Here is a 57,250-nt window from a genome sequence, read left to right as displayed (position 1 = left end):
TCGTCGTTGGCCAGTGCGAAGTTGACTGCCTCGATGCGATCGTCATAGAGCTTGCGATTCTCCATGCCGTGGGTGCGATGGAGGCGGGGCTCGGCTTTTACCCCCAGCTCCTGCTCCAGCGGGCTGACGAAGGTATTGAGAAAGTCGTGGCCGCACGCTTCCGATTTCAGTACCTCTTCCCGTACCAGCGGGTCGACGATGGTGTGAAACAGGATGGGGCGTACCCCGGTCTGGCGAAACTGCTCGTCGATCCGCATCCGTACCTGACGGGCTTTCTCCAGTGTCTCCACAAAGGGGATAGTGATCTGCTCGAAGGCCAGCGGAAACTGGCTCAGTACCGCGTGACCGAACACTTCGGCGGTGATGGCGGTGCCGTCTGAAACATAAAATACGGTGTGCACGTAGGGCTCCTGTGATACCGCGGGTGGGGTCGCATAGGGTAAGGGGTGAGAAGTATCTCCCGAAACCATACCAGTTTTGTCAACCGGTCTGCTGTGCCCAAGTTGTGAAGTGGCTTGCAAACCTGAATCGTTATCTTTTTGTGTCGCCATTGTAGAATGTTCCGGTCATTCGACCATCCCCAATGCTTGCTCGGGGTTTTTTTTGAAAACCAGCAGAAAACGTTTTCATGGTCGTTGGCAACAAAAGAAACAGACAATAACGCACCTGACTTACCCATAACCTCATCGATTAAATCGGGCGCACGAGGTGCTATGGCATCGGTGCCCACCAACCTGGAGACATCCAAGTGCAACAGTACGTGCTCTGGTACGAACAACTCGGAATGCAGGACGTAGAACGAGTTGGCGGCAAGAACGCATCCCTTGGCGAGATGATCAGCAACCTCTCTGGCGCCGGCGTATCCGTGCCGGGGGGCTTTGCCACCACCGCCTTTGCGTTTAACGAGTTTCTGGAGTCAAGCGGCCTCAACGGCAAGATCCACCATCTGCTCGACAATCTCGACGTGGACGATATCGCCGCCCTCAACCGGGCCGGTCAGCAGATCCGCGACTGGGTGATCGAAGCCCCGTTCCAGCCCGAGCTGGAGCAGGCTATCCGGGTTGCCTATGAAAAGTTGAGTGCCGGTGTCGAGGCCTCGTTTGCTGTGCGCTCCTCCGCCACCGCCGAGGATATGCCGGACGCCTCCTTTGCCGGTCAGCAGGAGACCTTCCTCAACGTACGTGGCATCGATGCCGTCATGAAGGCGGTCAAGCATGTGTTTGCTTCCCTGTTCAACGATCGCGCTATCTCCTATCGGGTGCATCAGGGCTACGACCACAAGGGTGTTGCCCTCTCGGCCGGGGTACAGCGGATGGTGCGTTCCGATCTCGCCGCCTCCGGCGTCATGTTTACCCTGGATACCGAGTCCGGTTTCAACGACGTGGTCTTTATCACCGGCGCCCATGGTCTTGGTGAGATGGTGGTGCAGGGCGCGGTCAACCCGGATGAATTCTATGTGCACAAGCCGACTCTCAAGGGGGGCCGCCCGGCGGTGGTGCGCAAGACCCTCGGCTCCAAGCTTATCAAGATGACCTACTCGGACGATGCCGGTCACGGCCGTCAGGTGAAGATTGTCGACACCAATGAGGCCGAGCGCAGCCGCTTCTGCATCAGCGATGAGGAGGTGATGGCGCTGGCGAAACAGGCCCTCATCATCGAGCAGCACTATGGCCGCCCGATGGATATCGAGTGGGCCAAGGATGGTCAGGATGGCCAACTCTACATAGTGCAGGCACGCCCGGAAACCGTGCGCAGCCGCCAGGAGGCTAACACCCTCGAGCGTTTTGCCCTCAAGCAAGCGGGCAAGGTGCTGATCGAGGGGCGGGCTATCGGTCACAAGATTGGCGCGGGCCCGGCGCGGGTCATCTCATCCATCAGCCAGATGGACGAAGTACAGCCCGGCGATGTGCTGGTGACCGACATGACCGACCCGGACTGGGAGCCCATCATGAAGCGGGCCTCCGCCATCGTCACCAACCGGGGGGGGCGCACCTGTCACGCCGCCATTATCGCCCGTGAGCTGGGCATTCCGGCTGTGGTCGGCTGTGGCAACGCTACCGATCATATTCAGCCGGGCCAGCGGATCACCGTCTCCTGCGCGGAAGGGGATACCGGTTTTATCTATGACGGCGAGCTGGACTTCGATGTGGCGGTGACCGAGGTGGGCAATATGCCGCGCCTGCCCATCAAGATCATGATGAACGTCGGCAACCCGGACCGCGCTTTCGACTTTGCCCAGTTGCCCAATGCCGGGGTAGGGCTGGCGCGTCTTGAGTTCATCATCAACCGGATGATCGGGGTGCACCCCAAGGCGCTGCTGGAGTTTGACCAGCAAACCCCAGAGCTCAAGGCCACCATCGGCAAGATGATCGCCGGTTACGACAGCCCGCGGGAGTTCTATGTGGCCAAGCTGACCGAGGGGATCGCGACTCTGGGGGCCGCCTTCTGGCCGGAGCGGGTGATCGTGCGGATGTCGGACTTCAAGTCCAACGAGTACGCCAATCTGGTGGGCGGTCGTGGCTACGAGCCCCACGAGGAGAACCCGATGATCGGTTTTCGTGGCGCATCCCGCTACATCGCCGACAGCTTCCGCCCCTGCTTTGCCCTCGAGTGCGAGGCGATCAAGAGGGTGCGCGATGTGATGGGGTTGACCAACGTCGAGGTGATGATCCCCTTCGTGCGCACCGTGGGCGAGGCGGAGCAGGTGATCGACATCCTGGCCGAGAACGGTCTGCGCCGCGGCGAGCGGGGGCTCAAGGTGATCATGATGTGCGAGATCCCAAGCAACGCCCTCTTGGCAGACAAGTTCCTCGAGCACGTGGACGGCTTCTCCATCGGCTCCAATGACATGACCCAGCTCACCCTTGGGCTGGATCGGGATTCCGGGCTAATCGCCCATCTGTTCGACGAGCGTAACGAGGCGGTCAAGGCGCTGCTGGCGATGGCTATTCAGGCTGCGCGCAAGGCGGGCAAGTACGTGGGGATCTGCGGTCAGGGCCCATCTGATCATCCGGACTTCGCCGCCTGGCTGGTGGAGCAGGGGATCGATTCGGTGTCTCTCAACCCCGATACCGTGGTCGATACCTGGCTCTATCTGGCGGAGCAGCATGGTGCCAAGTAAGCCACTATCAAAATGAGCTGCACAGAAAGGGGGCCATAATGGCCCCCTTTGTTATCTGTGTGTCGCGGCCTATTTCGGCTGCTGTTCGGTCCCCGACAGCTCGATCTGCACATTCACCCCTTCGCTCTTGAGCTTGGTGGCGATGGCGTTGAGATCGGTGCCCGGTTTGGCCTCAAGCAGGGCAATGCCACCGCTGCTCTGCTTGAAGTTCAGGCCGTGGCGCGTCGCCAGCGCCTTGGCGCTGGCATCGTCAGCTTCCACCAGCAGGGTGCCGCTTACAGTCAGCTCCGGGCTAGCGGCCCCTTGCATCAACACGTCACCGCGGCGCAGGGTCTGTTGCGGGACCTTGCTGTCAAGGCTGCGGGCGACTCGCTTCTTGCTGCCGTTGTCGGGAATGAGGTAAGTCTGGCCGTTCACCTCTATGGTGCTGTATTGTTTGCCATCCATGGTGACGGACTCCTGGGCGCAGAGCTGTCCCGAGAGGGGGGCCAGCAGGGTTGCCAGAAGCAAGGTAACAGGTTTGTTCATGGTAATACTCCTAGCGTGTTAGCTGCGGTTGGCATCGTGACCCAGGACCCGCAGGGACCATGAGATCAGCTTGCCCGGTTGGCGATTGTTGCGCTCGGTCAGGGTGGTACGCTCACGGGTCTCGCGATTGAGCAGAGAGACCTGACGGGTACCGTTGGCAACGTCGGTTACTTCCAGTCGCCACTGGCCTTCGGCTGATTCACCGTAGAACTTGTTGGATAGCATCCGCATGTCACGCAATCCCTTGGTTCGCACAAAGCCCAGTTGCTGCTGGTCGAGAGATTGGCCGACCAGGCTGTTGAAGGGGCTCAGCAGGATGCTGCGGGTGCCAGCGGGGGAGACCAGTTCGATCAGCAGATCGGGCAGACGCTGGTGATCCAGGCTCACCATCACCTGAACCGCTTCTACCGTCAACGGTGTGGCAATGCGTGTTGTCGAGCTGGTCGGGCTGTTGCCCACATCCGCAATGGCGGCGGCACTGCCGCTGACATTGATCTTCTGCCATGGCAGCTGTACCAGCGGGGGCAGGGGCTGGTGATTGGCTGCCAGCTCAAGGGCCTTGTTGACGTCGATCAGACCAAAACCGTAAGTCGGGTTGAACCACATGCCGGCGGCATTGCGCTCCCACCCTTCCAGTCCTTTCACGTCGCGCACCTTGCCGGTGCTGCTGGTGTAGCTGACCATCACAGGTTTCTGTGTGGCATCGACCCGGGTTGCGCTGCGCGCCAGCAGATCCCGCAGATCCCGCACCGACAGATCCGGATAGGCGGACATCAGCAGCGCCATGGCGCCGGAGGTGCTGGGGGTGGCGGAGGAGGTACCGTTCATCACACCGTTGTAGTCGCAGCTGGCATCCAGTTGCGGGTTGCCGTGCAGCCGGTTGGTGCTGGGATCGTCGGTGCGGTTGTAACCCATGTCGCAGCCGGGCAGATCCGTGGTCACCATCGCCGGAGAGTCTGTACCGTATTCGCCGCCGGTCGCGCTCAGGAAGATGTTGCTGCCGACGCTGGAGTAGGAGGATCTGACGCCATCGGCGTTGAGCGCGCTCACCACCAGGTTCCAGAAGTTGCTGTTGGAGGGATCGAGGTTGCTGTTTTCAAACGGCAATTTGGGACCATTGCCGGTGCGGTTAAGCACATAGCCGCCCGCCGCTATCTTGTTGAAGCCGTTGCCGGCGGCCTTGATATAGGCCGCGCCCTGCGCCTTGAGGGTCTGCTGTTCAAACAGGCGATCAAGCTGGGATTGATCCAGAGAGTTGGCAGAGCGGGGATCCACCACACTCATGCCGTAGCTCTGGTTGAACACCCGGTTGTCGCGGCTGGCATCGCTGTCCCCAAGGGCGTAGAGCCAATCTTTCTGCAACTGCTGGCTGTTGTCATCCAGCAGGTTGAACCCCTGCAGCTGGGCTCGCGGGGCTATCCCCTTGGTGCCGATGGCGTTGTCTACCGCCGCAATGATGCCGGAGACAGAAGTGCCGTGCGCCGTATCCGCATCAGTCGGGGTCGGGTCATCGCTGCCGGTCACCACGTTTTTTGAGCCCGGACGGACGTTCTCCGCCAGATCCGGGTGGGCGATAGCCAAGCCATCATCCACCACGGCCACATTGACTCCCTGGCCCAGCACACCGGTGCGATGAGCCCACCAGAGGTTGAGATCATTGCCCGCTATACCGCCACGGGCGCTGAATCCATCCTGGCCGCTGTTGAGCAGATACCACTGCTGATCCTGCAGGGGATTGGCACCTGGCAGGCAGCGCTCGGTGCTGCTGCGTCCGATATCCATGCCGCTCTCCTTGCCGGTGAGCGGCGCACAACCTTCATTTGCCTGAACGAGCGCACTGGGCAGGGTCGACAGCAGTGCTGTGATCGCCAGTGCTAACGATGTTTGCTTCATTATTTTTTTAACTCCATCTTGGATCGCACTCATCCTGAGTGCGACGGAAATCTATACATGGCTGACAGGGGTTCAAAAAGAGCCATTTTCAAAAAACGCAATGAGGCTCAAAGAAAACCGATTCAGTTTGTGGTAGGTATTCCAATGACGCTGGTTATGTGTTTTATTGAGAATGGTTCTCACAGCTCGCTACTGATCTTTTTATCTGTAATTCACTCTCTCGTGACTCTCCTTCGCCGCAGCCATCTCGATTCGGGGCAATCCCGAGGGGAGCTCGTGGGCTCTTGAACGTGAGCTGCATGGTTGTGTGTGCCAACGTGAGTGCAGCTATGCATTCGGGGGTGACAGCAAGGGTGATGAGGTGGAACCAGCGGTTTATTGCTTGGCGGCGGTGGATGGCTCTGTTATGGTAATTGAAATAGCCGTTTGGATGGCTAGATTGCTGCGGTTTGAGGGGCTTAATCTCTGAGAGCCACCCCGCCGCAGTCCCATAGCTTGATGCGTACCTGACAGGGAGTCCCTATGCCGTTTTGTTCCTTCTTATCTTCTCCTTTGACTGCTTCCTTGCGCGCCACTGCTGGCGCTAGCACCTTTATTGCCGCGATAGCGGTCGGGTGCCTCTCTTTTTCCGCGGTTGCCGCCGATGCGCCCTTGCCGACCAAACAGGAGATCGTGATTGGTACTACGGTGGGGGATTTTGCCGACATGGTGACCGACTCCATCAAGCCGCAGCTGGAGGCCAAGGGGTATAAGGTCAAGCTGGTGGAGTTCACCGACTATGTGACCCCCAATATTGCTCTGGCTGACGGATCACTGGATGTGAACTGCTTCCAGCACAAACCCTATCTGGAGAGTTTTGCTAAAGATCGCGGCTTGTCGCTGGCGCCCATTACCCAGGTGCCAACCGGTCCGATGGGACTCTACTCCGGCAAGCTGGCGGCACTCGACAAGGTGAAAGAGGGGAGCACGGTGGCCATCCCCAACGATCCCACCAATCAGGCGCGGGCGCTGTTGATGCTGCAGGATCTTGGTTGGCTCACTCTCAAGGAGGGGATAAACCCGCTCAAGGCGAGCGAGTTTGATGTGGTGAACAATCCGCACAATCTCAAGCTGGTACTGCTGGAAGCCGCGCAGTTGCCCCGCTCGCGGGAGGATGTGGACTTCTCGGTGATCAACGGTAATTTTGCCGCCTCCAGCGGAATCCCGTTCAGTGAAGGACTGTTTCTGGAGCGCAGCTACGATTTTATCAACTGGGTGGTGGTGAAAAGCGTAGATGCGGATCAGCCGTTTGCCAAAGATGTGGCGGCGGCCTACAACTCGGCGGCTTTCAAAGCCTATGCAGCCAAGCGTTTCGTCGGCTACAAGTACCCGCAAGGGTGGGGTGGCTGACAGTCGTGAACGTGGCCCGGCTATACAACGAAAAACGCCCCGAATTCGGAGCGTTTTTTATGGTATCAAGCCATCAACGGGCGCTTCACTGGTTGCGATAGAAGCGGTTCAGCTCGTTCATCACCTGGATCATGGCGCCCATATCCGGGGTGCCGTGCTTGATCGGGCGATAGCTGTTGCGCTCCAGCAGTTCGAAGTCACCCTGCTTGTTGAAGTGGGTGATGGTGTCCCCTTCATAGATGGCGAAGTCGTTCTGATCCCCGGCCAGCAGCCAGTTGCGCGGGCTGGTATCAAACAGCGAGCGGCCAACGCTGTAATCGCGCGCTGGATTGCGCACGCCCAGCATCCCCTGCATCAGGGTCGGCGCCAGATCGAAATGGCTGCTTGGTTGTTCCCGAACGTCACTGCCGCGCCCCGGCCAGGCCAGTACCAGCGGGACCTGCACCTGATAGGGTGAGTAGTTGCTGCCTGCGCCCCAGCTGTTGCTGCGGGTGTCGTTGAACTCCTGACCGTGGTTGGAGGTGATGACGACGATGGTGTTGCTGTCCATCCCCTGCGACTGCAATTTGGTCAGCATCTGTTCAAGCAACTGGTCGGTATAGAAGACCGAGTTCTTGTAGCGGTTCTCCAGTTTTTGCAGGTTCTCCGCCCGATAGGCGGTCGCCGGATTGAAGTTGGCGAGCTCCGGTTGGAACGGCCCCTTCATGGTGGCGGGCAATTGGTAGTCGCCGGGGCTCGAGAGATAGACCAGCGAGAACCAGGGACGCTCGGGTGAGCGCTTCTCCAGCCACTGTTGCCAGTCGGTCAGCAGCTTGCCATCGTCACTCTGTTCGGAGACAAACACCTGTTTGCGCAGACCGGCGAGGATGCTCTTGCGATACTTCTGGGCATCTTCCATCGCGCCGAACAGCCCGAACTGGTAATCCTGACGCAGCATCTCGTCGAACAGCACCGGCGGACGCTTGTCGCTGCTGATGTCCTTGTAGTAGTGACCGGGCAACCCGTAGAAGAGGCTGAACATGCCCATCAGGTCGTCGTTGCCACCACTCAGGTGATTGCGGAACGTCAGATGCTGATCCGCATAGCGCTGCAGATTGGGCATGTTGATGTTGTTGAGCATGTCAAAGCGCAGCGAATCGACCACCACAATCAGCAGATTGTTGTGAGTCAGGGGGGCGTTGACGTTGAGCGGGCGCAGCGGATAGTGCATCCGGCTGTCGCTGTTATCCCCCTGGGAAGCAGCCTGCTTCTCGTACTGATCCAGATCCAGCCAGCCATGTTTGGCCAGGAAGGAGCGGGCCGTCATAGGGTAGGAGAGGGGGAAGTTGGCTCTCTGCATGGTGATCGGCTGATAGAGGGTCGCATCCGCCCAGCTGTTGACCACGTGGGTCAGAATAAAGCAGATCAGCAGGGCCAGCCCCACCTGATTGCCGTACTGGCGGCGCTTGCGCTTGTTGATCTTGCGCCAGACATAGGCCGACAGCAGCAGTTGCAGCAGGAAGATGGTGGGCACGGCAACGAAGATGATGCTCCAGATTGAGCCCTCTTCGGTTTGCGCCTGATCCAGCAGCAACTGCCATACCTGACTGTTGAGGTGGAACTTGAACAGCCGGAATACCTGGGTGTCGATCAGCAGCAGCACCAGCGCCAGGGTAGCGATGATGGCCGAGATGAACCGCAACGACTTCTCCTTGGGCAGCACGAAGCTGAGCGGGAAGATCGTCAACAGGTAGGTGACAAAACTCAGAAACGAGAAGTGGCCAATCCAGCTTACAACGAGATAGATCACGCCAAGCGTGGTCGATGGCCAGCTGATGGCACCCAGATAACGGGTGGCGATGAGCATGGCCAGAATAATGTTGAAGAAGGAGAACCAATGCCCCCAGGTGATCAGGCGAGAGACATTATCACGATAGGGGTTACCGGTTTCGACCATAGTGATCCATCTGCGTTGAGAAACGTCAAATCAACAGAGTCGGGGACTCAGTGTGCGTCGTGGCGATTATCGACCGATGCGGTCAGGGCCTGGACAAACTTTTCAGTGATGGCCTGGCGCTGGGCCGGTGCCATACCGTTGATGATATTGGTGGTCAGATTGCCAAGCACCATAAGGCTGAGATCTACCGGCGCTTTATGCTTTTCCAGCGCGGTGATCAGGTCGTTCATCAGGGCGTCAAATTGCTCGTTATTGTACTTTGATACGATAGGCATAATCTTCAGTTCATCTCGGTTCAAAGCGCCTTATAATACTTCACCCTTTCGGCTAACACTATGGCTTTGTGACATGAGTCTCGATATCGACAAGATCATTCTTCACTCCTTGCGCCAAGGCGGCGATGGTCAACCCCACGCCGATACCCGCAGCCAGACCCTGCCCCCTGATGAGGCGGTACAGGGACTGATGGTGGAACTGCATCGGATCTACAACGGCAAGGGCGGCAAGGGCTTTGGCTTCTTTGCCGACCCCGAGGCCGCCGTCGCCGAGCTGGCCGACGGTGAAGAGGCTCCCAAGCAGCCTTCACCCGCGTTTCGTATCGCCCTCGAACAGCTGCTCGACGAGCAGACCGAATTCGTTCCCTTCTCGGTCACTGTGACCCAGATGCTGGTCAAGCAGCTGGTGGAGCACGCCCTCGATGAGCAGGGGGTGCTGCTGTTTGCCAAATATAACTACGTCGGGGTCGATTATCTGCTGATTGCTCTGCTGGAGGGCAAGGAGAGCGTCACCGTCAGCGAAGCGCTGGAATTACGCCATATCCAGTATCTGGATATCGGCAAACTCAATCTGGTGGCCCGCATTGATTTGACCGAATGGAAAACCCAACCGGATTCGCGCCGCTATATCACCTTCAGCAAGGGGCGCATTGGTCGCAAACTGGGCGACTTCTTTATGGATCTGCTGGGGGCCCGCGAGGGCATGGATGCCAAGGTACAAAATAAAGGCTTGCTGCAGGCGGTTGAAGATTATTGCGACAGTCGTCAGCTCGAACCGACCGAGCGCAATGACTATAAAAAGCAGGTCTTCAAATATTGCACCGAACAGGCGAGTGCCGGTGAAGAGATCGAAATCAAGGAGCTGTCTGCAGAATTGCCTGGCGACGGTGACCTCGATTTTTACAGCTTTATCGGTCAGGAGTATGAGCTGGAAGAGCGTTTCCCGGCGGATCGCTCTACCCTGCGTGGTTTGACCAAGTTTGTTGGCTCCGGCGGCGGTCTGACTCTGAGCTTTGAGCAGAAGCTGTTGAACAGCCGGATCTTTTACGACCCTCAGACCGACACCCTGACCATCAAGGGTGTGCCGCCCAATCTCAAGGATCAGCTGCTGCGCCAGTCGTAGTCATGCTCCCGAGTGTGATCAACTCGTCATTTCTGGCAAAAAGAGACTCCGCCCCGGCGGGGTCTCTTTTTTTATCGCGCCTGGGCAGACCTCGAAACTGGCGCGGTACTTTGTTAACAAATCAAACAAAATAAACCACCTGAAAGGGTTTTCATTGAGGTGAAAACCCTTTCATTCATGAAATTTTATTTCATTTTGGTAATTATTATTCTGTGGTTGTCTGGAATTAAGCCGATAAATGGCCGTAATTCCCTGAAATAAGAAAATGTTTTCAAAACTTTCTGGAAGGAAATACGTAATTGCATTTCAAAAATGCGAGTTGCGTCATGTGAGCCGTTTGCCGCTTGGGATAATATTCATCTCGCACACAATGCTCTTACAGCGCGGAACTAATACAAGGAAAGGCTCATGAAAAAGAAATTGCTGTCATCCCTGATCGGTCTGGCCACTCTTGGCGTCGCTTGCTCTGCTACTGCTGCCATCGATGAAGGCCAGCTGACCATCTGGATCAACGGTGACAAGGGATACAACGGTCTGGCTGAAGTGGGTAAGAAGTTTGAAGCAGAAACCGGCATCAAGGTTACTGTTGCTCACCCGGATCAGGTTGAAGTGAAATTCCAGCAAGCCGCCGCCACTGGCAACGGCCCGGACATCTTCTTCTGGGCTCACGACCGTTACGGTGAGTGGGTCAAAGCCGGTTTGCTGGTTCCGGTAACGCCGAACGCTGCCACCAAAGGCAAATTTGAACAGCTGGCATGGGATGCCATGACTGTTGATGGCAAAACCTATGGCTACCCGGTTGCCATGGAAGCAGTCAGCCTGATTTATAACAAGGACCTGCTGCCCGAGCCGCCGAAAACCTTCGAAGAGATCGCCAAGATTGACGAGACTCTGAAGAAAAACGGCAAGCGCGCCATCATGTGGGCTTATGACACCCCGTACTTCAGCTATCCGCTGGTGGCTGCCAACGGTGGTTACGCCTTCAAGAAAACCGCTACCGGTTATGACGTCAAAGATACCGGCGTGAACAACGCAGGTGCCAAGATGGGCGTGGGCTACATCTCCGAGATGATCAAGTCCGGTCACCTGGAAAAAGGCATCGACTACGGTGTGATGGACGCCAAGTTCAACAAGGGCGAAGTGGCCATGATGATCAACGGTCCTTGGGCCTGGAGCAACCTGGACAAGAGCGGCATCAAGTACGGCGTAGCGCCGCTGCCGACCCTGAACGGCAAGCCGGCCAAAGCCTTCGTTGGCGTACTGGGTGCCACCATCAACGCTGCCAGCCCGAACAAGGATCTGGCTATCGAGTTCCTGGAAAACTACCTGCTGACCGATGCCGGTCTGGCGCCGGTTAACGCCGACAAGCCGCTGGGTGCCGTTGCGCTGAAATCCTTCCAGAAGACTCTGGAATCCGATCCGCACATCAAGGCCACCATGCTGAACGCCCAGGCTGGCGAGCCGATGCCATCCGTTCCCGAGATGAGCCGTTTCTGGTCTTCCTTCGAAACTGCCCTCAAGAACGTGACCTCCGGTCGTCAGGGTGTTGACGAAGCTCTGGATACCGCTGCCAAGCGTATCGTTCAGTAAGCACGCACTACCCGGGAGGCCGTCATGGCCTCCCACTCTCTCAAATCTCTCTTGGCGTTATAAAGGTTAATTGGCATGGAAGTAGTACCTTCTGTTGAGTCCTATGCCGGTCCGAAGGATAAGCACACCTGGCTTAAGTGGACCATAGCGGCCCTGGTTGCCATCCTCAACGGCTACGCAGCCGTGATGATGTACGCCAGTGGCGAGTGGGTATTCGCGCTGCTGGATCTGGTGGTGGTTTCCGTCGGTCTGTATGTCTTCATGAACAAGAAGACCTATGCCCATCGCTACATCTTTCCGGGTGTTGCGGGCATGGTTGTGTTTATCATCTTCCCTCTTGCCTACACCATTGGCATTGCCTTCACCAACTATTCGGGGTCCAACTTGCTCTCCGTGGAGCAGGCACGGGACTACCACCTGAAGAAAACCTACAAGGTGGCGGGCGGTGAATTCGATTTTACCCTGCTGGGTGGCGACAACGGCCAGTTCCAGCTGCTGCTGACACAGGATGATCAATCCTTTATCAGCCAACCTGTTTCCCTGATGACCAACAAGGCCCGTGAGCTGGCGTCCCGCGAGGGCCGTGTGCAGAACACCCAGCAAGTGGTCGAGCTGCAGCCCTTCACTGGCGAAGCGGCCAGCAATGCCGCACCGATCCGCGCCATTGTTGAGCATCGTACTCACCTGAGTGACCTTGATCTGGTGCTGCCGGATGGCGGTACCCACCTGACCCTGAGCAGTCTGCGCAAGTTTGCCGCCCAGAAGCAGCACTACACCCGTCTGATGGATGGTGCCGTGCTCAAGTCCGGCGTGGTGATCAAAGACAGCAACCTGCTGCGTGATACCCAGAATGGCGAGCTGATGCTGCCCAATGGCGAGACCGGCTTCTATCAGTACATCGACGAACAGGGTCAGTTTGTCGGCAAGGGTATTGCTCCGGGCTTTGTGGTGAGCGTCGGTTGGAAGAACTTCGCGCGCATCGTCACCGATCCGGGCATCCAGTCACCCTTCCTGCAGATCTTCATCTGGACCGTGATCTTCTCAACCTGCTCCGTCGCTTTCACCTTGGCTATCGGCATGGTGCTGGCCTGTCTGGTGCAGTGGGAAGAGCTCAAGGGGCGCGGTTTCTATCGGGTCATGTTGATCCTGCCCTATGCGATCCCGGCGTTTATCTCCATCTTGGTGTTCAAGGGGTTGTTCAACCAGAACTTCGGTGAGATCAACATGTTCCTGGAAGCGGCATTTGGCATCAAGCCGGACTGGTATACCAACCCCTTCCTGGCCAAGGTGATGATCCTCATTGTCAACACCTGGCTCGGCTACCCCTACATGATGATCCTCTGCATGGGCCTGCTCAAAGCCATTCCGGAAGATCTCTATGAAGCGTCCGCCATGGATGGTGCCGGTCCGGTACAGAACTTCTTCAAGATCACCGTGCCGCTGCTGATGAAGCCGCTGACACCGCTGTTGATTGCCTCGTTCGCCTTCAACTTCAACAACTTCGTGCTTATCCAGTTGTTGACCAACGGTGCGCCCGACATCATCGGCGCCAGCACCCCGGCCGGTACCACCGACCTGCTGGTGAGTTATACCTACCGGATTGCGTTCCAGGGATCGGGTGGTCAGGACTACGGTCTGGCCAGTGCCATCGCCACAGCCATCTTCCTCATCGTGGGTGCGCTGGCGCTGCTCAACCTGAAATTGTCCAAAGCCGACAAGCAGCTGTAAGGAGGCTTCAACATGGCAATCGTACAACCCAAATCAGTCAAATACCGGGTGTGGGCAACCCACCTGGTCATGTGGGGCTTCCTGGCGTTGATCATCTTCCCGTTGATCATGGTTATCGCCATCTCGTTCCGTAACGGTAACTTCGCGGTAGGGGAGATCATCCCCTCCAATCCGACGCTGGATCACTGGAAGCTGGCGCTGGGCATGTCCATCACCAACGCCGACGGTAGCATCACGCCGCCGCCGTTCCCGGTGCTGACCTGGTTGTGGAACTCCATCAAGATCGCCGGCATCACTGCCCTGATGATCGTGACGCTCTCCACCACCTGTGCTTACGCCTTTGCCCGCCTGCGTTTTCGTGGCAAGTCCACCATCTTGCAGGGCATGCTGATTTTCCAGATGTTCCCGGCGGTGTTGGCGCTGGTAGCCATCTACGCGCTCTTTAACAAGATTGGTGACTATATTCCCTGGCTGGGTCTCAACACCCACGGTGGCCTGATCCTGGCGTACATGGGGGGGATAGCCCTCCACGTCTGGACCATCAAGGGCTACTTCGAGACCATCGACTCCTCCCTGGAGGAGGCGGCGGCCATCGACGGTGCGACCCCGTGGCAGGCATTCCGTCTGATCCTGTTGCCCCTGTCGGTGCCCATCCTGGCGGTAGTGTTTATTCTGGCCTTTATCGGTTCCATTACCGAGGTGCCCATGGCCTCCATCCTGCTGCAGGATGTGAACAATCTGACCCTGGCGGTCGGGGCCCAGCAGTACCTCTATCCGCAGAACTATCTGTGGGGTGATTTCGCGGCGGCCGCAGTGCTCTCCGGTTTCCCCATCACAGTGGTGTTCCTGCTGGCACAGCGCTGGTTGGTTGGCGGTCTGACCGCTGGTGGTGTGAAAGGTTAAGTTTATGGCTGGGGGAGCTGACTCCCCCCGCTATCACGATTTGCAAAGATTCAAGAGCGGAGCTCGTCATGGCTGAAGTAGTACTCAACAACGTTCGCAAAAATTACGATCCGGCTGTTCACAAGGACACCCTGCGCAACATCAACCTCTCCATCAAGGAGGGCGAATTCATCGTCTTCGTCGGCCCGTCCGGCTGCGGTAAATCCACCCTGCTGCGGATGATCGCGGGTCTGGAAGACATCACCAGCGGTGAGTTGACCATCGGCGGTCGCTACATGAACGACGTGCCGCCGGTAGAGCGCAACGTCGGCATGGTGTTCCAGTCCTACGCCCTCTATCCGCACATGAACATCTACGAGAACATGGCCTTTGGTCTGAAGCTCAAGAAAATGGACAAGGAGAACATCCACAAGCGGGTGATGCGCGCCGCCGAGATCCTGGGTCTCGAGCCGCTGCTGGACAGAAAGCCCAAGGCGCTCTCCGGTGGTCAGCGTCAGCGGGTCGCCATCGGTCGCTCCATCGTGCAGCAGCCGCAGGTGTTCCTGTTTGACGAACCGCTCTCTAACCTGGATGCCGCGCTGCGGGTCAAGATGCGGATCGAGATCGCCAAGCTGCACAAAGAGCTTAACTCCACCATCATCTACGTGACCCACGATCAGGTGGAAGCGATGACCCTGGCCGACAAGATTGTGGTGCTGAGCCCGCTCAAGGCCGAAGCTGCCACCAACCTGGAACAGTTCGGTTCACCGCTGGATCTCTACCACAACCCGGACAACAAGTTCGTGGCGGGCTTCATCGGCTCTCCCAAGATGAACTTCCTGGCGGGCGAGTTGCTGGAGATTGGAGATCAGGAGTGCCTGGTCAAGTTGACCTCTGGCGATACCGTGCGTGCCCGGGTCGATGCCCGCAGTGGCGCTGTGGGTGACAAGGTGGAGCTGGGCATTCGCCCCGAGCACCTGATGCCGCTGGATCACCCCCATGCACACAGCAAGGTGAGCGGGATCGTGCAGGTGGCCGAGCACCTGGGCGCCGAGTCCTTCGTTTATATGGATGTGGATGGTCACGACTTTACCGTCAAGGCCACCTCGGATGTGGATGTGGCGACCGGTCAGACCTACAGCGTGGGTATCCCGGCCGAAGCCTGCTACCTGTTCGATGCCAAGGAGCAGGCGTTCCCCCGTACCGCCAAATATATCCGTACCTGATTTTTTTGTGCCGGTTTTCCTTTCTTAATAATCAATGCCTTTTTGCCGGTCGTCAGACCGGCTTTTTATTGCCTGCGATTTGAACATGCAGATAGGCAAGGTAACCCGGTTCAAGCCTCGAGTTCGGCGGTAATATCGGGCACAAAGGTCTGGCTGGCCAGCGGCGGGCGCTCATACCCTTCGGTCTTGATGGGGGGGAGCTTGATAGGCTCGTAGTGGATCGCCTCGTAGGGTACCTTGCTCAGCAGATGTGCAATGCAGTTGAGGCGGGCACGGCGTTTGTCATCTGCCTCCACCACGAACCAGGGACAATCCTCGGTGTCGGTGTAGGTGAACATGTCATCCTTGGCGCGGGAGTATTCCACCCAGCGTGACCGGGATTGCAAATCCATCGGGCTGAATTTCCAGCGCTTGATGGGGGTGTTGATCCGCTCTTTAAAGCGCTTCTCCTGCTCCTCGTCACTGACCGAGAACCAGTATTTGATCAAGGTGATGCCGGAGCGGATCAGCATCCGCTCAAACTCGGGGCAGGCGCGCAGAAACTCGCGATACTCGGCGTCGCTGCAAAATCCCATCACCCGCTCGACTCCGGCCCGGTTGTACCAGGATCGGTCAAACAGCACCATCTCGCCAGCGGCGGGCAGGTGGGCCACATAACGCTGAAAGTACCACTGGGAGCGCTCCCGATCGGAGGGGGCGGGCAGCGCCGTGACCCGGCAGACCCGGGGGTTTAGCGGCTCGGTGATCGCCTTGATGACGCCCCCTTTACCGGCGGCGTCCCGTCCCTCGAACAGCACCACCACCTTCAGTCCCTCCTGCTTGACCCACTCCTGCAGCTTGACCAGCTCCTCCTGCAGATGGGCGAGGTGGTGCTCGTAGCACTTCTTGTCCAGACGCGGCCGCTTCTTGCTCTTCTCCTTCGCCATGGGCTTCTCCTTTTGGCATCCTTTCATGGGTGACTTCTTTGAGTCACTGTCAGCTTGCACCAGGGAGGCGTCACCTGCCAAGGGGGACGTGATACACTGCCCGCCCATCGCTGGCAACAGGAGATAACATGAAGCATTTTATGGAGATAGCGGGCCGCCGGATGGCCTATCTGGATGAAGGGCAAGGGCCGGTACTGCTGTTTGGTCACAGCTACCTGTGGGATAGCGCCATGTGGGCGCCGCAAATCGAGGCGCTCAAGGGCAGCTATCGCTGCATCGTTCCCGAGCTGTGGGGCCACGGCGATTCCGACCTGCTCCCCGAAGGTGGCTGCACCCTGGCGACTCTGGCGCGGGATCACCTGGCGCTGCTCGATGCCCTCGGGGTTGACGAGTTCGTGCTGGTGGGCCTCTCCATCGGCGGCATGTGGGGTGTGGAGCTGGCGCGCATGGTGCCAAACCGCCTCAAGGGGCTGGTGCTGATGGACAGTTTTGTCGGCCTGGAACCGCAGATCACCTGCGAGCGCTACCTCGGCATGCTGGCGATGATCGAGCAGCTTGGCACCATCCCGGCGCCCATCGTCGAACAGGTAGCGCCGCTCTTTTTTGCCAATCAGCCTGATGATGCGCTGATGAGCGGTTTCAAGGCGCGCCTTGCCGCCTGGCCAAAGGATAAGATTGCCGCCATGGTAGCGGTGGGCCGCAGCTTTGTGACCCGCGAAGATCGTATCGAGTGGCTGGAGGAGATCACCACTCCCGCGCTTGTGATGACAGGCTGCGAGGACAAGGCCCGTCCGGTGCTGGAGGGCTATCTGATGGCCGAGGTGCTGGGTTGCCCGTTCAAGGAGATCCCGGCAGCTGGCCACATCTCGTCGCGGGAAAATCCGGCCTTCGTCAATCAGCAACTGACCGAGTTTCTGGCGGCGCTGTAAGCCTGAACTGGCAGCTTGAGCAGGCTGTACTACCAGCCTGATGATGGCCGTGAAAAAGGGAGCCGAGGGCTCCCTTTTGTTTGGTCGCGTCTCACTGTTCAAGACTCATAACTGTTACCAGATATAGCCCAGCGCAAAACCCGCATAAAGTTCGCCATCGTGCTGGACGATGGGGCTGTTTTTGATGTCCCGATCATACCATTCGTAGTTCATGGCAAACATGCCAATCCAGTTGGGGCTGAAGCGGTAGCTGGTGATGAGGGCCGCCATTGGGGATAGGGTGGTACCGGTATCCCAAGCGGGCCGCTGAGCGGTTGCCTCGCTCTCGGAGATGCCGCCGAAGTAGTAGTTGGCCATCTTGTCGCTGCGCAGCATCAGCCCCATCCCCGGCATGATCAGCAGGTTGTCGCGCAGGATGGGGAAGTCGGCCCACAGCAGCAGCTCCTGCCCCTTGCTGCGGCCGGTGACATCGCTGTTGGCCCGCACGGTCAGCAGGGCATAGGGGATGATGATGTTGCCACCGATCCCGCCTTCCAGCTGCCATTTTCGCTGCTCCATACCACTGAAAGCGGGCGAGTCCTCGGGATCCAGATTGCCAAAACGGACCCGACCATAGCCGTAGAGGGCCACGTTATCATCCTTGTGGAAGTAGTAGCGGGCCCGATCCCCCAGAAACATGAACTGGTCGCCAAAATAGATAAAGCCCGGGATGGCGTAGAGGGCGTTGTCCTGCGCTTCATAACGGGCCTGTCCCCCAATGAGCGCTGCTCCGACGACAAAGCCCTGTGGCACCGGGCTGGTAGGGCTGTCGCTGGTGAGCAGATCCATGGCGCCAAGATCGATATCGGCGCGGACGGGCATGGCGGCAGCGAGGAGCAGGGCCGTCAGCCCTGCCGCTCTGATTTGACGAAAAAAGGTCATGGACACTCCGTTGTCACGATTGCAGGGGAAGCAGGTTATTTTGCGGCACCGGGCATCTCTTCACGTTTTGGCCAGGCATTGATCACCGCCTTGACCAGGGTGGCGAGGGGAATGGCGAAGAAGACTCCCCAGAATCCCCACAAGCCGCCAAAGACCAGCACGGCGATGATGATGGCCACCGGATGGAGGTTGACCGCTTCCGAGAAAAGCACCGGCACCAGTAGGTTGCCATCGAGGGCCTGAATGACCAGATAGGCCACCATCAGCCAGGCAAACTCCGGGGTGAGCCCCCACTGGAACAGGGCGACCATGGCTACCGGTACGGTCACCACGGCGGCGCCGATATAAGGGATCAGCACTGAGAAGCCGACCGCCACCGCCAGCAGCACCGAGTAGCGCAGTCCCATCAGGGCGAAGGGGACATAGGTGGCGATGCCGACGATGAGGATCTCGATCACCTTGCCGCGGATGTAGTTGATGATCTGGTTGTTCATCTCGACCCACACCCGGTTGACCAGGGTGCGGTTGCGCGGCAGGAAGCGGCGCAGGCTGCCCATCAGTACCCGCTTGTCTTTGAGCATAAAGAAGACCATCAGCGGCACCAGAATAAGGTAGATCATGATGGCGACCACGTTGACCAGCGAACTGAGGGAGGCGCTTACCAGATGCTCGCCGCCACTGAGGATGCGCTGGCGAATATTGTCGATGACGGTCTCCACCAGACTGACGTCGATGAGCTCGGGGTATTTGTCAGGCAGGGTGCGCACATAATCCTGAGCGTGGGTCAGCATGGCCGGCGCCTCTTTGGCCAGATTGATCCCCTGACTGACCAGTGTCGGGATAAGACCCAGCAAGGAGGCGACTGCTACCGCAATAAAGAGGATCAGAATGACGCTGGTGGCCAGGGTGCGCGACAGCCCCGCTTTTTGCAGCCGGGCGACCGGCCACTCCAGCAGATAGGCCATTACCAGCGCCACCAGCAGGGGGGCCAGCAGATCGCCAAACAGCCAGATGATGGTGAAGCAGAACACCAGCAACAGAAAAAGGGTAACGGCATCGGGATCGGAAAAACGGGTCTGATACCAGCGCTTCAATACTTCTAACATGACGGCATCCTTACATCACTGGGGCTCAAGATGGCTGTGTCGCCCCGACAACCAACTGCAAAGAGAGGGTATTGTCCGGTTGTTGCTGCATCTCGACATGGTGGCCCTGACGGTGCAGATAGGCCGGAATATCCTGCCGGGAGCCCGCATCGGCCAGCCGGATGGTGACGGTTTGACCGCTTTTGGCCTCCCTTAACCAGAGCTTGAGCCGGATCAGCGGCTCGGGGCAACGCCAGGGGGTCAGGTCGAGAATTTCCATGGGGGCTCCATCAGGCAGGTGGCCGCTATTATGGCCGTGATAAGAGCATGAAACAACGCTTGTAGCCCTTGATGGGCAAGGGTATTCTGCCGAGGCCCTTTCTGATGGAGATAGAGATAACGTGGCACGTTTTTCCCCCCTGATGGCATCGCTTCCCCTGCTGGCTTCCCTGATGGGCGCCACGTTTCATGCCGAGGCCAACAATCAGCTTCCCGACATCGGCACGGCCGGTGTTGCTGCCCTGCCCATCGAGCAGGAAGTGCGTTACGGCAACGCTTTTATGCGCTTTGCCCGTGCGGGTCTGCCGATCATCGATGATCCAGTGCTTAGCCAGTACATTGACGATCTGGGTCAGCGACTGCTGACCAACGCCGATGGGGTACGTTTCCCGTTTACCTTCTTCCTCATCAATGATCCCAGCATCAACGCGGCCGCCTTCCTCGGCGGGCGGGTCAAGGTGCACACTGGCCTCTTCCTCTACGCCGACAGCGAGAGTGAGCTGGCCTCGGTACTGGCCCACGAAATCACCCACGTGACCCAGCGCCATATCGCCCGTTATATGGAGGCGCAGGCGAGCAGCTCGGCGGTGACCCTGGCCGGTCTGGTGGGCTCCATCGCGCTGGCGGTGATCAACCCGACTGCCGGTATCGCTGCGTTGCAGACTACGCTGGGCCTCTCCATGCAGTCGGCCATCAACTACACCCGCGACAACGAATATGAAGCGGATCGCATCGGTATGAAGACGCTTTATGATGCCGGTTTCGACCCTATGGGGATGGCCAACTTCTTCCAGAAACTGGCTGCCGAATACCGTTACGCCAGCAAGCCGCCGGAAATGCTGCTCACTCACCCGCTGCCGGAGACCCGGATCAGCGAGGCCCGCGCTCGGGCGGGCAGCTATGGCCGCCGCGACTTGCCGCCCAGCCTCGACTTCTGGCTGGCCAAGGTGCGGATTCAGGTGCGTTTTGGTACCGATACCCCGCAGGGGCTGCTGAGCTACTTCGATAGCCGGATCCAGAAGGGGGATTACCCGCTCAAGGATGCCGCCATCTATGGCAAGGCGCTGGCGCTGATCCAGCTCAAGCGCACAGATGAGGCGGATACCCTGATGCAGGAGCTGGCGGCCCGTCATCCGGAAGATCTCTTTATCGTCGATGCCCAGACCGACATCGATCTGGCCAAGGGGCGCAGTGCCCAGGCCATCGCGCGCCTCGAGAAGTTCCGCAGCCGGATGCCGGATAACGAAGTGGTGGTGGTCAACCTCGGCAACGCCTACCTCGAGAGCGGCAACTACAAGAAGTCCATCGCCATCCTCGACCCCTATGCCCGTGCCCATGAGGAGAACAATTTGGCCTGGAACCTGCTGGCCGATGCCTATCGCAAGGCGGGCAGAATGACCGAGCTGCATATGGCGCGGGCCGAGATGCTCGCGCTGCGCGGCGATTATCAGGCGGCCATCGACGAGCTGATCGTGGCACGCGGTACCACCAGCGACCGGATGACCCTGGCTCGTCTGGAGGCGCGCATCACCGAGCTGGAGCGGGCCAAGAAGGATCTCGACAGCCTCAAGGGCTAACGAAACCTATCAAACAAGGGCGCACTATGGTGCGCCCTTGTTGTTTATGGCGGTGGCGTTGATGTGGGGGACGGTGATAGCAGCGATGGGCTAGTGACTCAGGCTGCTGGCGGTCGCCTTGAGCATCTCGATCTGCTGCTGGTCGAGCTCGCCGATCAGCGTCTGCTTGAGCTTGCCCTCGCTATCGAGCAGATAGCTGGTGGGCAGGCCGCTTGGGCGAGGGAAGGGGAGCTTGGCATCTTCATTGGCAATAAGGAGCGGCACCTTGATGTGGTACTGGGCAGCCAGCCTGTCCAGCTTTGCTGGCGTGGTCGGGTCGTAGTTGATGGCCACCACGGCGATCATTCCCTCCGCCGCCAGCCCGTTGAGGCGCGGCATCTCCCGCAGGCAGGGGGCGCACCAGGGGGCGAAGTAGTTGACCAGCAGCGGCTTGCCGGCAAAGTGGCTCAAGCTGATCGGCTGTCCTTTGGCATCGGTAAATTCGGGGGCGGGTGTGCAGGCGCCCAGCAGGCCCGCCACAATCAGCCAACAAATTCGTTTCAATTCCTTTCCACTGCCGCTTACCCTGACCATCACTTTCCCCTACAATAGCGCCGTTTCTTGTCCCATCTTGCGATTAATCAGGGAGTTACCATGAGCGAGACCCAAATCTACCACAATCCGCGCTGCTCCAAGAGTCGCGAAACCCTGGCGCTGCTGGAACAGCACGGGATCGCCCCTGATGTGGTGCTCTATCTGGAGCAGGCCCCGAGCGAAGATGAGATCCGCAACCTGCTTTCTCAGCTCGGTTTTAGCGATCCCCGCCAGCTGATGCGCACCAAGGAGGAGCTTTACAAGGAGCTGGGATTGGCCGATGTCAGCGGTGATGCCCTTATTCGCGCCATGCACCAGCATCCCAAGCTGATCGAGCGCCCCATTGTCATCAAGAATGGTCAGGCCCGCATTGGTCGCCCGCCGGAGCAGGTGCTGGAGATCCTCAAGTGAGCACCCGCTTCGCACGTTGGCTGACTCTGGTCGGCTTCTTTGGTCTGCTGTGTTGGGTCATCCTCTGGCATCTGTGGCTGTCGCCCCATCCGGACCTCAACCCCTGGCTGCTGCCGGTGATCTGGACGGTGCCGCTGCTCTTCCCTCTCAAGGGGATAGTGCAGGGCAACCCCTACACCCACGCCTGGGGCAACTTCGTGTTGATGCCCTATTTCCTCCACGCCCTCACCCTGATCACCACGGATGAGGGGGAGCGGTGGCTGGCGGTGGTGGAACTGCTGTTCACCACTCTCGCCTTTGTCGGCACCATCTATTACGCCCGACTGCGTGGTCGCGAACTTGGCTTAAGCATTCGCAAAAAGAAAGACGAAGCCAACTGATGACAAACGCCCCGCAAGGGGCGTTTTTTATGGGGAAGCTGCTCTATCCAGAGGGATCACTGTGCCCCTTGGGCTGCCCGATATTGGGCCAGCTGCTGCTGGCTAAAGGCCATCAGCTGGGGATAGAAGCGCAGAAATCCCGCCTCGCATGTTTGCCACTGCGACTCATCCAGGGTCAGCAGCGCCTCTCCCAGTTGTACCGGGCGGCGCAGTCGGCGACCTATGCCATTCAGCGCTTGCCCCAGCCCCTCCCTGTGGCGGTAGGAGGCGATCCAGTTCTGCTCGGCCATCCGCTTGAGGGGAAGCGGCAGTCCATCCGGCAGGCGTGGGTGATCCGCCAATAGCTGATCATAACTGCGTTGCAGGAAGCGGGGCAGGGGTTCGGTACTGAACAGCCCCCAATGCTGGCTCAGCCAGTGGTCGTAGATCATATCCACCACTATGCCACCAAAGCGGCGCCAGGGGGCCTCGAAACAGGCGACGGCCGCCTTGTGCTCTGGGTGGCTGTCGGTGAAGGCATCAATTTTGCGGTGTAGCCAGATCCCCTCATCGAAGTGGGCGGCAAGCCCCGTGGGCAGCGTGCCTTTGACGAAATCGCCGAGCAGATTGCCGGTGAGGGAGCTTCGGGTGTGGGCAGCCAGATGGAGATGGGCCAGAAAATTCATCGGTCGCTGTGGGTCTGTTATGGGATGGCAAGGTGCTTCGAGCCTAACGGATCCCGCCTGCCTTGACCATGATCGGGATTTTGCTACTGCCTGGCGGCTGCCTCTTGCCGGGCAAAATTCGGGCGTGCTAAGGTGATGCCATCTTTGTCACAGGACGCGACAAACCACCATGATGCGCAAAGCCAGAGGCTTTTTTCTGGCCTTCTACTTCAAGCCTTTCTATCTCTCCGAGTGGTTCGACGAATAGATCGAACCTCTGGAGCAGTTCACTGACGCCCGCTCGGGCGTGATCTCGCTCATCCAGATTTTGCCGCTTTTGGTCATCGCATGCATTCGCCTGCGGTGCCTTGTCCGCGCCTGTGCGCTTTTTATGTAATGGAGTACACATGATGAAGATCAGACTGACCCTCTCAGCCCTGTTTGTTGCCAGCCTGCTGGCCACCCCCGCCATGGCCAAGGAGTGGAAAACCGTGCGCTTCGGGGTGGAGGGGGCCTACCCGCCCTTCTCCTGGACCGATGCGTCGGGCGAGATCAAGGGGTTTGATATCGATCTCGCCAACGCCCTTTGTAAGCAGATGGCGGTCAAGTGCGAGTTGGTGGCGCAGGATTGGGACGGCATGATCCCGGCCCTGCTGTCGCGTAAATACGATGCCATCATCGCCGCCATGTCGATCACCGACGAGCGGCGCCAGAAGGTCGATTTCACCGAGAAATATGCCCATATTCCCAATCGCTTTGTGGCGGCCAAGGGGACCGAGCTGACGCTGACCCCGGAAGGCATGGCGGGCAAGCGCATCGGGGTGCAGCGTGCCACCACCCACGATAAGTACCTGACCGACAATTTTGGCTCGAATGTCACCATCGTCCGTTACGGCAATGCCGATGAGGCCTATCTCGATCTGAAGGCGGGTCGGGTGCTGGCCCTGCTGGCCGATGCCTCTGCCATTGAGCAGGGGCTCCTTGGCAAAGAGGGGGGCGACAAGTTCGATTATGTGGGGCCCGCCCTGACCGATCGCCAGTGGTTTGGTGATGGCATGGGGATCGCCGTGCGCAAGAGCGATAAGGAGCTCAAGGGCAAGCTGGACGAGGCGATCAAGGCCCTGCGTGCCAATGGCACCTATCAGCAGATCAACCAGAAGTACTTCAAGTACGATATATATGGTGGTTGACGGGGGGAGGGAGCTTGCTCCCTCTCTTTTCATTGGGCAAGCGACAATCGTGCAAGGAGGATCGCCATGTTGACCCTGATCGAGGGAGCCGAGATCTTCAGCCCCACCCACCTTGGCCAGCAGGATCTGCTGGTGACCGATGGCCGTATCGCCTGGATGGGCAAGGGGTTGACGGTGCCCGCAAACTGGCCGCTGCACAGGGTCGATGGTCGTGGCCGCTATCTGGTGCCCGGACTGGTGGATCCGCTGGCCCATATCACCGGCGGCGGCGGTGAGGGGGGCTTTGCCTTTCGCACCCCGGAGCTGGCGGCGAGCGAGGCGCTCAGGGCCGGAGTCACTACCCTGGTGGCGGCGCTTGGCACCGACAGCCTGACCCGCACTCCCGCGCAGGTGCTCGGCAAGGTGCGCGAGTTTCGCGCCGCCGGGGTGAGCGCTTTTATGTATACCGGCTCTTACCATCTGCCGGTCAAGACCCTGACCGGCACGGTGGAGTCGGACATCATCCTGATCCCCGAGGTATTGGGGGTGGGGGAGGTGGCCATCAGTGACCACAGATCCAGTGCGCCGACCCACGACGAGCTGGCCAGGCTTGCCAGCGAGGCGCGGGTGGCCGGGCTGCTTGCGGGCAAGAGCGGGGTCAGCTTCTTCCACGTCGGGGATGGCAAGGGGGCATTGGCGCCCCTGCGGGCCCTGCGCGATGAGACCGACATTCCGCTGCGCCAGCTCTATCCCACTCACTGCAACCGCAACCCCTGGCTCTTTGCCGAGGCCGTCGAGTGGGGCAAGGCGGGAGGCTGGGTAGATCTCACCACCTCGAGCTTTCCCGATCTGCTGGAGGATGGCGAGCGGCTTGCCGCCGATGCACTCGTCGAGCTGTTGGCCGCCAGTGTGCCTGCCGAGCGCATCACCTTTAGTTCGGATGCCAACGCCAGCCTGCCGCGCTTTGATGGCGAAGGGCGCCTAATCGAGATGCGCTGCGGTCAGATTGCCAGCCTGTGGCAGCAGTGCGTGCGCGCGACCCAACTCGGTGTCTCGCTGGAGAGGGCATTGGCCGCGGTGACGAGCAATCCGGCGCAGGCGCTGGGACTCGGCAGCAAGGGGCGTATCGGGGTCGGGCAGGATGCGGATCTGCTGCTGGTGCACGACCGGACGTTTGCTATCGAAAGGGTGATGAGCGGCGGCCTGTGGCGCGAATAAGGCTGCGGGCAATATCGCAGCCAGTGCGAGTGTGTGGTTGCTCCAAACAGCCAAAGCCCGACAACAAGGTCGGGCTTTTTTATCTGCAATGTGGGAATCAGGCTTAGATCGCCAGAAATCCGAGGATCAGGATGGGGCCGAGCAGGCTCAGGATAAAGCCGGAGACAATGGCCACCGGCACCACCTGAATGCCCCCTGATTTCTGGATAACCGGCAGGGTGAAGTCCAGCGCCGTGGCGCCGCCGTAACCGATGGCCGCCGAGGGGTGGCGTCGCATCAGGACCGGGATGATCAGAATGGCGATAAGCTCGCGCCCAAGATCGTTGATAAAGGCAGCAGAGCCGAGCACCGGCCCCAGTTTGTCGGCCACCAGAATGCCGGAGAGCGAATACCAGCCGAAGCTCGAGCTCATCGCCAGACCATGGGCAAAGGGCATGCCCAGCAACTGGGCCGCCAGCAGGCTGCCCAGCCAGCTGCTGAGGATGACGGTGGCGGCTATCTTCATCCCCCAGGGGTTGAGCAGGATCTGGCGCAGCCGCATGCCAGAGTTGCGCATCTGCACCCCGATGAGAAACAGCAGCAGCATCAGGGCCCACTCGCTCCACTTGTCGATGGGCAGTGCGCGCAGATCCACCAGCAACCCGAGCAGCACACCGCCGAGCACCACAAAGCAGAGCTGCAGGGATTCCCACAACAGGTGTAGCTTGCTCGGCATCTTGGTATCACTCGCCTCGTGGGTCGGCGGCGTGCGCTTGTCGAGCCACCAGAGGGCCAGCAGGTTGCAGAGCGTGATCGCGGTGAGCATCACCCCGGCGACCTTGAAGATCACCGCCAGATTGCTGCCCAGGTTCTCCACATAGGCAAGCCCGAGCCCCATCAGAAACAGAATGAGGTAGACCATCTTGCCCAGACTCTGGTTGACCAGCTTGATCAGCCGGGCAGAGGAGAGGGGAATCAGATAGCCGATTGCCAGTGGCAACAGGATCAGCAACACATTGAGCAGCATCGAGGCCTCGATCACAAAAACTGATAAAAACACCACCTTATCATTACTTATTGGTTCTGTGTCACATATCTATCGCTTTCATGGCCGAAAACAGCCCTTTTGGGGGCGGATTGTTACTTTTTTGCCACAACCTCTCTGCTTGATAAGGTTCTGTGCGAGCCCGAGTGCACCAATGAAATCAAGTCGATCCGATCGGGGGGCCGATATTTCGCTCGGCAAGGGGGTGCATAAAGCCATTTTGGTGCCGGTTTGGCACACATCACGCTTTTCTCTTGCCACTGATATGATTGGGGTATAAAAAGGCGGTATCGGAATAGCCATTGAAACGGCTGTTTATGCAAACAAAGTGCTGAAAAATACGTGATAGTCGAATAAAAATAGAGCGATTAACCAGGATCCCCGCGTTCCATATTGTTTTTTCACTATCCGGGTGATATTTTCGCTGAAGGTTACCATCGGTTAAATTTTTGTTAAGTTGGCGATGGTGGAGTCACGCCCCTGCGGCGTCTAGGGACAGACAAGGTTGTAATGGATGAGCGACGTTGCCGCACTGGAAGTACGTGATCTGCACAAATATTTTGGCACCCACGAAGTGCTCAAGGGCATCGACATGACCGCCCACAAGGGGGATGTGATCTCCCTTATCGGCTCCTCCGGCTCGGGGAAGTCGACCTTTCTTCGCTGTATCAATCTGCTCGAAACCCCCTCATCCGGCACCGTCTCGCTCCATGGCGAGCTGATCCGGATGAAAACCAGCCGCGCCGGCGAGCGGTTGCCCGAGGATATGCGTCAGGTGGAGCGGATCCGCAGCCGGCTGGCCATGGTGTTTCAAAGTTTCAATCTCTGGTCACACATGACCATCATGCAGAACATCATCGAAGTGCCAATCCAGGTGCTCAAGGTGCCTCGCGCCGAAGCACTGGCCAAGGCAGAGCAACTGCTCAACCGGGTTGGACTCTGGGAGCGGCGTGACTACTATCCCGGCCACCTCTCCGGTGGTCAGCAGCAGCGGGCCGCCATTGCCCGTGCGCTGGCGGTAGAGCCCGAGGTGATGCTGTTTGACGAACCCACCTCGGCGCTGGATCCCGAGCTGGTGGGGGAGGTGCTCGGCCTGATGCGCGAGCTGGCCGAAGAGGGGCGCACCATGCTGGTGGTGACCCACGAGATGTCTTTTGCCCGGGATGTATCGAACAAGGTGATGTTTCTGCATCAGGGGCGGGTGGAAGAGGAGGGCAACCCCAAGGAGATTTTCGCCCATCCCAAATCCGAGCGGTTCAAGCAATTCATCTCCTCCATCTACTGATGGCGGGATGCCTGGTTACCCAATCAACTGTTTTATCAAGGAGAGATACATGAACAAGCTGATGCTGGCGACAGCCGTAGTTACTGCCCTCACGTCCGGTAGCCTGATGGCCAAGGAGTGGAAAGAGGTCCGGATCGGGGTTGAGGGTGCCTATCCCCCCTTCTCCTGGACCGAGCCCAGTGGCGAGGTGAAAGGCTTTGATATCGACATCGCCAACGCCCTGTGCGAAGAGATGAAAGTGAAGTGCACCCTGGTCAAGCAGGACTGGGACGGCATCATTCCGGCGCTGCTGTCGCGCAAGTTTGACGCCATCATCGCCACCATGGACATCACCGAAGAGCGCAAGAAGAAGGTGGACTTCACCCAGAAGTACCAGCACATTCCGGCCCGCTTTGCCGCCAAGAAGGGCACTGACGTGCAGCTCGACAAAGCCTTTATGGAAGGCAAGTCCGTCGCGGTGCAGCGTGCGACCTCCATGGATACCTTTATTACCGACAACTTCCCCAACGCCACCATCAAGCGTTACGGCACAGCCGATGAAGCCTATCTCGATCTGAAATCCGGTCGTGTGGACTATGTGCTGGCCGACTCTGCCGCCATCACCGACGGTCTGTTCAAGAAAGAGGGCGGTGATGCCTTTGAATTCGTCGGCCCGAAACTGACCGATCCCAAGTGGTTTGGCGAGGGTGCCGGTATTGCGGTGCGCAAGGCTGACAAGGATCTGAAAGAGAAATTCAACGCCGCCATTCTGGCGCTGCGTGCCAACGGCAAGTACAAGGAAATCAACGACAAGTACTTCGAGTTCGACGTATACGGCGAGTAAGTCCAAAGACGTCTACGACAAGTAACGACAGGTTGATCCCGTCAGTAGTCATCGGGCCCGTCACCTCCCTGAGGGAGTTTACGGGCCCGCATTGATTGCAATGGAGCTGCACATATTTCATTCGGACTGCTATGGAGCCTTCTGGTTAGCAGGTGCGTGAAGATTCAGTGGCGATGGAGCTGCATATGTTTGATTTGAAAGGATACGAAGCCTCGCTGCTGGAGGGCGCCTGGGTCACCCTGGAAGTGGCGCTGGCCTCCCTGCTGCTGGCGTTGCTGCTGGGGATGCTGGGGGCGCTGGCCAAACTCTCTCCCTACAAGTGGGCCAGGGCCATCGCCACTGGCTACACCACCATCATTCGCGGCATCCCCGATCTGGTGCTGATGATGCTGCTCTTCTTTGGCGGCCAGGTGCTGATCAACGGCATCTGCACCTGGGTCAACGAGACTTACAACAGCTGGTTACTGGAGAGTAATCCCAATCAGGAGTGGGTCTCCCTGCTTCCGGACTATATCGACATCAGCCCCTTTGTGGCCGGTGTCGCGACCATCGGTTTTATCTTCGGCGCCTACATGACCGAGACCTTTCGCGGCGCCATTCTGGCGGTGGACAAAGGCGAGCTGGAGGCAGCACGGGCCTTTGGCATGCGGGCAACCCAGGTGTTTGTGCGGATCCTCTTCCCCCAGATGATGCGCCACGCTTTGCCGGGGTTTGGCAACAACTGGCTGGTGCTGCTGAAAACCACCGCGCTGGTCTCCATCATCGGCCTTGATGACATGGTGCGCAAAGCCTCGCTGGCGGCGGGCTCGACCCAGCAACCCTTCACCTTCTACATGGCGGTGGCGTTGATCTTCCTGATCTTCACCGCAGTCTCCACCTCGGCGCTCAAGTGGGCCGAGCGTCACTATGCCATCAAGACGAGGTAAGCCATGGATTTCTCAATCATTCTCAAAGAGTGGCCCACCTACTGGGAGGGGCTCTATACCACCGTCTGGCTGGTGGCCCTCTCTCTGATCCTTGGGTTGATGCTGGCGGTGCCCATGGGCATCCTGCGTAATAGCCGCAACTGGCTGATCAAGGGGCCGATCTGGGCCTATATCTACTTCTTTCGCGGCACCCCGCTGCTGGTGCAGCTCTTCATCATCTACTACGGCGCCGCCCAGTGGGAGTGGCTGAAGAACAGTGCCGCCTGGTCGCTCTTCTCCGAAGCCTGGTTCTGTGCGCTGCTGGCTTTCACCCTCAATACCGCCGCCTATACCGCCGAGATCGTGCGCGGGGCGGTACACAATATGCCGCGCGGCCAGATTGAGGCTGCCAACGCCTTTGGCATGACTCGCTGGCAGACCCTGACCCGGATCATTTTGCCCAACTCGTTTCGTCGGGCACTGCCGGCTTACAGCAACGAGGTGATTTTCATGCTGCAAGGCTCAGCGGTGGCGGGCATCATCACCATCGTCGATCTGACCGGCGCGGCGCGGATCATCAACTCTCGCTACTACAGTCCGTTCGAGGCGTTTTTGACCGCAGGGCTGCTCTATATGCTGCTCACCTTTGTCATCGTCTGGCTGTTCAAGAAGTGGGAAGCGCGCTGGCACGCCCACCTGCGCCCGCGTAATGTGTAAGGGTTGAGCTGCCAAGATGAGCGAAAATGGCCCCGCCTGTTGCAGGCGGGGCCATTTTTTATCTTTATCCTCCGCCTGTCCGGTTTGCCAAATGGCGGATGAGCAGGGAGAATGCAGCACTCCCGAGCGCCGCCAGTCGTTGGCTGCGTGCCTTATCCCCCAGTTCCCGAGGTTTTATGTACCGGATATTGTTTGAGCATCCCACTTTCCTGGTTATCGACAAGCAGCCCGGCATCGGCATGCATGACGAGAAGGGCGACGGGGAGGCGGTCAATCCGGGACTGGTCAATCGGGTGAAGGCCGATACTGGGCTCACTCTCTATCCGGTACACCGGCTCGACAAGATGACCTCTGGGCTGGTGCTGCTGGCCCGCACCACGGAGGCGAACCGTGAGCTGAGCATGGCTTTTGCGGCCCGTGAGGTGACCAAGCAGTATCTGGCGCTCTCCGATCGCAAACCCAAGAAAAAGCAGGGCTGGGTGAAGGGGGATATGCAAAAGGGGCGCGGTGGCAGCTGGATGCTGGCTCGCACGCTGGAAAACCCCGCCATCAGCTGGTTTGATTCGGTGTCGGTGCGCGAGGGGCTGCGGCTCTATCGCATCAAGCCCCAGACCGGCAAAACCCACCAGATCCGGGTTGCCCTCAAAAGTATCGGCGCCCCCATTCTCGGGGATGAGCGCTATGGCGGCACGCCAGCCGATCGCGGCTATCTGCACGCCTGGCGGCTCAGCTTTACCCTGGCGTGCGAGCCGTTCGATTTTGTCTGCCCGCCCGATGTGGGGAGTGAATTTGTCACTCCCGAGCTCACGGCAGCCATCGCAGCCCTTGCGCCCTGATGCTGATGCGCCCAGCGTCCGACGCCATTATCCATTCAGCGAAAGAGCGTGATCCTGACGGACGTGCACCGCGCTGGATCCTGGCCGACTTTGACGACACCCTGGCCCCCGGCGACAGCCACGCCGGTCTGCTGTGCTATATCCTGCGCCGCCGGATCTGGCCGCTGCTGCTGTTGCCAGTGATTGCGCTGGGTGGGTTGGTCTATTTGTTGCCAAGTCAGCTGCTACCCAGCCAGCGGCGGCGCGGTATCTCCCTTATCTGGTGGGCCATCACGTTGGGGCTTTCCCCTTTGGGCTGGCGCAAGCTGGTGCGCGCCTATTGCCGCACCAGGCCGGGGCTGTATCGTCAGGCTCGCGAATTGCTGCAAAGCGAGGGCGCGCGCTGCTGGGTGATCTCCGCCAGTCCCTGCGCGCTGGTGCGAGCCCAGCTTCATCAACAACTGCCCGGCCAGTTGCCTCACCGGGTCATTGGCTCGCAGATGCACTACCGTTTTGGCGGCCTGATGCCGCGCTTCTATTGCCACGGCCAGCACAAGCTGTTGCCGGAGATTTGCGCCCTCGATGTCGAGCTGGCGCTTAGCGACAGCCTGCACGATCTGCCACTGCTGGGGTTGGGGAAAGAGGCGTGGCTGATCAATCCAACGCCCACGCGACTGCAAAAAGCCCGGGCCTGCTTGCCCCATCTGCTGGTCAAAAACTGGCAACTGTAATGCAAAGCTGACAGTCCTGCGGGTCGTCACCGTTTGATCCGCAAGGCTGTGGCTTAAATGTCACAATTCATTTACATCCTTTGCTGCCAGCTGCGAAAAACTATCTGCAACCCGCCTCTTCTCTTCCTGCTACGCCCTGCTTCTAATGAAACAAGTTGTTAACACTTGCCGCGCCGCTGGGTGCTGCAATCCGTTTTAACCGAATCAAGAGCAAGGAGCGCCCGATGAATGCCACCTCTTCCGCCACCCATACCATCAATCCGTTAGGCACAGACGGTTTCGAGTTTGTCGAGTACACGGCCCCCGATGCCAAAGGGATTGCTGCCCTCAAGAGCCTGTTCGTTTCGCTCGGGTTTGCCGAGGTCGCCAGGCACAAACACAAGCAGTGCTGGCTCTACCGGCAGGGGGATATCAACTTCGTGGTCAATGCCGAGCCTCACTCCCAAGCGGAGCAGTTTGCCAGCCTGCATGGGCCGAGCGTTTGCGGCATGGCGTTTCGGGTAAGTGATGCGGGCAAGGCCCAGCAGTTCGCCATCGCCAAGGGGGCCAAGCCCTTTGTCGGCAAGATTGGCCCGATGGAGCTCAATATTCCCGCCATCTACGGTATCGGCGAGAGCACTCTCTCTTTCGTTGACCGCTATGGCGACAAGGGCTCCATCTACGATGTGGATTTTGTCTTCTACCCCGACTGGCAGGCCCGGATGGCAGAGGTGGATGCAGGTCTCATCGAAATCGATCACCTGACCCATAACGTGCATCGCGGCAATATGGATGTCTGGTCCAACTTCTATGAGCGGATCGGCAACTTCCGCGAAATTCGCTACTTCGATATCGAGGGCAAGCTGACCGGGCTGCATTCACGCGCCATGACCGCCCCCTGCGGCAAGATCCGCATCCCCATCAACGAGTCGGCGGATGACAAGTCCCAGATTGAGGAGTACCTGCGTCAGTACAAGGGGGAGGGGATCCAGCACATCGCCATGGCCTCCAGCGATATCTACCACACCATCCGTACCCTGCGCAGTCGAGGTACCGGCTTTATGCCGACGCCCGATACCTACTACGAGAGGGTGAACAACCGGGTCGAGGGGCATCAGGAGGATCTGACGGCCCTCAAAGAGCTGCGCATCCTCATCGACGGCTCCCCTACCAAAGATGGCATCCTGTTGCAGATCTTCACCGATACCGTGATAGGCCCGGTCTTCTTCGAGATCATCCAGCGCAAGGGAAACGAAGGGTTTGGCGAGGGCAATTTCAAGGCACTGTTTGAATCGATCGAGCTGGACCAGATCCGCCGTGGCGTGCTGGATGGCGGCGAGGATGAGAAGGGTGCCCGCAAAGAGGGAACGAGCGATGCGTAACTGGATTAACTTCCCCCATCGGGAGGGAACCCACTCCCGACAGGCTCATGCCGACCTGCCGGAACAGGCCATCTATGAGCGCGAGCTGGGGCGTAGCGGCTTTTTCGGCCCCGCCACCCACATGCACCACAAGCATGCCCCTACCGACTGGAGCAGTTGGGAGGGGCCGCTGCGGCCACGGCTGTTTGACCTCAATGCCCTGCAGGAGGAGGTGAGTTCCCTCTCCCCCTGGGTGGCTCCCGACATTCTCAGCAACCCCCATTGCCGCTACCGGATATGGCGGCTCTCCGAGGCGATGCCGTTTCTGGTGCGCAATGCCGATGGCGACGAGCTGCTCTTTATCCACGAGGGGGGCGGTGAGTTCTTCTGCGACTACGGTCACCTGACCCTGAGCGATGGCGACTACGTGGTGATCCCCCGTGGCACCATGTGGCGCATCGAACCCAGTGCGCCGATGTTCATCCTGATGATTGAGGCGACCAACGACAGCTATCAGCTGCCGGATAAGGGGCTGGTGGGCAACCACGCCATCTTCGACCCGGCTGCGCTCGATGTGCCCGCCATTAACGAGCGCTTTTTGGCCCAGCAGGATGAGCATCCCTGGTCGCTGCAGGTGAAGCGCCACGACGAGATTAGCGTCATCACCTGGCCGTTCAACCCGCTGGATGCGCAAGGGTGGCATGGGGATTTGTGCGTTGTGCGCCTCAACTGGCGGGATATCCGCCCGCTGATGAGCCATCGCTACCATCTGCCGCCGTCGGCTCATTCGACCTTTGTGGCGAGCCGCTTCGTGATTTGTACCTTCGTGCCGCGCCCCATCGAAAGCGATCCCAGCGCCCTCAAGGTGCCCTTCTATCACAGCAACGATGATTACGACGAGGTGCTCTTTTACCACGCGGGGGACTTCTTTAGCCGGGACAATATCGAGCGGGGCATGGTCACCTTCCACCCTGCCGGTTTCACCCACGGCCCCCATCCCAAGGCGTTTGCGGCAGGGCAGGCCTATGCCAAGAAGTTCACCGACGAGGTGGCGGTCATGCTAGACACCCGCGATGCGCTGAACGTCGGCAGCCTGTGCGAAGGGATCGAGAACACCCGGTATGTCTCCAGCTGGCAGCGCCCGGACGCGGCTGCCGGCAAATAAGGAATCGCTTATGAAATTGGCAACATTGAACAATGGCAAGCGCGATGGCGCTTTGGTGGTAGTGAGCCGGGATCTGGCCCGGGCAGTACGGGTGAGCGAGATTGCTCCCACCCTGCAGACCGCCCTCGACGAGTGGGCCGAGGTTGCCCCCAGGCTGGAGGTTGTCTATCAGCAGCTTAACGAGGGCCGCGGGGCCGAGGCGTTCCCCTTTGACGAAGCGTCTTGCCTCTCTCCGCTGCCGCGCGCCTATCAGTGGGCCGATGGCAGCGCCTACGTCAACCATGTGGAGCTGGTGCGCAAGGCGCGCGGCGCCGAGATGCCGGAGAGCTTCTGGCACGATCCGCTGATGTATCAGGGGGGCTCCGACAGCTTTTTGGCTCCCCGTGGGCCGATTGTGATGGGTTCGGAGGAGTGGGGGATCGATTTCGAGTCGGAAGTCGCCATCATCACCGACGACGTGCCGATGGGGGTGAGCCCGCAGGGGGCCGCCAGTCACGTCAAGCTGCTGATGCTGGTCAACGACGTGAGCCTGCGCAACCTGATCCCGGGCGAGCTGGCCAAGGGCTTTGGCTTCTTCCAGTCCAAACCGTCCAGCGCCTTCTCGCCGGTGGCCATCACCCCGGACGAGCTGGGCGATGACTGGCGTGATGGCAAAGTGCATCTGCCGCTTCTGACCCACCTCAACGGTGCCCTGTTTGGTGCGCCCGAAGCCGGGGTGGACATGACCTTCAACTTCTTCGAGCTGATTACCCACGCCGCCAAGACCAGACCGCTCGGTGCGGGCTGCATCATTGGCTCGGGCACCGTCTCCAACTACGATCGCAGCGCCGGTTCATCCTGCATCGCCGAGCGCCGCATGCTGGAAATTCTTGATTGTGATCAAGCTATAACCCCCTATTTGCAGTTTGGTGATAGAGTGTCGATCGCGATGGAAGATCGCTCTGGCCAAAACCTGTTTGGCACTATCTCTCAACAGGTGGTGCCAGCGAGCGGTCAGGGAGGTTGATGGCCAGCGCCGATTGGCGGCAAGGATATTCGGGATATGTCCTGATCACGACGAGCCCTCAACCGGTGCCGGATACACAAGGAGGCAGGTGGCGAGCACCTGCCGGGCTTCGGGCCCAGATAAGATGCAGGGACAGATTATGTTGCAGTTGTTTGGCTATTGGCGTTCGTCGGCAAGTTTTCGGGTGCGGATCGTGTTGCAGCTCAAGGGGCTCGCCTACGAGCAGCATCCCATCAATTTGCGGCAAGGCGAGCAGAGCGAGAAGGCTTATCGCCGGATCAACCCGCAAGGGCTGGTGCCGTTTCTGGTGGATGGCGATGTGCAGATCGGTCAGTCGGTCGCCATCATGGAGTACCTTGACGAGACCTATCCAGCCTACTCCCTGATGCCCTCTTCCCCCGACGCGCGGGCCCGAGTGCGCCAGATCGTCAACATGATCGCCTGCGATATCCACCCGCTCAACAATCTGCGGGTGCTCAACTATCTGGAAGAGCACTTCAGGGCTAACAACGAGCAGGAGGCTCGCTGGTATCGCCACTGGATTGACGAGACCTTCACCGCCCTCGAACAGCTGTTGATGACCACCGCCGGTGTCTACTGCGTTGGCAACGAAGTGACCCTGGCCGACTGCATGCTGGTGCCCCAGGTCTACAACGCCCGCCGCTACGACATGACCCTGGACGATTACCCCACTATCCGCCGCATCGTCGCCAACTGCGAACAGTTGCAAGCCTTTATCAAGGCCGCCCCCGCAAACCAGCCGGACGCGCAGTGACCTACTGACTTGAATCGCGGGATGGCATCAACACGCCATCCCGCGCTCCCTATATTCTCATCTCTTCATTTTCCTCTATCTCTGCTCCTTGCGTGCCTCGTGTTGACGACTGAATGTTGCCAAGGATCCTGCGCTTGTCACACTTATCGATATTTTGCATCGATTGAGTCTTTCTTGTCGGTGTTTTGGGCTGCCAGTCACACTCAACGCGGTTGATTGGGCCTAGTATCGCCACGCCAGCGGGACAGCGGAAAGCAGAGATGTGAACAGGTCGTCTATCAGGTGGCCTTGGGTACCTCCCTGGTTTCCACGGTTTATCCGCACTGCTCTTTTTCGTGTTTACGGTTTGATGGCCCGCACTGTCCGGCCCGTGTCACCGCGCAGATCCCTTGTGACAGCGGCAGGTTGACTGGCGCGCTACCGCTTATTTGCAACCACTCTGTGCAACAAGGAGATCTCATGCATTCCTTCAAAAAGTGCGTCGTCGCACTCTCCATCAACCTTGCTCTCTTCTCGTCGGCGTTCGCCTGTACCACCTTGCTGGTCGGCAGTGAAGCCAGCGTCGATGGCTCCATGATGGTGGCCCGCAGCGCCGACAGCGATGCCCTAAAAGCCCAGCATTTCGTGATCCATCCGGCCAAGCAGGGGCTGAGCGGTATGCACAGCTCCAAGGCTCACAACGGTGCCAATGATTTCAGCTATCCCTTGCCGAAAAACTCCCTGCGCTATACCACGGTACCGAACTGGAAGACCCAGCTGCACGGCGCCACCGGGTTCAACGAGAAGGGAGTCGGGGTGAGCGGCACCGAGTCCATTTTTGCCTCAGCCGAAGCGCTCGCCTTTGACCCCTATGTGGAAGATAAGGGGATTACCGAAGACGACATTCCCGATGTGTTGCTCTCCCGGTCCACATCGGCCCGCGAGGCGATCTCGTTGCTTGGCAACATCATCGAGACCATAGGCGCGGGAGAGGGATTTGGTGTCGCCGTGGTGGATGATAACGAGCTCTGGTATCTGGAGACTGCCACCGGCCATCACTGGATGGCGCAGCGTCTGCCGAAAAATCACTACTTCGCCTCGGGCAATCAGGGCCGCCTTCAGCAGTACGATCCAGCCAGTGCCGACATGATGGGATCGAAGAATCTGATTGAGTTTGCCACCGAGAAGGGGCTCTACCATCCGCAAAAGGATGGGGTTTTCAACTTCTCGAAAGCCTATACCCGCGATGACGAGCGGGATCGCACCTATAACGATCCGCGGGTCTGGACCATCCAGCAGATGTTCAACCCCTCGCTCAAGCAGGCAGTGGATGCCGGTCGCCAGTTCCCGGTCACCCTCTCCCCCGAGAAGAAGATGACGCTGGAGGAGGTCAAGGCGGTGCTGCGCAATCACTATGACGGCACCGAGCACGATCCCTACAGCAAGGGGTTGAACGGTCAGGAGCCGTGGCGCCCCGTCAGCGTGTTTCGCACCTACGAGTCCCATGTGATGCAGGTACGCCCCTGGATGCCGCGCGAGGTGGGGGAGGTGACCTATGTGGGCCTCGGCATGGCGAATCTGACCGCCTTCGTTCCCTACTACAGCGGTCTGGAAGCCTATCCGGCCCACTATGCCATGGGTAGCGACAAGGCCGACAGCGACTCCATCTACTGGAAATATCGCAAGCTGCAGACCCTGGTGATGACCGATTACCCCAAATTGGCCCCCATGGTGAAGCAGGCGTACCAGAGCTGGGAGGCGAAGATCGCCAAAGAGCAGAAAGAGATGGAAGCCAGCTATCTGAAAACGGTCAAAACCGACAAGGCCGCCGCCAACAGCATGCTCAACGATTTCAATCTGCGGGTGATGCAGGAGGCCGAAACGCTGACCGACGATCTGACCAACCAGATCTTCACGGTGCGCACCCAGGATATTCAGGCCGATATCTTCTTCGCCAACAAGGCGAAAAAGGATTAACCGCGACGCACTCATCATGCCAAAGAGGGCCCCGACGGTCAGCCTGAGCGGTCGCCGGGCAGATCGGTTTCTCTGATCACTTTCCCACTATCGATGCCGGAGCCTGTGCTCTGGCATTTTTCCTTTATGACATCCCGCCAATGTGTCTGGCCCGGGCAGTGGATTTCGCTATCCGATACGAAAGCAGAGACTTTCATTCAGGTTTTTATTTCGCCTTTCAGCATATCAGGCATGTGATCAGCTACCCACTTTTGGTTATCTGAGAGCTTTTATGCGGTCTTTCTGTGTTATTTATCACTACCCATTGATTCGACTGTGATGGGCACTCTCTTTATCCATCTCATTTTTTCTCGTTAATCCAAGGCGTTATCGCTTCATCAGACGGCTGTTTGCAGAAAAAGGCGGCTGCTTTCTGAATAAGGCGACCGCGCCGCCGGATCTCGTCACGGCATCATATCCGTCACTACTCACAGGACTACCGCAATGCATATTGTCGACAGATTTTTGGGATACACCGCCATCAATACCACCACCAATCGTGAAGCGGGCGCCGCCGGGGTAATGCCCTCCTCCCCGGGGCAGCGGGTGCTGGCTGACAAGGTGGCAGAGGAGCTGATCGCCCTGGGGTTGACCGTGGAGGTGGCGGATAACTCCATCCTGACCGCCACACTTCCTGCCAATGTGGCGGGGGATCTGCCCACCGTGGCCTTCTTTGCTCATCTCGATACCAGTGCTGAACACACCAACGATACCCATGCCCAAGTAGTGGCCTATGAAGGGGGCGATATCTGCCTCAATGCCGACCAGCAGATCACCCTGCGTCTGAGCGAGTTCCCCGAGCTGGCCAACTATGTCGGTGATCGGATCATCGTGACCGACGGCACCAGCCTGCTGGGGGCCGATGACAAGGCGGCCATCGCCGCCATCGTCAATGCGGTTGCCTATCTGCAGGCACATCCGGAGATCCCCCACGGCACCATCAAAATTGGTCTGGTACCTGACGAGGAGCAGGGATTGCGCGGGGCCAAGGCGTTCGATACCGAACGTTTTGGCGCTGACTTCGCCTATACCCTCGACTGCTGCGGCATTGGCGAGCTGGTCTATGAGAACTGGAATGCGGGGGATGCGGAGTTTGTCTTTCACGGTGCCTCGGCCCACCCCATGTCGGCTAAGGGCAAGCTGAAGAACTCGCTGCTGATGGCGCACAAGTTTATCGCCATGCTGCCGGGGGGCGAAGCGCCCGAATATACCGAGGGGCGCGAGGGTTACTACTGGGTCAAGCAGATGCAGGGCAACAGCGCCCAAACTGTGCTCAAGCTGGATGTGCGCGACTTCACTCAGGATGGGTATCAGCAACGAATGACCCTGCTCGACACCCTCGGCAAGAGCTGTCAGGCCCTGTGGGGTGAGCAGAGCGTGAGTTACCACTTGAGCGATCGCTACAGCAATGTCTTCAACAGCTTGCAGGGGGAGAACCGCTATCCCATCGAACTGGCGCTGGCCGCCTACGAGGCCCTTGGGATCACCCCAAACCCCATCCCGATGCGCGGTGGTTATGATGGTGCCGTGCTCTCCCAGAAGGGATTGCCTTGCCCGAACCTCTTCACCGGTGCCCACAACTTTCACTCTATCTACGAGTACCTGCCGGTCAGCTCCCTCGAGGCGGCCAGTGCCGTGGTGATCGAGATAATCAAGCTCACCCACACCCGTTTCAGTCGCTAAGGAGTCGTCATGTTTCAGGTAGTTATTGCAGTGCTGGTCATCGTGCTGGTGGCCAGACTAATCCTCAAAGGCTATCGGGCCGAGCCGGTGCTGTTTGCCGCCGGTCTGGTGCTGATGGTGGCAAGCCAGCTGGCAGGGTGGGGGAGTGTGCTACCCAAAGGGGTCGAGAGCACCGGGATTGCCCTGTTTGACCCCTTCGAGGTGATGCGGGATCTCTTCAGCTCGCGGGCGGCCGATCTTGGCTTGATGATCATGGCGCTGATGGGCTTTGCCCATTACATGGATCATATCGGTGCCAACGATGCGGTGGTGCGCATTGCGATTCGTCCACTGCGCCGGTTGCGCTCCCCCTATGTGTTGCTGTTCTTCTCATACCTGCTGGCCAGCGCGCTGCAACTGGCGATCCCCTCGGCGACTGGTCTGGCGGTACTGTTGATGGCGACCCTGTTCCCCATCATGGTAGGGCTTGGCCTCTCTGCGGCCTCGTCGGCCGGGGTGATTGCTACCTCCCTCGGGGTGGCTTATACCCCGACCGCTATCGACGCCATCCGTGCAACTGATGCGGTGGGCATGGGCCACAACGTGATCGAATATGTCTATACCTATCAGGGCCCTGCCGCGCTGGCGACTGTGCTGGTGGTGGGCTTGATGCACGTATTTTGGCAACGTCGTTGCGATCTGCAGGAGGGGCACCAGCATCAGGGGGCCGCTGCGGTGGACGAGTCGGCAAACGAGGTCGGTGTCCCCAGCTTTTATGCCATCTTGCCGATGCTGCCCATCATCATGGCGGTGGGCTTCTCTTCCCTGTTTGTCGATCACATCAAGCTCAACGTCATCACCATCGTGATGATCTCGATGTTTATCAGCATGGTGGTCGAGGCAGCCAGAACCCGTGACATGAAGCAGGTGTGCGGCGGTTTCAGCTACTTCCTCAACGGCATGGGGTCAGCGTTCAGCAACGTGGTGGGGCTGCTGGTGGCGGCAGGGATCTTCGCTCACGGCATCAAGGTGCTGGGGGTGATCGATATCCTGATCGTCGGCGCCGAACATGTGGGGCTGCCCGCCTTTGCCATGGCGATCGTTTTTGCACTGGTGACGCTGGTTGCCGCCATCATCATGGGCTCCGGCAATGCGCCCTTCCTCGCCTTTGTCGAGCTGATCCCGCAGATCGCCGCCAGCATGGGGGTCAACACCGCCTCCATGATCCTGCCGATGCAGCAGGCTTCCCACATGGGACGCGCCATGTCGCCAGTCTCCGGGGTGATTATTGCGGTCTCCAGTGGCGCCAAGCTGACCCCGTTTGCGGTGATCAAGCGTACCTCGCTGCCCCTGATGGTCGGTTTTGTCTTCCATACCCTGATCGTGGGGATCTTCTACCTGTAACTGCACCTTCGGTTATCAGGAGATGAAATAACCAAAAGCCCTTCACCATGGTGAAGGGCTTTTTGCATCGTGTTATGCCACTTGCAGTGGGGGGCGTCCAGCTAAAAACGGTACTCGATATGGAGGGTATGGCTGTCCAGCCCCGGGTTCTTGTCATACATATAGGCGTTGGACATGTGCTCATACTGATAGCCGATCAGCCAATTCTTGGTGATGGCGTAGCCGAGGCCGATCCCCAGAGCGAACTGGAAGGGGCCGCCGTAATCCTTGTAGCCGTGGCCGCGAGTCCCAAATTGGTACTGATCGAGCCAGACCATTTCGCCGGGGAGCCAGGTCACCCAGTTACCCCATTGGCATTCGATACGGGCGCCGCCCCCCAGTCTGGCGGTCTCTTCATCTTCTACCTTGAGCGTTCCGGCACGTACCCCCAGCCCAAATTGACAGCCTGAGTCTCCCCAGCGCCAGAACATGTGATGGAACTTGGCATCGGCGATGTTGATGTCGAGCTTTTCATTGCTGAAGGCGTTGCCAAGTTGCAGCACCACGATATTTTCATTGGCCATCGTAGCTGGACTGACGAGCAGTGCTGTCAGCAGGCCAATCCTTGATAGAGTGTTAGCGTCCATGCCCCCTCCCGATCCTTGTTGTCATCGTGGTGATCCTGTTGATCACCCTTCAGGCATAGTCAATCGACGCGCTTCCTGTCAATGCATGGTCACTCGGTAAAAAAATTAAATATTTATGAAAAATCAACTATCTGCATGGCTTGATGTGATTTGGCGGGCGTGACCGCGGGGAGATGAAAAAGCCCTTCACCATGGTGAAGGGCTTTTTGCTATCTGACGTTATCCGCTCGGTTTGGCGTGTAGGCTCAGTAGCCCTGCTGGTGCACGTCCATCACGGCGCGGCCGGAGGGATCTGCCATCTCCTTGAACTTGGCATCCCACTCCAGCGCGGTAGGAGTGGAGCAGGCGACCGACTTGCCGTAGGGCACGGTGCGGGCGGCGGCTTCCAGCGGGAAGTGCTCGTCGAAGATGGCGCGGTAGAAGTAGGCCTCCTTTGTGAGCGGGGTGTTGATGGGGAAGCGGAATGCAGCCGCTTCGAACATCTGATCCGTCACTTCCTGTTCCACCATGGCTTTCAGGCTGTCGATCCACGAATAGCCCACGCCATCGGAGAACTGCTCCTTCTGGCGCCACGCCACTTCGTGGGGCAGCAGATCTTCGAACGCTTCGCGCAGGATGTGCTTCTCGATCTTGCCCTTGCCACACATCTTGTCGGCGGGCTGCAGGCGCATCGCCACGTCCATGAACTCCTTGTCGAGGAAGGGCACGCGACCCTCCACACCCCAGGCTGCCATCGACTTGTTGGCGCGCAGGCAGTCATAGAGGTGCAAGGAGGCGAGCTTGCGCACGTTCTCTTCGTGGAATTCGCGGGCGTTGGGCGCCTTGTGGAAATAGAGGTAGCCACCAAACAGCTCGTCGGAGCCTTCACCGGAGAGCACCATCTTGATCCCCATCGCCTTGATGTAGCGTGCCATCAGATACATGGGCGTGGAGGCGCGGATGGTGGTGACGTCATAGGTCTCGAGGTGATAGATGACGTCGCGCAGGGCATCCAGACCCTCCTGCACGGTGAAGTGGATCTGGTGGTGGATGGTGCCGAGGTGATCAGCCACCTTGCGGGCGGCGGCGAGATCCGGCGACCCTTCCAGCCCTACGGCGAAGGAGTGCAGTTGTGGCCACCAGGCTTCGCTCTTGCCATCGTCCTCGATGCGGCGCGCCGCATAGAGCTTGGTGATGGCGGAGATGACGGATGAGTCCAGCCCGCCGGAGAGCAGCACGCCATAAGGCACGTCACACATCAGCTGGCGTTTGACCGCCGCTTCCAGCGCGGCTTTCAGCTCGGCCTTGTCGCTGACATTGTGCTCGACCGCGGCGTACTCCATCCAGTCGCGCTTGTACCACTGTTTGAGCTCGCCATCCTTGCTCCACAGGTAGTGTCCCGGCGGGAAGGTTTCGACGCTCTTGCAGACCGGCACCAGCGCCTTCATCTCGGAGGCGACATAGAAGTTGCCGTGTTCGTCACGACCGGTATAGAGGGGGATGATCCCCATGTGGTCGCGACCAATCAGGTAGGCATCCTGTTCGGCGTCATAAAGGATGAAGGCAAAGATGCCGTTGAGATCGTCGAGAAACGCCGGGCCCTTCTCCTTGTAGAGAGCCAGCAGCACTTCACAGTCGGATTTGGTCTGGAACTGGAAGTCGACCTTGAGGGTCTTCTCCAGCTCTTTGTGGTTGTAGATCTCGCCGTTGACCGCCAGCACATGGGTGCGCTCGGGGTTGTAGAGCGGCTGGGCGCCATTGCCCGGGTCGACGATGGCCAGACGCTCGTGTACCAGAATGGCTTTGTCGGAGCTGTAGACGCCGGACCAGTCAGGCCCGCGGTGACGCAGTCGCTTGGACATCTCCAGCGCCGATTTGCGCAGGGCTACTGCATCGGACTTGATATCCAGAATGCCGAAAATTGAACACATTGGCGGTAATCCTCTTGATTTTTATATGAGCCCCCCACGTTTGGGCTCGAAATTCCATTTACATTCCTCGTCAGACACAATGCCTAGCGGAAAAACCTTTTGCAAGCGGGAAAACCGCAGAAAATCATGCCGTAAGCGTCAAGCGGATCAACAGGATAAGGGCTGCTGCAACGGGGCCGGGTGACGTGAACGTCAAGCTGAGGCGGGTTCGAAGATGACGTAGACCTTGCGACAGGGAGTAAGGGTCTCCCACTCGCCGACAAAGCCTGCCGGAATCACGAATTGATCGCCGGGTTTGAGGGCCAGCTGGCCACCCTCACTGTCGTGCATCACCACATCCCCCTCCAGCAGCTGGCAATACTCGTGCTCGGTGTAGTGGATGGCCCAGCGGCCCGGCTCGCAAGCCCAGAAGCCCACGTGAAACTGCTGGCTTGGGTCGGAGTAGTGGTTCCACACCGTTTGCGCCGGGTTGCCTGCTTTAATGCGCTCGGATGCAGGCATCAGCGGGGTAGGGGCCGCCTCGTGGCGGTCCGGCAAAATCCAGTCTTTGAGGGTCTTCATGGTGCCTCCTTGGCTTCGGCAGATAGGAACGCGGGGCCATCCCGGCCCCGCGTTTGTTCGTTTTATTAAACGAGGTTGTGCATAACTTAAACGATGCGCATTCCCTTGCCAAGGGCTGCTGGCCGATAACTCAAAGCGGCTGCAAGCGGCGGATCACATGGCGGGCAAAGCCGCTGCCCGCTTCGTTGTAGACGTTGAATACCGCATCCACTCCCTGCTCTCTGAGGGAGGCGATATCGTCCTCGAAACGGACGATGGCGGCGATCTTGCCGTTGAATCCGTGGCTGCGCAGCTTCTCGATGGCGTAGAGATTCCCCGAATGGTGGGGCATCGCCAGCAGCACCAGATTGACCTGATTGGAGAGCAGCACCTTGTCCCAGAAGTCGGTATCGGTGGCATCCCCCTCGATGACGTTCATCCCCTGGGCGCGCAGGGTGGGTAGCTTCTCGCTGTCGTTCTCCACCCCGAGGATGACGTTGCCGTACTTGTTCTCCAGCTCGAAGTAGGCCCCCTGACCGATCCGCCCCATACCGAGGATGATCACCTCCGCATCGCCCAATTCGATGGGTCTGTCTTCCGGATGGAGGTTGCTTGCCTGCAATCCCCGCAGCCAGTGGCCGATGCGGTGATAAATGCGCTCGCTCTGGGCATTGAGCGGGGCGGAGATCATAAAGCTCGCCGCCAGTGCCAGCGAGACCGCCACCAGCCACTCGTGGGAGAGCCAGCCCGCCTTGGCGGCGATGGCGGCGACGATCAGGCCAAACTCCGAGAAGTTGGTGAGCGCCAGGGTCGAGAGCAGGGCGGTACGCACCCGCAGGTGTGCGCCGCTGTAGACCAGATAGTAGAGGACACTTTTGAGCGGCAGGGCCAGCACCAGCGCCAGTGCCAGCAGCATGGTGTCGTGGGTCGGCAGGCCGTTGAGGCCGATGGTGAGAAAGAAGCAGACCAGAAAGAGGTCTTTGAGGTTGAAGAGCGCCTTGGCAAGCCCTGCCGCAGCCGGATGAGAGGCGAGCATCATGCCGATGATCAGTGCCCCGAGATCCGGTTTGAGGCCGACCACTTCAAAACCGGCGGCCCCGACCACCAGCGCCAAAAACACCCCGAACAGCACCTGCAGCTCGCCGTGCCCGGCACGCTCCAGCAGCTTGAACAGCAGCGGGCGCAGCAGCGGCAATCCCAGTACCCAGAGCGCCCAGATACTGGGCCACTTGCCGCTGGAGAAGGCCAGAAACGCCACGGCGAACACATCCTGCATCACCAGCACCCCGATGGCGATGCGGGCGTAGAGGGCATTCATGTCGCTGCGATCTTCCAGCACCTTGACCGCAAAGACGGTGCTGGAGAAGGAGAGGGCAAAGCCCAGCAGCAGCGCCAGTTTCCAGTCCAGCGAGAGGGCAAGTTCAAGTCCCAGTCCCTTGCAGACCAGCAGTACCACGGTAAAGAGCAGGGTGGAGAGCAGCAGGTGCAGGCTGGTGGTGCCCCATACATCGCGCCGCATCAGGGTTTTGATATTGAGCTTGAGGCCGATGGTGAACAGCAGCAGGGTGACGCCGAGATCGGCCACCTCGCTCAGGGCGGGGGTATTTTCATATCCCATGCCGTTGAGGATAAAACCGGCGGCCAGGAAGCCGAGCAGGGGGGGCAGGCCAATCAGATTGACTACCATGCCGCAGCCAAAGGCCACGGCGATCAGAATGGGTTCCATAACAGATCCTGCAAGGGCAGGAGAGACCTGCCCTGTTTAACGCTTGGGTGGTGATTAGACGATATCGATGTCGACCACGGAGTCGAAAATATGGTTCGGGCGAAACGGCATGCGGTCGATATCGGCGACCTTGCTCACCCCGGAGAGCACCAGCACCGTCTCGAGACCGGCCTGAAAGCCCGCCAGAATGTCGGTGCGCAGGTTGTCGCCGATGATGATGGTGTCGTCTGAGTGGGCCTCCATCCGGTTGAGCGCCGCACGGATGATCCAGGCGCTCGGCTTGCCGACATAGAACGGCTTCTTGCCGGTCATTCGCTCGATGGGGGCGCACAGGGCGCCGCAGGCCGGGTGCATCATGGGGCCGTGGGTATCGGGGTTGGTGGCGATAAAGCGGGCCCCCTGATCGACGAACTTGGCCCCCTGTTGCATCATGGTCCAGTTGTAGTTGCGGGTCTCGCCAACCACCACGAAGTCCGGGTCTATGTCGGTGATGGTGAAACCGGCCTTGTAGAGCTCGTGGGTCAGCGCCCCTTCACCGATCACATAGGCCTTCTTGCCATCCTGACGCTTGAGGAAGTCGGCGGTGCCCATGGCGGAGGTATAGAAGCACTCCTCCGGCACCTCGATCCCGGCGGAGCGGAAGCGGTTTTGCAGATCTTTCTGGGTCTGTGCCGGGTAGTTGGTGAGGAACAAGAGCTTGCTGCCCTGCTCCAGCAGGCGATGGACGAAACGGTCGGCACCGGGGATGAGATCGTTGTTGTGCAGGATGACACCGTCGATATCGCAGATGACGTTCTTCTTCATGAAAACTCCTTGTCAGGGCGCAGGTGAGCCGCCAATCGTTAAGATGTTCAATCATTTATGATTTTTGTGACGCCATTATAAGTCTGTTTGATGACAAGTCTCCCCTGTCTCGCCACTTCGGTGCACAATAAAGCTGCCGTCGGGTCAGTCTGGTGGAGGGGCTGACGCCGGATCACTTTGCTGATGGAGCCGTCGCTATGGACACCCCGATTCCCAAGCCAGTCACACCCGAACACCTCACCGCCGCGCAATTTATCGCCGGACTGCCGAAACTGGAGCTGCACCTGCATATCGAGGGCAGCCTCGAACCCGAGTTGATGTTTGAGCTGGGCCGCCGCAACGGTGTGCCACTGCCCTGGCCCAATGTCGCCAGCGTGCGCGCCGCTTATGACTTTGACTGCCTGCAATCTTTTCTCGACCTCTACTATCGCGGCGCCAGCGTGCTCATTACCGAGCAGGACTTCTTCGACCTCACCTGGGCCTATCTTGAGCGTTGCGCCGCCGACAAGGTGGTGCATGTGGAGATCTTCTTCGACCCACAGACCCATACCGCCCGCGGCGTCCCCTTTGCTACTGTGCTGGGCGGCATCGAGCGGGCGCTGCAGACCGGGGAGAAGGAGTTTGGCATCAGCTGGCGCCTTATCATGAGCTTTTTGCGCCACCTCAGTGAAGAGGAGGCGTTCGCTACGTTGGCAGAGGCTATGCCCTTCCTGTCGCGCATTCACGGCATCGGCCTCGACTCGGGTGAAAAGGGCAACCCACCGACCAAGTTTGCCCGGGTCTTTGCCAAATGCCGCGAGCTGGGGCTGCCGGTGGTGGCCCACGCAGGTGAAGAGGGCCCTGCCGGCTACATCTGGCAGGCGATCAACGAGCTGAAGGTATGCCGCATCGATCACGGGGTGCGCTCGGCAGACGATCCCGAGCTGCTGCGTTATCTGGCCGATACCCGGCTGCCGCTTACCGTCTGTCCCCTCTCCAACACCCGGCTCAAGGTGTTCGGCGATATGGCCCAGCACAATGTGTTGCGACTGCTGGAGCAGGGGCTCTGCGTCACCATCAACTCGGACGACCCTGCCTACTTTGGTGGCTATATGAATGGCAACCTTGTGGCGCTGGCCGATGGCCTTGGCGCGACCATGAGTCAGCTCTGCCGCTTGTCGCTCAATGCCGTTGAGGCGAGCTGGCTGAGCTTGGCCGACAAGGCGCGGCTGACCCGGGAGATCCGCAGTTATGCCGAGACCCACGGGGTGAGCCTGCATTGAGTCAGGCGCCAATGAAGTCGAGATGACATACACTATATAAAGAGAGGCCCGCCATCACTGGCGGGCCTCTTTCGTTTCAATGGTCGGTGTGGTTATCGGGGCAGGTCAGCGTTATGCCACTCGCACCAGAAACTTCTCGCCCTGTCCTTCGCGCTTGAAGCGCTCGAGCAGGGTGGGCAGCGCCTCAAAGTCGCCGACCACCAGCGGCGGCAGGGTCAGCTCGCCGCTTGCCATTTGATCCATCATGGTGACACCGGCGGCCACCAGTCGGCTCCACTGCTTGTCGCTGCCAAAGGCGTGCTGGGCGCCCAGCGCAATCTCGTGCAATGAGTGGCAATGGCTAAAGGCGGGCAACGGATTGTGCGGGATGCGCCCGAGCACAGTCACCATGTGACCGTAGTAGCCAAGGGCGGGCAGCAGGCTCTCAGCCTGTTGGCTGGAGACCAGATCGATGATCCCCTCGAACGGCTCGTTGCCGTTGGCAGTCTGCAAGGTGGCCAGCCAGTCGGAGTCCCGATAATCAGCCTTGAGCCACGGATGATGACGTGGGCTGGCGCTGGCAAAGACTCGTGCTCCTTGCTGGAGGGCCAGTTGCACCGCAAAGCGGCCGACACTGCTGCCGGCACCTGTGATGAGCAGCGCTTCCCCGTGCAGGCGCGGCAGCTTGGCCAGCGCCTGCCAGGCGGTGAGGCCGGGACAGGGCAGGGTGGCTGCCGCCTCGTCACTCAGGGCATCGGGCACCGGCAGCAGGGCGCGGGCGGGCACTTTGGTGTGGCGGGCAAAGCTGCCGTGGTGGCGCAGGTCGGTGTGATAGGCGACCCGGGCGCCGAGACGCAGATGGCTGACGTTGGCGCCGAGGGCCACGATAGTGCCCATGCCATCGACGCCGGGCACCTGACCGTCCTGCCAGTTGGAGTGGCCATACTCGATCAGCTTCCAGTCCACCGGATTGAAGGCGATAACCCGATTGGCTACCAGTACCTCGTCAGGGGCGAGCGGTGCCAGGGGCAGATCGGCGAGGGTAAGCTGGGTCGGTTCACCGGGGGCATGCCAGCACCAGGCTTGGGTGTGATTCATGATGACTCCTTGTGAAAGCGAGGGGAGATAACAACGAGATCATTGCAACAGTGATTCGGTCAGCCATATCACCGTTGCTAATGCGCAACAATACGGCAGGCCCCAACCAGTGGGGCCTGCGTTACGTGGCCGGTTGGCCATCGGCAATCAGCGGTTGGTCGCTGCGTCATCGGCCTGATAGACGGGGTAATCGGTCAACCCTTTCTCGCCGCCGCCAAACAGAGTGGCCGGATCGTGGGGGGCCAGCGGATAGCCGTGGCGCAGCCGGTTCGGCAGATCCGGGTTGGCAACGAAGGGGCGACCAAAGCCAATCATGTCGGCCCAGCCCGCGTCGAGGGCGGCGCGTGCGCGATCACCATCATATTTACCGGCGTAGATCAGGGTGTTGGGGAAGGCATCGCGCAGACCCTGCTTGAAGTTCTCCGGCATCAGGGGGGCATCGTCCCAGTCCGCTTCGGCAATGTGCAGGTAGACCACGTTGAGTTGGCCCAGCAGGCGGGCGGCGGCCAGATAGGTCTCCTGCGGGTTGGAATCGATGGTGCCGTTGAGGGTGGTGAGCGGCGCAAGACGCACCCCAACCCGAGCAGCGCCGATTTCGCTGCTGACCGCCTCGGTCACCTCTTTGAGGAAGCGCAGCCGGTTTTCAAGCGATCCGCCGTAACTGTCGGTGCGGGCGTTGGACTCGGAGTCGAGGAACTGGTTGATGAGGTATCCGTTGGCGGCGTGCAGCTCGATACCGTCAAAACCGGCGCTGATGGCGTTGCGAGCCGCCTGACGGAACTGGCCCACCACCGCATGGATATCGGCTTGAGTCATGGCGCGCGGAGTGACGGTCTCGACAAAGCCCGGCGCATCGCTGCCGTTATCGACGAACACCTTGACGCCCACTGCGGGCAGGGCTGAAGCGGAGATGGGCTGGGCGCCGCCGATGTTATCCGGATGGGTGACCCGGCCCACGTGCCAGAGCTGGGCGAAGATGGTGCCCCCCTTGGCGTGCACGGCATCGGTCACCAGTTTCCAGCCAGCGATCTGCTCGGCGCTGTAGATCCCCGGCGTCCAGGCATAGCCCTTGCCCATGGGGTCGATTTGGGTGCCTTCGCTGATGATCAGGCCCGCCTCGGCGCGCTGGGCGTAGTAGCTCGCCATCATGGCGTTGGCCACATCACCCGGCTGACTGGCACGGGAGCGGGTCATGGGGGGCATGACGATGCGGTTGGCAAGGTGCAGCTGGCCGAGGCGCAGCGGGCAGAACAGGTGATCGTGGCTCATCTTGAGTTCCTCATGGTGGAAGTGAGGCCACTTTATGCTGCCATCTTGCTGTGAAAAAGGGGGGTAATTGCACAAGAGAATTGTGCTTGATGCAGCAATCAGTGCAAACCGTCGGGAAAGAGGCGTTGAGGCATAAAGTTGAAGCATAAAAAAGAGGGCCGTCTGGCCCTCTTCTGTATTCTGCTGGTGGCAGGCTCAAGCCGTGGCGGGCATCACTTTCACCCGCTCGATGCGCCGCTCGCTCACCTCGATCACCTCGAAGTTGAGCTGCTGCAGTTGCAACTGCTGGCCCGGGGTGGGCAGAGTGCCGAAGTGGGAGAGCAGCATGCCCGCCAGGGTTACGTATTCATCGCTCTCGCTCACCAGCCCCTCGTGCTCCAGCACCTGCTCCACATGGTGGATGTTGGTGCTGCCATTGATGAGCCACCCTTCGCCATCACGCACGATATCCGGGGTTTCGTCCTCGTCCGGCAGCTCGCCGACGATGGCCTCCAGCAGATCGTGGGTGGTGACCAGCCCCTGGATCACGCCAAACTCGTCGGAGACCAGAATAAGGCTTCCCTTGGCTTTGCGCAGCTCCGCCAGCAAACGGATCACGTTGATGGTCTGCGGCACGATAATGGGATCGTTCTGTTTGGCCAGTTCGCTCAAGGATTGCCCTTCGTTCAAGGCAAACAGCAGGTCGCGCGCCTTGACCACTCCGATCACCTCGTCCAGATCCCCGTCACAGATGGGGAAGAGGCTGTGGGGCTCGCGCTGCAGCAGGGCGCGGATCTCGTCGCTGGAGTCGTTGATATCGATCCAGGCCATCTCCGAGCGCGGGGTCATGATGGTGCGAATGGAGCGCTCGGCCAGCGACAGCACCCCGGTCACCATATAGCGCTCCTCCTCGCCAAAGCTCACCGGCGCTACGGCAGGGGCATCCAGATCGTCATCCGGCTGATCCTGATAGGCCTTACTGCCCATCAATTTGAAGATGGCGGCGGTGGTGCGCTCACGCAGCGGCTGTTTGGATTCGTGACGCATGGCGCTGCGCTGGGCCAGTTGGTTGAAAAACTCGATCAGCACCGAGAAGCCGATGGCTGCGTAGAGGTAGCCCTTCGGAATATGGAAGCCGAAGCCTTCCGCCACCAGGCTGAAGCCGATCATCAGCAGGAAGCTCAGACAGAGCACCACCACGGTGGGGTGGGCGTTGACGAAGCGGGTCAGCGGCTTGGAGGCGAGCACCATCACCACCATGGCGATGGTCACGGCGGCCATCATCACGCCAAGGTGTTCCACCATGCCGACGGCAGTGATGATGGAGTCGAGCGAGAAGACCGCATCGAGCACCAAAATTTGGGCGATCACCACGCCAAAACTGGCGTAGGCGCCGACCGGGCCATCATCCTGGGGTTTGGCTTCCAGCCGTTCATGCAGCTCGGAGGTAGCCTTGAACAGCAGGAACAGGCCGCCCCCCATCAGGATCAGATCCCGACCGGAGAAGGGGTGGTCCCACAGGTGCAAAATCGGGGTGGTCAGGGTGACCAGCCATGACATGACGCTCAAGAGCCCAAGTCGCATCAGCAGGGCCAGCGACAGGCCGATGACACGGGCCTTGTCCCGTTGGGCGGGGGGCAGTTTTTTCACCAGAATGGCGATAAAGACCAGGTTGTCGATCCCCAGCACGATTTCCAGAATGATCAGGGTAAACAGACCGATCCAGATATGGGGATCCAGCAGCAATTCCATTGTGACGACCTCAATAAAAACAGACAGAGCAGAGAGTGATCACGGCGCAAGATGGCCGCAGTAACAGCAAGGCAAAGGTGTTATTCAGAGGCGCTGATTAAGCAGAAAAAGATAGGCTTTGACAGAGAGAGACGAAGGGCAACTTCGGGGATTGTCCATGATGGGCAATAAAACCTCGGGTGAAAAATGAGCCCTGATGATAGCGGCTGGCGCCAATTTGGCAAGAGCAGTGTCAGCGGGGCGTGATGGGGTTGTGATGCGACAGGGGGAGGCAGCGGTGCCGCTCTCCCCCGTGCGGTCGTTACAACCAGCGCTTTTCGCGGGTGAAACAAACCGACAGCCAGGCATCCCCCAGGGTGTCGCCAAGGCGAGACCAGAGCTCCTGACGCAGGGCATCCTGACGTTCGACAGGCCACTCCTGACCCGGCGCCACCAGAATGTTCAATTCCAGATCGAAGCGACGACCGCTTTTGGCCAGATGGCTGTAGCACTCGATGCCGTGGCGCTGGCGCAGCGCCTCGATCTCCTGCTCGACTTGCCGTGGCACATCTCCCTTGGGGGCGATCTTCAACACTTCCCGCAGGTTGCGGCCGAGCACCTTGATGGGAATGAGAGTTGCGCAGAGGGCCAGCAGCGAGACCAGCACCGGGTCTATGTAGCGGTTGTATTGGCCGTAGCCGATGGCATCGAGGCCAATGGCGACCACAAAGCCAATCAGCAGAGTGGCGCTGAGCAGGGTATCCACCAGCCACTCCTTGGAGTCGACTCGCACCAGCTCGGAGTCTACCTGTTCGGCAACCTGGGCTTCGATGCGATAGATGATGGCGCAGAAGAAGGTGGAGACGGCGGCATAGATAAGGGCGTGGCCGAGATCGATCTCTCGTCCGCCATCCAGCAGGGTGGTGATGCCGCTATAGAGAGCGCCAAGGCAGAGCAGCAGAATAATGGTGCCATTGATGACGTTGGTGATGGGCTCGAAGTGGGCGTAGCCATACTGGAAGCGCGCATCGGAAGGGCGGGTAACGAGATAGGCGGTAACAAGACCGAGGCCCGTCATGCCCATGCTGAACAGGGTGAAGATACCATCGAGCATGATGGCGTTGGAACCGACGAAGAGGCCGTAGCCGATGCCGAAGATGGCAAAGGTAATACAACCGAACAGCGACAGGGTAAGCGCCTGTTTTTCGGTGGTGACCAGCGTACTGATAACATGGCTGTGGTGAGCCATAAAAGTCCTCCTTTCAAATGGTGAATATTGCCAAGCGCAAGCGGTTTTCTAGCTGATATACTGCCCGCTCACATGTGAGCGGACTGGCCTGACTGCCATTGACAGGCGGCTGGCCAGTCGTTGTCGCCGGCGTGCCGGCATCAAGCAAAGGATGGGAACAAGGATTCATGATCCCGAGACTCGATTACCAGGACAGTTTGTCACCCGCAACCCTGCAGTTTCTTGAGTTGCTAGAGCGCAGCGCATTTCGTGGTGATATCGAAAAGTCTTATGCAAGCCGGTTGGCGATGGCGACGGATAACAGCGTCTATCAGGTAGTACCTCAGGCGGTTCTCTATCCGCGCAGTGCGGACGACATAGCAGCAATGCTCAAGCTGGCCGCAGAGCCGGCGTTCGCCTCCTTGAGTTTTTTTCCTCGCGGTGGCGGTACCGGCACCAATGGCCAGTCATTGGGCGGCGGCATTATCGTCGATCTCTCCCGTTATATGAACCAGATCATGGAAATTAATCTGGAGGAGGGGTGGGTGCGCGCCCAGGCCGGGGTGGTGAAAGACCAGCTCAACGCCTATCTCAAGCCCCATGGCTACTTCTTCTCGCCGGATCTCTCCACCTCCAACCGCGCCACCTTAGGGGGCATGATCAACACCGACGCCTCGGGGCAGGGGTCTCTGGTCTACGGCAAAACCTCGGATCACGTGCTGGGGCTCAAAGCGGTGCTGGAGAATGGCGACATCATGGCGACCGAGCCGGTCAATGGCTCCCGTCTTGAAGACAAGCTGGCGCTGGAGAGTCGTGAAGGAGAGATCTATCGCACCCTCTATCGTATCGGCAAGGAGCGCCGCGCCGACATCGATGCGACCTTCCCCAAGCTCAACCGCTTTCTGACCGGCTACGATCTCAAGCACCTCTATCAACCCGATACCGACACGCTGGATGTGAGTCGGGTGCTGTGCGGCTCGGAAGGATCCTTGGGATTCATCACCGAAGCCAAACTCAATATCACCCCCATCCCGCGCTACCGCACCCTGGTCAACGTCAAGTACGACAGCTTCCCCTCCGCCCTGCGCAACGCCCCCTTTATGGTTGAGGCCCAAGCGCTGTCGGTGGAGACGGTGGACTCCCGGGTGCTCGGGCTGGCCCGCGCCGACATCATCTGGCATTCGGTGAAAGAACTTATTCAGGATGTGCCCGGCAAGGATCTGCAGGGGCTCAATATTGTCGAGTTTGCCGATACCGACGAGGCAGAACACAAGGCCAAGGTGGCGGAGCTGTGCCGTCGTATCGACGCGCTGCTGGCCAAGGGGGAAGCCGGGATCATCGGCTATCAGGTGTGTGACCACCTGCCGAGCATCGAAACCATCTACACCATGCGCAAGAAGTCGGTGGGGCTACTGGGCAACGCCGAAGGGCGCAAGAAGCCGGTAGCCTTCACCGAAGATACCGCCGTGCCGCCAGAGTCGCTGGCCGATTTCATCATGGAGTTTCGCGCCCTGCTGGATGCCCACGGCCTCGACTACGGCATGTTCGGCCACGTCGATGCCGGTGTGCTGCACGTGCGCCCGGCGCTGGATTTGTGCGATCCCGAGCAGGAGGTGCTGCTGCGCCGCATCTCCGATCAGGTGGTGGCGCTCACCGCCAAATATGGCGGCTTGATGTGGGGGGAGCACGGCAAGGGCTTTCGTTCCGAATACAGCCCCGCCTTCTTTGGCGAGCTGTGGGAAGAGCTGCAGCGGGTCAAGGGGGCGTTCGACCCGACCAACCGCATCAACCCGGGCAAGATCTGTATCCCCTACGGTAGCGGCGCCGAGCTGGTGTCGGTGGATGGGCCCAAGCGCGGCAAGTATGACCGCCAGATCCCGCTCGCGGTGCGCTCCAGCTACACCCGCGCCATGGATTGCAACGGCAATGGTCTGTGCTTCACCTTCGAGACCGACTCCCCCATGTGCCCCTCGGTCAAGATCAGCCGTGATCGTCGCCACTCCCCCAAGGGGCGGGCGGGCCTGATGCGTGAATGGTTGCGTCAGCTGGCGGAGCAGGGCTTTGACCCGCTGGCGGAAGAGGTGGCGCTGCAATCCGGTGGTGTGCGCTTCAAACAGCTGGTGGACAAGGTGCGCAACAGCTGGGCCAAACAGCGCGGCGAGTATGACTTCTCCCACGAGGTGATGGAGGCGATGGCGGGCTGTCTGGCCTGCAAGGCATGTACCAGCCAGTGCCCGATCAAGGTGGATGTACCCGATTTTCGCGCCCGCTTTATGCAGCTCTACCACGGCCGCTACCTGCGTGCGCCGAAGGATTACTTCGTCGGCACGGTGGAGAGCTATGCGCCGCTGCTTGCCAAGGCGCCGAAGCTGGTCAACTTCTTCCTCGAAAAAGAGTGGGCCCAGAAGGCGACCGAGAAGAGCATCGGCATGGTCGATGTGCCGCTGCTCTCGGTGCCGACCCTGGCCGAGAGTCTGCACGACAACCGCGCCCGCTATTTTGATCTGCCGGGTCTGGAGCGGATGAGCGCCGAGCAGCGCAAGCAGGTGGTGCTGATCGTGCAGGACCCCTTCACCAGTTATTACGACGCCCCCGTGGTGCGCGACCTGGTGAAACTCGCCAGCAAGCTCGGCTTCCAGCCCTACTTGCTGCCCTTTAAACCCAACGGTAAACCCCAGCATATCAAGGGATTCCTGCGTGCCTTTGCCCGCACCGCCGCCAACAGCGCCCAGTTCCTCAACAAGGTGGCGGCGCTTGGCATTCCCATGGTAGGGGTGGATCCGGCCATGGTGCTCTGCTATCGCGACGAGTATGCCAAGGCGCTGGGGTCGGCTCGTGGCGATTTTCAGGTGTTGTTGCCGCAGGAGTGGCTGCTCTCGCTGCCGGTAGATCAGTTGCCTGCTCGAACCGACAAGACCAAGAGCGAGGAGGGGAGCGAGCCCTGGTATCTCTTTGCCCACTGCACCGAGAAGACCGCCAAGCCCTCCACTCACGGTGACTGGAGCACCCTGTTTGGCCGTTTCGGGGCCAGCTTGCAGCCGGTCTCTGTGGGTTGCTGCGGTATGGCGGGCACCTATGGTCACGACGTCAAACAGGTGGAGAACTCCAAGGGCATCTATGGGTTGAGCTGGGCCGACCCGCTCGCCCGTTTACCCAAAGCGCGCTGTCTGGCAACTGGCTATTCGTGCCGCAGTCAGGTCAAGCGGATAGAGGGGGAAAAGCTCAAACATCCATTGCAAGCCCTGCTGGAGCTGCTCTGATGCTGACGTTTCCCAAGCGGTTTCGGGTGCCGAAGGCTTATCGGCATCCACGTTTCTTGCTGTTACCCGCTACCCCCGCTCAGGCTGTGGTGGAGTTTGTCGCCATGTTGCGCGAGCGCGAGCAGCTCCATCAGCTGTTTCGCCCGCACGATGTGTGGCCCTCCGCCAACTTCAGCCTGAGCCAGCACGAAGGAGATCTGGAGTGGCAGCAGTCGGAGTTTCTGGCCAAGCGCTCCTTTGCCTATGGTCTCTGGAGCCCGGATCGGGAGCCGCAATTTTGGGGCGGGGTTTATCTCTACCCCTCGGTGCTGCCAGAGGTAGCGGCGGAGCTCTTCTTCTGGAAGGTGGCCGAGGCGCCCATCACGGATGAGGAGCTGGAGATTCAGCT

50 protein-coding genes (2 of these 50 cut by a window edge) are annotated in these 57,250 nt (G+C 59.5%); 29 read left to right on the top strand and 21 right to left on the bottom strand.

Annotated features, from left to right (window positions below; genetic code table 11):
* Positions 1 to 401: the beginning of a posphoenolpyruvate synthetase regulatory kinase/phosphorylase PpsR gene (ppsR, locus tag ACTG2W_RS04425; RefSeq protein WP_005333888.1), read on the bottom strand. The gene continues 412 nt to the left of window position 1, outside the view; only the first 401 of its 813 coding nucleotides appear in the window; it begins with the start codon at positions 399 to 401; the stop codon falls past the left edge of the window.
* A gap of 347 nt (positions 402 to 748) precedes the next feature.
* Here ppsR and ppsA point away from each other — a divergent pair, with 347 nt between their 5' ends.
* Complete coding sequence (gene ppsA, locus ACTG2W_RS04420) at positions 749 to 3,121, top strand: phosphoenolpyruvate synthase (RefSeq protein WP_106842998.1); 2,373 nt, start codon at positions 749 to 751, stop codon at positions 3,119 to 3,121.
* A 69-nt stretch (positions 3,122 to 3,190) separates the two neighbouring features.
* Here the strand turns inward: ppsA and ACTG2W_RS04415 are convergent, their stop codons facing one another.
* Both ACTG2W_RS04415 and asp read right to left on the bottom strand, forming a co-directional pair.
* Positions 3,191 to 3,649 (bottom strand): serine protease chaperone, encoded by a 459-nt coding sequence (locus tag ACTG2W_RS04415; protein ID WP_106842997.1) that lies wholly within the window; start codon positions 3,647 to 3,649, stop codon positions 3,191 to 3,193.
* A gap of 18 nt (positions 3,650 to 3,667) precedes the next feature.
* Complete coding sequence (gene asp, locus ACTG2W_RS04410; RefSeq protein WP_106842996.1) at positions 3,668 to 5,542, bottom strand: serine protease Asp; 1,875 nt, start codon at positions 5,540 to 5,542, stop codon at positions 3,668 to 3,670.
* A 522-nt stretch (positions 5,543 to 6,064) separates the two neighbouring features.
* Here asp and ACTG2W_RS04405 point away from each other — a divergent pair.
* Positions 6,065 to 6,931 (top strand): MetQ/NlpA family ABC transporter substrate-binding protein, encoded by an 867-nt coding sequence (locus ACTG2W_RS04405; protein WP_440016068.1) that lies wholly within the window; start codon positions 6,065 to 6,067, stop codon positions 6,929 to 6,931.
* Positions 6,932 to 7,016: 85 nt separating this feature from the next.
* Here ACTG2W_RS04405 and ACTG2W_RS04400 read toward each other — a convergent pair whose 3' ends face one another.
* Together ACTG2W_RS04400 and ACTG2W_RS04395 are read right to left on the bottom strand one after the other, a co-directional pair.
* Complete coding sequence (locus ACTG2W_RS04400) at positions 7,017 to 8,867, bottom strand: DUF3413 domain-containing protein (RefSeq protein WP_005352950.1); 1,851 nt, start codon at positions 8,865 to 8,867, stop codon at positions 7,017 to 7,019.
* Positions 8,868 to 8,914: 47 nt separating this feature from the next.
* On the bottom strand, positions 8,915 to 9,142 hold the full coding sequence (locus tag ACTG2W_RS04395; protein WP_005333874.1) for a YejL family protein: 228 nt from the start codon (positions 9,140 to 9,142) through the stop codon (positions 8,915 to 8,917).
* A gap of 73 nt (positions 9,143 to 9,215) precedes the next feature.
* Here ACTG2W_RS04395 and yejK point away from each other — a divergent pair, with 73 nt between their 5' ends.
* From yejK to ACTG2W_RS04370, 5 genes are all read left to right on the top strand, one after another.
* Positions 9,216 to 10,265 carry a nucleoid-associated protein YejK gene (gene yejK / locus ACTG2W_RS04390; protein ID WP_181281587.1) on the top strand — a complete coding sequence of 350 codons (1,050 nt, stop codon included), beginning with the start codon at positions 9,216 to 9,218 and terminating at the stop codon, positions 10,263 to 10,265.
* Between the two features lie 408 nt (positions 10,266 to 10,673).
* Entirely contained in the window at positions 10,674 to 11,855 is a 1,182-nt protein-coding gene (gene malE, locus ACTG2W_RS04385; RefSeq protein ID WP_005333871.1) for a maltose/maltodextrin ABC transporter substrate-binding protein MalE, read from the top strand.
* 75 nt (positions 11,856 to 11,930) lie between these two features.
* Positions 11,931 to 13,583: a maltose ABC transporter permease MalF gene (malF, locus tag ACTG2W_RS04380; RefSeq protein ID WP_236289293.1), complete on the top strand. Its 1,653-nt coding sequence runs from the start codon at positions 11,931 to 11,933 to the stop codon at positions 13,581 to 13,583.
* 12 nt (positions 13,584 to 13,595) lie between these two features.
* Entirely contained in the window at positions 13,596 to 14,486 is an 891-nt protein-coding gene (gene malG, locus ACTG2W_RS04375) for a maltose ABC transporter permease MalG (RefSeq protein WP_005333868.1), read from the top strand.
* Between the two features lie 68 nt (positions 14,487 to 14,554).
* Positions 14,555 to 15,691 carry an ABC transporter ATP-binding protein gene (locus ACTG2W_RS04370; RefSeq protein WP_106842994.1) on the top strand — a complete coding sequence of 379 codons (1,137 nt, stop codon included), beginning with the start codon at positions 14,555 to 14,557 and terminating at the stop codon, positions 15,689 to 15,691.
* A gap of 110 nt (positions 15,692 to 15,801) precedes the next feature.
* On the opposite strand, the gene ppk2 is transcribed toward ACTG2W_RS04370, so the two are convergent.
* A complete protein-coding gene (gene ppk2, locus ACTG2W_RS04365) occupies positions 15,802 to 16,617 on the bottom strand; it encodes a polyphosphate kinase 2 (RefSeq protein ID WP_005361444.1) in 816 nt (271 codons plus the stop codon).
* Positions 16,618 to 16,745: 128 nt separating this feature from the next.
* On the opposite strand from ppk2, the gene ACTG2W_RS04360 reads away from it, so the two are divergent.
* Positions 16,746 to 17,546, top strand: a complete 801-nt coding sequence (locus tag ACTG2W_RS04360) for an alpha/beta fold hydrolase (protein WP_106842993.1) — start codon at positions 16,746 to 16,748, stop codon at positions 17,544 to 17,546.
* A 114-nt stretch (positions 17,547 to 17,660) separates the two neighbouring features.
* Here ACTG2W_RS04360 and ACTG2W_RS04355 read toward each other — a convergent pair whose 3' ends face one another.
* From ACTG2W_RS04355 to ACTG2W_RS04345, 3 genes are read right to left on the bottom strand one after another with little or no spacing between them, the layout of a single operon-like run.
* Positions 17,661 to 18,467 carry a MipA/OmpV family protein gene (locus tag ACTG2W_RS04355; protein ID WP_106842992.1) on the bottom strand — a complete coding sequence of 269 codons (807 nt, stop codon included), beginning with the start codon at positions 18,465 to 18,467 and terminating at the stop codon, positions 17,661 to 17,663.
* A 35-nt stretch (positions 18,468 to 18,502) separates the two neighbouring features.
* On the bottom strand, positions 18,503 to 19,573 hold the full coding sequence (locus tag ACTG2W_RS04350; RefSeq protein ID WP_005333851.1) for an AI-2E family transporter: 1,071 nt from the start codon (positions 19,571 to 19,573) through the stop codon (positions 18,503 to 18,505).
* 25 nt (positions 19,574 to 19,598) lie between these two features.
* Complete coding sequence (locus ACTG2W_RS04345) at positions 19,599 to 19,832, bottom strand: sulfurtransferase TusA family protein (protein ID WP_106842991.1); 234 nt, start codon at positions 19,830 to 19,832, stop codon at positions 19,599 to 19,601.
* A gap of 121 nt (positions 19,833 to 19,953) precedes the next feature.
* On the opposite strand from ACTG2W_RS04345, the gene ACTG2W_RS04340 reads away from it, so the two are divergent.
* Positions 19,954 to 21,408, top strand: a complete 1,455-nt coding sequence (locus ACTG2W_RS04340; protein WP_005333848.1) for a beta-barrel assembly-enhancing protease — start codon at positions 19,954 to 19,956, stop codon at positions 21,406 to 21,408.
* Positions 21,409 to 21,498: 90 nt separating this feature from the next.
* On the opposite strand, the gene ACTG2W_RS04335 is transcribed toward ACTG2W_RS04340, so the two are convergent.
* Positions 21,499 to 21,981, bottom strand: coding sequence for a TlpA family protein disulfide reductase (locus ACTG2W_RS04335; RefSeq protein ID WP_106842990.1), 483 nt, complete (start codon positions 21,979 to 21,981; stop codon positions 21,499 to 21,501).
* Positions 21,982 to 22,041: 60 nt separating this feature from the next.
* Here ACTG2W_RS04335 and arsC point away from each other — a divergent pair, with 60 nt between their 5' ends.
* Together arsC and ACTG2W_RS04325 are read left to right on the top strand one after the other, a co-directional pair.
* Positions 22,042 to 22,392, top strand: coding sequence for an arsenate reductase (glutaredoxin) (gene arsC, locus ACTG2W_RS04330; protein ID WP_106842989.1), 351 nt, complete (start codon positions 22,042 to 22,044; stop codon positions 22,390 to 22,392).
* Complete coding sequence (locus tag ACTG2W_RS04325) at positions 22,389 to 22,772, top strand: DUF2069 domain-containing protein (protein WP_103251542.1); 384 nt, start codon at positions 22,389 to 22,391, stop codon at positions 22,770 to 22,772. Before arsC ends, ACTG2W_RS04325 begins: the two co-directional genes overlap by 4 nt.
* Positions 22,773 to 22,828: 56 nt before the next feature.
* On the opposite strand, the gene ACTG2W_RS04320 is transcribed toward ACTG2W_RS04325, so the two are convergent.
* A complete protein-coding gene (locus ACTG2W_RS04320) occupies positions 22,829 to 23,437 on the bottom strand; it encodes an ACP phosphodiesterase (RefSeq protein WP_106842988.1) in 609 nt (202 codons plus the stop codon).
* Positions 23,438 to 23,823: 386 nt separating this feature from the next.
* On the opposite strand from ACTG2W_RS04320, the gene ACTG2W_RS04315 reads away from it, so the two are divergent.
* Together ACTG2W_RS04315 and iadA are read left to right on the top strand one after the other, a co-directional pair.
* Positions 23,824 to 24,606, top strand: a complete 783-nt coding sequence (locus ACTG2W_RS04315; protein WP_101529955.1) for an ABC transporter substrate-binding protein — start codon at positions 23,824 to 23,826, stop codon at positions 24,604 to 24,606.
* Positions 24,607 to 24,672: 66 nt separating this feature from the next.
* On the top strand, positions 24,673 to 25,803 hold the full coding sequence (iadA, locus tag ACTG2W_RS04310) for a beta-aspartyl-peptidase (RefSeq protein ID WP_042053116.1): 1,131 nt from the start codon (positions 24,673 to 24,675) through the stop codon (positions 25,801 to 25,803).
* 103 nt (positions 25,804 to 25,906) lie between these two features.
* Here iadA and ACTG2W_RS04305 read toward each other — a convergent pair whose 3' ends face one another.
* The gene (locus ACTG2W_RS04305) at positions 25,907 to 26,809 is read right to left on the bottom strand and encodes a lysine exporter LysO family protein (protein ID WP_042053229.1); all 903 of its coding nucleotides are present in this window, start codon (positions 26,807 to 26,809) and stop codon (positions 25,907 to 25,909) included.
* A gap of 532 nt (positions 26,810 to 27,341) precedes the next feature.
* Between ACTG2W_RS04305 and ACTG2W_RS04300 the strand changes: the two genes are divergently transcribed.
* The 13 genes from ACTG2W_RS04300 to dcuC all read left to right on the top strand — a co-directional run bounded on the left by ACTG2W_RS04300 (position 27,342) and on the right by dcuC (position 41,450).
* The gene (locus tag ACTG2W_RS04300; RefSeq protein ID WP_005337310.1) at positions 27,342 to 28,112 is read left to right on the top strand and encodes an ABC transporter ATP-binding protein; all 771 of its coding nucleotides are present in this window, start codon (positions 27,342 to 27,344) and stop codon (positions 28,110 to 28,112) included.
* A 49-nt stretch (positions 28,113 to 28,161) separates the two neighbouring features.
* On the top strand, positions 28,162 to 28,935 hold the full coding sequence (locus ACTG2W_RS04295) for an ABC transporter substrate-binding protein (protein WP_440016067.1): 774 nt from the start codon (positions 28,162 to 28,164) through the stop codon (positions 28,933 to 28,935).
* 185 nt (positions 28,936 to 29,120) lie between these two features.
* Positions 29,121 to 29,861, top strand: a complete 741-nt coding sequence (locus ACTG2W_RS04290) for an ABC transporter permease (protein ID WP_005352911.1) — start codon at positions 29,121 to 29,123, stop codon at positions 29,859 to 29,861.
* A 3-nt stretch (positions 29,862 to 29,864) separates the two neighbouring features.
* Positions 29,865 to 30,557, top strand: coding sequence for an ABC transporter permease (locus tag ACTG2W_RS04285; protein ID WP_005337302.1), 693 nt, complete (start codon positions 29,865 to 29,867; stop codon positions 30,555 to 30,557).
* A gap of 176 nt (positions 30,558 to 30,733) precedes the next feature.
* Positions 30,734 to 31,393, top strand: a complete 660-nt coding sequence (locus ACTG2W_RS04280) for a TIGR01621 family pseudouridine synthase (RefSeq protein ID WP_440016066.1) — start codon at positions 30,734 to 30,736, stop codon at positions 31,391 to 31,393.
* Entirely contained in the window at positions 31,393 to 32,103 is a 711-nt protein-coding gene (locus ACTG2W_RS04275; RefSeq protein WP_234832724.1) for an HAD family hydrolase, read from the top strand. The genes ACTG2W_RS04280 and ACTG2W_RS04275 overlap by 1 nt, the downstream gene beginning before the upstream one ends.
* Positions 32,104 to 32,327: 224 nt before the next feature.
* Positions 32,328 to 33,464 carry a 4-hydroxyphenylpyruvate dioxygenase gene (gene hppD, locus ACTG2W_RS04270; RefSeq protein ID WP_279490623.1) on the top strand — a complete coding sequence of 379 codons (1,137 nt, stop codon included), beginning with the start codon at positions 32,328 to 32,330 and terminating at the stop codon, positions 33,462 to 33,464.
* Complete coding sequence (locus ACTG2W_RS04265; protein ID WP_106842983.1) at positions 33,457 to 34,608, top strand: homogentisate 1,2-dioxygenase; 1,152 nt, start codon at positions 33,457 to 33,459, stop codon at positions 34,606 to 34,608. Before hppD ends, ACTG2W_RS04265 begins: the two co-directional genes overlap by 8 nt.
* A 10-nt stretch (positions 34,609 to 34,618) precedes the next feature.
* Positions 34,619 to 35,614, top strand: coding sequence for a fumarylacetoacetate hydrolase family protein (locus ACTG2W_RS04260; RefSeq protein ID WP_106842982.1), 996 nt, complete (start codon positions 34,619 to 34,621; stop codon positions 35,612 to 35,614).
* Positions 35,615 to 35,753: 139 nt separating this feature from the next.
* Positions 35,754 to 36,389, top strand: coding sequence for a maleylacetoacetate isomerase (gene maiA, locus ACTG2W_RS04255; RefSeq protein ID WP_005361400.1), 636 nt, complete (start codon positions 35,754 to 35,756; stop codon positions 36,387 to 36,389).
* A gap of 459 nt (positions 36,390 to 36,848) precedes the next feature.
* Positions 36,849 to 38,345 carry a C69 family dipeptidase gene (locus ACTG2W_RS04250; RefSeq protein ID WP_106842981.1) on the top strand — a complete coding sequence of 499 codons (1,497 nt, stop codon included), beginning with the start codon at positions 36,849 to 36,851 and terminating at the stop codon, positions 38,343 to 38,345.
* Between the two features lie 483 nt (positions 38,346 to 38,828).
* Positions 38,829 to 40,067 (top strand): peptidase T, encoded by a 1,239-nt coding sequence (gene pepT, locus ACTG2W_RS04245; RefSeq protein WP_106842980.1) that lies wholly within the window; start codon positions 38,829 to 38,831, stop codon positions 40,065 to 40,067.
* Positions 40,068 to 40,076: 9 nt separating this feature from the next.
* The gene (dcuC, locus tag ACTG2W_RS04240; protein ID WP_106842979.1) at positions 40,077 to 41,450 is read left to right on the top strand and encodes a C4-dicarboxylate transporter DcuC; all 1,374 of its coding nucleotides are present in this window, start codon (positions 40,077 to 40,079) and stop codon (positions 41,448 to 41,450) included.
* A 101-nt stretch (positions 41,451 to 41,551) separates the two neighbouring features.
* On the opposite strand, the gene ACTG2W_RS04235 is transcribed toward dcuC, so the two are convergent.
* The 5 genes from ACTG2W_RS04235 to ACTG2W_RS04215 form a co-directional block, all read right to left on the bottom strand.
* Entirely contained in the window at positions 41,552 to 42,076 is a 525-nt protein-coding gene (locus ACTG2W_RS04235; RefSeq protein WP_106842978.1) for an acyloxyacyl hydrolase, read from the bottom strand.
* A gap of 245 nt (positions 42,077 to 42,321) precedes the next feature.
* Complete coding sequence (asnB, locus tag ACTG2W_RS04230) at positions 42,322 to 43,986, bottom strand: asparagine synthase B (protein WP_005352808.1); 1,665 nt, start codon at positions 43,984 to 43,986, stop codon at positions 42,322 to 42,324.
* A 192-nt stretch (positions 43,987 to 44,178) separates the two neighbouring features.
* Positions 44,179 to 44,547, bottom strand: coding sequence for a cupin domain-containing protein (locus ACTG2W_RS04225; protein ID WP_159163370.1), 369 nt, complete (start codon positions 44,545 to 44,547; stop codon positions 44,179 to 44,181).
* Between the two features lie 130 nt (positions 44,548 to 44,677).
* Complete coding sequence (locus ACTG2W_RS04220; RefSeq protein ID WP_019446569.1) at positions 44,678 to 46,252, bottom strand: cation:proton antiporter family protein; 1,575 nt, start codon at positions 46,250 to 46,252, stop codon at positions 44,678 to 44,680.
* Positions 46,253 to 46,306: 54 nt separating this feature from the next.
* On the bottom strand, positions 46,307 to 47,056 hold the full coding sequence (locus tag ACTG2W_RS04215; protein WP_005337281.1) for an HAD-IIA family hydrolase: 750 nt from the start codon (positions 47,054 to 47,056) through the stop codon (positions 46,307 to 46,309).
* A gap of 197 nt (positions 47,057 to 47,253) precedes the next feature.
* Here ACTG2W_RS04215 and ACTG2W_RS04210 point away from each other — a divergent pair, with 197 nt between their 5' ends.
* Positions 47,254 to 48,318 (top strand): adenosine deaminase, encoded by a 1,065-nt coding sequence (locus tag ACTG2W_RS04210; RefSeq protein WP_106842975.1) that lies wholly within the window; start codon positions 47,254 to 47,256, stop codon positions 48,316 to 48,318.
* A 111-nt stretch (positions 48,319 to 48,429) separates the two neighbouring features.
* On the opposite strand, the gene ACTG2W_RS04205 is transcribed toward ACTG2W_RS04210, so the two are convergent.
* The 4 genes from ACTG2W_RS04205 to ACTG2W_RS04190 all read right to left on the bottom strand — a co-directional run bounded on the left by ACTG2W_RS04205 (position 48,430) and on the right by ACTG2W_RS04190 (position 53,623).
* On the bottom strand, positions 48,430 to 49,395 hold the full coding sequence (locus ACTG2W_RS04205) for a zinc-binding dehydrogenase (RefSeq protein ID WP_106842974.1): 966 nt from the start codon (positions 49,393 to 49,395) through the stop codon (positions 48,430 to 48,432).
* A 147-nt stretch (positions 49,396 to 49,542) separates the two neighbouring features.
* Positions 49,543 to 50,664, bottom strand: a complete 1,122-nt coding sequence (locus ACTG2W_RS04200; RefSeq protein ID WP_106842973.1) for an alkene reductase — start codon at positions 50,662 to 50,664, stop codon at positions 49,543 to 49,545.
* A gap of 195 nt (positions 50,665 to 50,859) precedes the next feature.
* Positions 50,860 to 52,395: a TerC family protein gene (locus ACTG2W_RS04195; RefSeq protein ID WP_101531322.1), complete on the bottom strand. Its 1,536-nt coding sequence runs from the start codon at positions 52,393 to 52,395 to the stop codon at positions 50,860 to 50,862.
* Positions 52,396 to 52,696: 301 nt separating this feature from the next.
* On the bottom strand, positions 52,697 to 53,623 hold the full coding sequence (locus ACTG2W_RS04190) for a cation diffusion facilitator family transporter (RefSeq protein WP_005361338.1): 927 nt from the start codon (positions 53,621 to 53,623) through the stop codon (positions 52,697 to 52,699).
* 167 nt (positions 53,624 to 53,790) lie between these two features.
* Here ACTG2W_RS04190 and ydiJ point away from each other — a divergent pair, with 167 nt between their 5' ends.
* Positions 53,791 to 56,862: a D-2-hydroxyglutarate dehydrogenase YdiJ gene (gene ydiJ, locus ACTG2W_RS04185; RefSeq protein WP_181281586.1), complete on the top strand. Its 3,072-nt coding sequence runs from the start codon at positions 53,791 to 53,793 to the stop codon at positions 56,860 to 56,862.
* On the top strand, positions 56,862 to 57,250 hold the 5' portion of the coding sequence (locus ACTG2W_RS04180) for a hypothetical protein (RefSeq protein WP_106842971.1). The gene runs 100 nt beyond the window's last position; the window shows 389 of its 489 coding nt (coding positions 1-389); its start codon is at positions 56,862 to 56,864; its stop codon lies beyond the right edge, outside the window. Before ydiJ ends, ACTG2W_RS04180 begins: the two co-directional genes overlap by 1 nt.

The sequence above is a fragment of the Aeromonas sp. 96A genome (genome assembly GCF_051919165.1).
Lineage (GTDB): Bacteria > Pseudomonadota > Gammaproteobacteria > Enterobacterales > Aeromonadaceae > Aeromonas > Aeromonas veronii.
The sequence above is the reverse complement of the archived record's forward strand: the minus strand, read 5'-3'. Positions and strand labels throughout refer to the sequence as shown.

Coding starts and splice junctions, on each gene's coding strand:
- ACTG2W_RS04320 (WP_106842988.1), bottom strand. CDS start 23,437: ATGAATTTTCTGGCCCATCTCCATCTGGCTGCCCACACCCGAAGCTCC.
- ACTG2W_RS04215 (WP_005337281.1), bottom strand. CDS start 47,056: ATGAAGAAGAACGTCATCTGCGATATCGACGGTGTCATCCTGCACAAC.
- ACTG2W_RS04265 (WP_106842983.1), top strand. CDS start 33,457: ATGCGTAACTGGATTAACTTCCCCCATCGGGAGGGAACCCACTCCCGA.
- asp (WP_106842996.1), bottom strand. CDS start 5,542: ATGAAGCAAACATCGTTAGCACTGGCGATCACAGCACTGCTGTCGACC.
- ACTG2W_RS04195 (WP_101531322.1), bottom strand. CDS start 52,395: ATGGAATTGCTGCTGGATCCCCATATCTGGATCGGTCTGTTTACCCTG.
- ACTG2W_RS04295 (WP_440016067.1), top strand. CDS start 28,162: ATGAACAAGCTGATGCTGGCGACAGCCGTAGTTACTGCCCTCACGTCC.
- ppk2 (WP_005361444.1), bottom strand. CDS start 16,617: ATGGCGAAGGAGAAGAGCAAGAAGCGGCCGCGTCTGGACAAGAAGTGC.
- ACTG2W_RS04345 (WP_106842991.1), bottom strand. CDS start 19,832: ATGGAAATTCTCGACCTGACCCCCTGGCGTTGCCCCGAGCCGCTGATC.
- ACTG2W_RS04415 (WP_106842997.1), bottom strand. CDS start 3,649: ATGAACAAACCTGTTACCTTGCTTCTGGCAACCCTGCTGGCCCCCCTC.
- ACTG2W_RS04200 (WP_106842973.1), bottom strand. CDS start 50,664: ATGAGCCACGATCACCTGTTCTGCCCGCTGCGCCTCGGCCAGCTGCAC.
- ACTG2W_RS04400 (WP_005352950.1), bottom strand. CDS start 8,867: ATGGTCGAAACCGGTAACCCCTATCGTGATAATGTCTCTCGCCTGATC.
- malF (WP_236289293.1), top strand. CDS start 11,931: ATGGAAGTAGTACCTTCTGTTGAGTCCTATGCCGGTCCGAAGGATAAG.
- malG (WP_005333868.1), top strand. CDS start 13,596: ATGGCAATCGTACAACCCAAATCAGTCAAATACCGGGTGTGGGCAACC.
- malE (WP_005333871.1), top strand. CDS start 10,674: ATGAAAAAGAAATTGCTGTCATCCCTGATCGGTCTGGCCACTCTTGGC.
- ACTG2W_RS04300 (WP_005337310.1), top strand. CDS start 27,342: ATGAGCGACGTTGCCGCACTGGAAGTACGTGATCTGCACAAATATTTT.
- maiA (WP_005361400.1), top strand. CDS start 35,754: ATGTTGCAGTTGTTTGGCTATTGGCGTTCGTCGGCAAGTTTTCGGGTG.
- ACTG2W_RS04350 (WP_005333851.1), bottom strand. CDS start 19,573: ATGTTAGAAGTATTGAAGCGCTGGTATCAGACCCGTTTTTCCGATCCC.
- ydiJ (WP_181281586.1), top strand. CDS start 53,791: ATGATCCCGAGACTCGATTACCAGGACAGTTTGTCACCCGCAACCCTG.
- ACTG2W_RS04250 (WP_106842981.1), top strand. CDS start 36,849: ATGCATTCCTTCAAAAAGTGCGTCGTCGCACTCTCCATCAACCTTGCT.
- dcuC (WP_106842979.1), top strand. CDS start 40,077: ATGTTTCAGGTAGTTATTGCAGTGCTGGTCATCGTGCTGGTGGCCAGA.
- ACTG2W_RS04205 (WP_106842974.1), bottom strand. CDS start 49,395: ATGAATCACACCCAAGCCTGGTGCTGGCATGCCCCCGGTGAACCGACC.
- ACTG2W_RS04220 (WP_019446569.1), bottom strand. CDS start 46,252: ATGGAACCCATTCTGATCGCCGTGGCCTTTGGCTGCGGCATGGTAGTC.
- ACTG2W_RS04190 (WP_005361338.1), bottom strand. CDS start 53,623: ATGGCTCACCACAGCCATGTTATCAGTACGCTGGTCACCACCGAAAAA.
- pepT (WP_106842980.1), top strand. CDS start 38,829: ATGCATATTGTCGACAGATTTTTGGGATACACCGCCATCAATACCACC.
- hppD (WP_279490623.1), top strand. CDS start 32,328: ATGAATGCCACCTCTTCCGCCACCCATACCATCAATCCGTTAGGCACA.
- ACTG2W_RS04225 (WP_159163370.1), bottom strand. CDS start 44,547: ATGAAGACCCTCAAAGACTGGATTTTGCCGGACCGCCACGAGGCGGCC.
- ACTG2W_RS04210 (WP_106842975.1), top strand. CDS start 47,254: ATGGACACCCCGATTCCCAAGCCAGTCACACCCGAACACCTCACCGCC.
- ACTG2W_RS04315 (WP_101529955.1), top strand. CDS start 23,824: ATGATGAAGATCAGACTGACCCTCTCAGCCCTGTTTGTTGCCAGCCTG.
- ACTG2W_RS04285 (WP_005337302.1), top strand. CDS start 29,865: ATGGATTTCTCAATCATTCTCAAAGAGTGGCCCACCTACTGGGAGGGG.
- ACTG2W_RS04280 (WP_440016066.1), top strand. CDS start 30,734: ATGTACCGGATATTGTTTGAGCATCCCACTTTCCTGGTTATCGACAAG.
- ACTG2W_RS04275 (WP_234832724.1), top strand. CDS start 31,393: ATGCTGATGCGCCCAGCGTCCGACGCCATTATCCATTCAGCGAAAGAG.
- ACTG2W_RS04305 (WP_042053229.1), bottom strand. CDS start 26,809: ATGCTGCTCAATGTGTTGCTGATCCTGTTGCCACTGGCAATCGGCTAT.
- yejK (WP_181281587.1), top strand. CDS start 9,216: ATGAGTCTCGATATCGACAAGATCATTCTTCACTCCTTGCGCCAAGGC.
- ACTG2W_RS04370 (WP_106842994.1), top strand. CDS start 14,555: ATGGCTGAAGTAGTACTCAACAACGTTCGCAAAAATTACGATCCGGCT.
- arsC (WP_106842989.1), top strand. CDS start 22,042: ATGAGCGAGACCCAAATCTACCACAATCCGCGCTGCTCCAAGAGTCGC.
- asnB (WP_005352808.1), bottom strand. CDS start 43,986: ATGTGTTCAATTTTCGGCATTCTGGATATCAAGTCCGATGCAGTAGCC.
- ACTG2W_RS04260 (WP_106842982.1), top strand. CDS start 34,619: ATGAAATTGGCAACATTGAACAATGGCAAGCGCGATGGCGCTTTGGTG.
- ACTG2W_RS04335 (WP_106842990.1), bottom strand. CDS start 21,981: ATGGTCAGGGTAAGCGGCAGTGGAAAGGAATTGAAACGAATTTGTTGG.
- ACTG2W_RS04290 (WP_005352911.1), top strand. CDS start 29,121: ATGTTTGATTTGAAAGGATACGAAGCCTCGCTGCTGGAGGGCGCCTGG.
- ACTG2W_RS04235 (WP_106842978.1), bottom strand. CDS start 42,076: ATGGACGCTAACACTCTATCAAGGATTGGCCTGCTGACAGCACTGCTC.
- ACTG2W_RS04395 (WP_005333874.1), bottom strand. CDS start 9,142: ATGCCTATCGTATCAAAGTACAATAACGAGCAATTTGACGCCCTGATG.
- iadA (WP_042053116.1), top strand. CDS start 24,673: ATGTTGACCCTGATCGAGGGAGCCGAGATCTTCAGCCCCACCCACCTT.
- ACTG2W_RS04405 (WP_440016068.1), top strand. CDS start 6,065: ATGCCGTTTTGTTCCTTCTTATCTTCTCCTTTGACTGCTTCCTTGCGC.
- ACTG2W_RS04355 (WP_106842992.1), bottom strand. CDS start 18,467: ATGACCTTTTTTCGTCAAATCAGAGCGGCAGGGCTGACGGCCCTGCTC.
- ACTG2W_RS04360 (WP_106842993.1), top strand. CDS start 16,746: ATGAAGCATTTTATGGAGATAGCGGGCCGCCGGATGGCCTATCTGGAT.